Source organism: Viridibacterium curvum (assembly GCF_039544165.1).
GTDB classification, from domain to species: Bacteria; Pseudomonadota; Gammaproteobacteria; order Burkholderiales; family Rhodocyclaceae; genus Viridibacterium; species Viridibacterium curvum.
This window is the reverse complement of record NZ_BAABLD010000007.1, coordinates 230,687-286,236: the sequence shown is the minus strand read 5'-3', so window position 1 is coordinate 286,236 and position 55,550 is coordinate 230,687. Positions and strand designations below refer to the sequence as shown.

58 protein-coding genes (1 of these 58 cut by a window edge) are annotated in these 55,550 nt (G+C 62.4%); 25 read left to right on the top strand and 33 right to left on the bottom strand.

The features are described from left to right. On the top strand, positions 1–1,767 hold the 3' portion of the coding sequence (locus ABEA02_RS07615; protein ID WP_345532289.1) for a valine--tRNA ligase. Its footprint begins 1,056 nt before the window's first position; the window shows 1,767 of its 2,823 coding nt (coding positions 1,057–2,823); its start codon lies beyond the left edge, outside the window; its stop codon occupies positions 1,765–1,767. Positions 1,768–1,856: 89 nt separating this feature from the next. On the opposite strand, the gene ABEA02_RS07610 is transcribed toward ABEA02_RS07615, so the two are convergent. The 7 genes from ABEA02_RS07610 to ABEA02_RS07580 all read right to left on the bottom strand — a co-directional run bounded on the left by ABEA02_RS07610 (position 1,857) and on the right by ABEA02_RS07580 (position 9,227). Continuing rightward, the gene (locus tag ABEA02_RS07610) at positions 1,857–2,333 is read right to left on the bottom strand and encodes a thiol-disulfide oxidoreductase DCC family protein (protein WP_345532288.1); all 477 of its coding nucleotides are present in this window, start codon (positions 2,331–2,333) and stop codon (positions 1,857–1,859) included. 29 nt (positions 2,334–2,362) lie between these two features. Beyond that, positions 2,363–3,931 (bottom strand): phytoene desaturase family protein, encoded by a 1,569-nt coding sequence (locus ABEA02_RS07605; protein ID WP_345532287.1) that lies wholly within the window; start codon positions 3,929–3,931, stop codon positions 2,363–2,365. 45 nt (positions 3,932–3,976) lie between these two features. After that, on the bottom strand, positions 3,977–4,450 hold the full coding sequence (locus ABEA02_RS07600) for a DUF2269 family protein (RefSeq protein WP_345532286.1): 474 nt from the start codon (positions 4,448–4,450) through the stop codon (positions 3,977–3,979). Then, positions 4,447–5,706, bottom strand: coding sequence for an SDR family oxidoreductase (locus ABEA02_RS07595; RefSeq protein ID WP_345532285.1), 1,260 nt, complete (start codon positions 5,704–5,706; stop codon positions 4,447–4,449). The genes ABEA02_RS07600 and ABEA02_RS07595 overlap by 4 nt, the downstream gene beginning before the upstream one ends. An 80-nt stretch (positions 5,707–5,786) precedes the next feature. Next, entirely contained in the window at positions 5,787–6,341 is a 555-nt protein-coding gene (locus ABEA02_RS07590; protein WP_345532284.1) for a GbsR/MarR family transcriptional regulator, read from the bottom strand. 98 nt (positions 6,342–6,439) lie between these two features. Beyond that, the gene (locus tag ABEA02_RS07585; protein ID WP_345532283.1) at positions 6,440–6,943 is read right to left on the bottom strand and encodes a type II toxin-antitoxin system RatA family toxin; all 504 of its coding nucleotides are present in this window, start codon (positions 6,941–6,943) and stop codon (positions 6,440–6,442) included. A 76-nt stretch (positions 6,944–7,019) separates the two neighbouring features. After that, complete coding sequence (locus tag ABEA02_RS07580; protein ID WP_345532282.1) at positions 7,020–9,227, bottom strand: RelA/SpoT family protein; 2,208 nt, start codon at positions 9,225–9,227, stop codon at positions 7,020–7,022. Positions 9,228–9,287: 60 nt separating this feature from the next. Here ABEA02_RS07580 and ABEA02_RS07575 point away from each other — a divergent pair, with 60 nt between their 5' ends. Beyond that, positions 9,288–10,070: a M90 family metallopeptidase gene (locus tag ABEA02_RS07575; protein ID WP_345532280.1), complete on the top strand. Its 783-nt coding sequence runs from the start codon at positions 9,288–9,290 to the stop codon at positions 10,068–10,070. 100 nt (positions 10,071–10,170) lie between these two features. Then, entirely contained in the window at positions 10,171–10,566 is a 396-nt protein-coding gene (locus ABEA02_RS07570) for a host attachment protein (RefSeq protein WP_345532279.1), read from the top strand. Positions 10,567–10,624: 58 nt separating this feature from the next. Here ABEA02_RS07570 and ABEA02_RS07565 read toward each other — a convergent pair whose 3' ends face one another. The 3 genes from ABEA02_RS07565 to ispD all read right to left on the bottom strand — a co-directional run bounded on the left by ABEA02_RS07565 (position 10,625) and on the right by ispD (position 12,559). Then, positions 10,625–11,239 carry an outer membrane beta-barrel protein gene (locus tag ABEA02_RS07565; protein WP_345532278.1) on the bottom strand — a complete coding sequence of 205 codons (615 nt, stop codon included), beginning with the start codon at positions 11,237–11,239 and terminating at the stop codon, positions 10,625–10,627. Positions 11,240–11,321: 82 nt separating this feature from the next. Then, entirely contained in the window at positions 11,322–11,825 is a 504-nt protein-coding gene (ispF, locus tag ABEA02_RS07560; protein WP_345532277.1) for a 2-C-methyl-D-erythritol 2,4-cyclodiphosphate synthase, read from the bottom strand. Further along, positions 11,822–12,559, bottom strand: coding sequence for a 2-C-methyl-D-erythritol 4-phosphate cytidylyltransferase (ispD, locus tag ABEA02_RS07555; protein WP_345532276.1), 738 nt, complete (start codon positions 12,557–12,559; stop codon positions 11,822–11,824). Before ispD ends, ispF begins: the two co-directional genes overlap by 4 nt. Before the next feature lie 94 nt (positions 12,560–12,653). Here ispD and ABEA02_RS07550 point away from each other — a divergent pair, with 94 nt between their 5' ends. The 5 genes from ABEA02_RS07550 (at position 12,654) to ABEA02_RS07530 (ending at position 17,372) form a co-directional block, all read left to right on the top strand. After that, the gene (locus tag ABEA02_RS07550) at positions 12,654–13,361 is read left to right on the top strand and encodes an alpha/beta hydrolase (protein ID WP_345532275.1); all 708 of its coding nucleotides are present in this window, start codon (positions 12,654–12,656) and stop codon (positions 13,359–13,361) included. Positions 13,362–13,466: 105 nt separating this feature from the next. Continuing rightward, on the top strand, positions 13,467–14,582 hold the full coding sequence (locus ABEA02_RS07545) for a pectinesterase family protein (protein WP_345532274.1): 1,116 nt from the start codon (positions 13,467–13,469) through the stop codon (positions 14,580–14,582). A 161-nt stretch (positions 14,583–14,743) separates the two neighbouring features. Continuing rightward, entirely contained in the window at positions 14,744–15,790 is a 1,047-nt protein-coding gene (locus ABEA02_RS07540) for a hypothetical protein (protein ID WP_345532273.1), read from the top strand. Positions 15,791–15,857: 67 nt separating this feature from the next. Then, entirely contained in the window at positions 15,858–16,619 is a 762-nt protein-coding gene (gene aat, locus ABEA02_RS07535; RefSeq protein WP_345532272.1) for a leucyl/phenylalanyl-tRNA--protein transferase, read from the top strand. Between the two features lie 3 nt (positions 16,620–16,622). Further along, on the top strand, positions 16,623–17,372 hold the full coding sequence (locus tag ABEA02_RS07530; protein ID WP_345532271.1) for an arginyltransferase: 750 nt from the start codon (positions 16,623–16,625) through the stop codon (positions 17,370–17,372). 26 nt (positions 17,373–17,398) lie between these two features. On the opposite strand, the gene ABEA02_RS07525 is transcribed toward ABEA02_RS07530, so the two are convergent. After that, positions 17,399–17,650, bottom strand: a complete 252-nt coding sequence (locus ABEA02_RS07525) for a helix-turn-helix domain-containing protein (protein WP_345532270.1) — start codon at positions 17,648–17,650, stop codon at positions 17,399–17,401. Positions 17,651–17,820: 170 nt separating this feature from the next. Here ABEA02_RS07525 and ABEA02_RS07520 point away from each other — a divergent pair, with 170 nt between their 5' ends. The 6 genes from ABEA02_RS07520 to clsB all read left to right on the top strand — a co-directional run bounded on the left by ABEA02_RS07520 (position 17,821) and on the right by clsB (position 23,831). Further along, entirely contained in the window at positions 17,821–18,723 is a 903-nt protein-coding gene (locus ABEA02_RS07520; protein ID WP_345532269.1) for an SMP-30/gluconolactonase/LRE family protein, read from the top strand. 224 nt (positions 18,724–18,947) lie between these two features. After that, positions 18,948–19,919, top strand: coding sequence for a TRAP transporter substrate-binding protein (locus ABEA02_RS07515; protein ID WP_345532268.1), 972 nt, complete (start codon positions 18,948–18,950; stop codon positions 19,917–19,919). 68 nt (positions 19,920–19,987) lie between these two features. Next, positions 19,988–20,476, top strand: a complete 489-nt coding sequence (locus ABEA02_RS07510; protein WP_345532267.1) for a TRAP transporter small permease — start codon at positions 19,988–19,990, stop codon at positions 20,474–20,476. After that, positions 20,467–21,768 (top strand): TRAP transporter large permease, encoded by a 1,302-nt coding sequence (locus ABEA02_RS07505; RefSeq protein WP_345532266.1) that lies wholly within the window; start codon positions 20,467–20,469, stop codon positions 21,766–21,768. The genes ABEA02_RS07510 and ABEA02_RS07505 overlap by 10 nt, the downstream gene beginning before the upstream one ends. Positions 21,769–21,933: 165 nt before the next feature. Next, the gene (locus ABEA02_RS07500) at positions 21,934–22,680 is read left to right on the top strand and encodes an endonuclease/exonuclease/phosphatase family protein (RefSeq protein WP_345532265.1); all 747 of its coding nucleotides are present in this window, start codon (positions 21,934–21,936) and stop codon (positions 22,678–22,680) included. Then, positions 22,677–23,831 (top strand): cardiolipin synthase ClsB, encoded by a 1,155-nt coding sequence (gene clsB, locus ABEA02_RS07495; protein WP_345532263.1) that lies wholly within the window; start codon positions 22,677–22,679, stop codon positions 23,829–23,831. The genes ABEA02_RS07500 and clsB overlap by 4 nt, the downstream gene beginning before the upstream one ends. Here clsB and gluQRS read toward each other — a convergent pair. Next, a complete protein-coding gene (gene gluQRS / locus ABEA02_RS07490; protein WP_345532262.1) occupies positions 23,826–24,749 on the bottom strand; it encodes a tRNA glutamyl-Q(34) synthetase GluQRS in 924 nt (307 codons plus the stop codon). The genes clsB and gluQRS overlap by 6 nt on opposite strands. Positions 24,750–24,886: 137 nt before the next feature. Between gluQRS and ABEA02_RS07485 the strand changes: the two genes are divergently transcribed. Beyond that, positions 24,887–26,905 (top strand): diguanylate cyclase domain-containing protein, encoded by a 2,019-nt coding sequence (locus tag ABEA02_RS07485; protein WP_345532261.1) that lies wholly within the window; start codon positions 24,887–24,889, stop codon positions 26,903–26,905. Here the strand turns inward: ABEA02_RS07485 and ABEA02_RS07480 are convergent. The 11 genes from ABEA02_RS07480 to ABEA02_RS07430 form a co-directional block, all read right to left on the bottom strand. Then, the gene (locus ABEA02_RS07480; protein WP_345532260.1) at positions 26,872–27,363 is read right to left on the bottom strand and encodes an SRPBCC family protein; all 492 of its coding nucleotides are present in this window, start codon (positions 27,361–27,363) and stop codon (positions 26,872–26,874) included. The two genes, ABEA02_RS07485 and ABEA02_RS07480, sit on opposite strands and share 34 nt — an antisense overlap. Positions 27,364–27,431: 68 nt before the next feature. Next, complete coding sequence (locus tag ABEA02_RS07475) at positions 27,432–28,889, bottom strand: MFS transporter (RefSeq protein ID WP_345532259.1); 1,458 nt, start codon at positions 28,887–28,889, stop codon at positions 27,432–27,434. Between the two features lie 44 nt (positions 28,890–28,933). Beyond that, entirely contained in the window at positions 28,934–29,338 is a 405-nt protein-coding gene (locus ABEA02_RS07470) for a VOC family protein (protein WP_345532258.1), read from the bottom strand. Positions 29,339–29,408: 70 nt separating this feature from the next. After that, complete coding sequence (locus tag ABEA02_RS07465; protein ID WP_345532257.1) at positions 29,409–29,858, bottom strand: SRPBCC family protein; 450 nt, start codon at positions 29,856–29,858, stop codon at positions 29,409–29,411. Continuing rightward, positions 29,855–30,292 (bottom strand): VOC family protein, encoded by a 438-nt coding sequence (locus ABEA02_RS07460; protein WP_345532255.1) that lies wholly within the window; start codon positions 30,290–30,292, stop codon positions 29,855–29,857. The genes ABEA02_RS07465 and ABEA02_RS07460 overlap by 4 nt, the downstream gene beginning before the upstream one ends. A gap of 20 nt (positions 30,293–30,312) precedes the next feature. Continuing rightward, positions 30,313–30,726, bottom strand: coding sequence for an SRPBCC family protein (locus ABEA02_RS07455; protein ID WP_345532254.1), 414 nt, complete (start codon positions 30,724–30,726; stop codon positions 30,313–30,315). Between the two features lie 52 nt (positions 30,727–30,778). Beyond that, positions 30,779–31,126 carry a GFA family protein gene (locus ABEA02_RS07450; RefSeq protein ID WP_345532253.1) on the bottom strand — a complete coding sequence of 116 codons (348 nt, stop codon included), beginning with the start codon at positions 31,124–31,126 and terminating at the stop codon, positions 30,779–30,781. A 24-nt stretch (positions 31,127–31,150) separates the two neighbouring features. Continuing rightward, positions 31,151–31,597, bottom strand: a complete 447-nt coding sequence (locus ABEA02_RS07445) for an SRPBCC family protein (protein WP_345532252.1) — start codon at positions 31,595–31,597, stop codon at positions 31,151–31,153. Between the two features lie 24 nt (positions 31,598–31,621). Continuing rightward, positions 31,622–32,158, bottom strand: a complete 537-nt coding sequence (locus ABEA02_RS07440) for an SRPBCC family protein (RefSeq protein WP_345532251.1) — start codon at positions 32,156–32,158, stop codon at positions 31,622–31,624. Positions 32,159–32,190: 32 nt separating this feature from the next. Further along, positions 32,191–32,706 (bottom strand): SRPBCC domain-containing protein, encoded by a 516-nt coding sequence (locus ABEA02_RS07435; protein WP_345532250.1) that lies wholly within the window; start codon positions 32,704–32,706, stop codon positions 32,191–32,193. Further along, a complete protein-coding gene (locus tag ABEA02_RS07430) occupies positions 32,706–33,104 on the bottom strand; it encodes an ArsR/SmtB family transcription factor (protein ID WP_345532249.1) in 399 nt (132 codons plus the stop codon). Before ABEA02_RS07430 ends, ABEA02_RS07435 begins: the two co-directional genes overlap by 1 nt. 134 nt (positions 33,105–33,238) lie before the next feature. On the opposite strand from ABEA02_RS07430, the gene ABEA02_RS07425 reads away from it, so the two are divergent. Both ABEA02_RS07425 and ABEA02_RS07420 read left to right on the top strand, forming a co-directional pair. Further along, positions 33,239–34,603: an esterase-like activity of phytase family protein gene (locus ABEA02_RS07425; RefSeq protein WP_345532248.1), complete on the top strand. Its 1,365-nt coding sequence runs from the start codon at positions 33,239–33,241 to the stop codon at positions 34,601–34,603. Between the two features lie 355 nt (positions 34,604–34,958). After that, on the top strand, positions 34,959–36,809 hold the full coding sequence (locus ABEA02_RS07420) for an ABC transporter ATP-binding protein (protein ID WP_345532247.1): 1,851 nt from the start codon (positions 34,959–34,961) through the stop codon (positions 36,807–36,809). A gap of 32 nt (positions 36,810–36,841) precedes the next feature. On the opposite strand, the gene ABEA02_RS07415 is transcribed toward ABEA02_RS07420, so the two are convergent. The 3 genes from ABEA02_RS07415 to ABEA02_RS07405 form a co-directional block, all read right to left on the bottom strand. Then, positions 36,842–37,039 (bottom strand): hypothetical protein, encoded by a 198-nt coding sequence (locus tag ABEA02_RS07415; RefSeq protein ID WP_345532246.1) that lies wholly within the window; start codon positions 37,037–37,039, stop codon positions 36,842–36,844. A gap of 144 nt (positions 37,040–37,183) precedes the next feature. Beyond that, positions 37,184–37,975: an alpha/beta hydrolase gene (locus ABEA02_RS07410; protein ID WP_345532245.1), complete on the bottom strand. Its 792-nt coding sequence runs from the start codon at positions 37,973–37,975 to the stop codon at positions 37,184–37,186. A gap of 132 nt (positions 37,976–38,107) precedes the next feature. Then, positions 38,108–39,166: a hypothetical protein gene (locus ABEA02_RS07405; protein ID WP_345532244.1), complete on the bottom strand. Its 1,059-nt coding sequence runs from the start codon at positions 39,164–39,166 to the stop codon at positions 38,108–38,110. On the opposite strand from ABEA02_RS07405, the gene ABEA02_RS07400 reads away from it, so the two are divergent. Then, a complete protein-coding gene (locus ABEA02_RS07400; protein WP_345532243.1) occupies positions 39,165–39,497 on the top strand; it encodes a hypothetical protein in 333 nt (110 codons plus the stop codon). The genes ABEA02_RS07405 and ABEA02_RS07400 overlap by 2 nt on opposite strands. Before the next feature lie 707 nt (positions 39,498–40,204). Next, the gene (locus ABEA02_RS07395) at positions 40,205–40,459 is read left to right on the top strand and encodes a hypothetical protein (RefSeq protein ID WP_425584669.1); all 255 of its coding nucleotides are present in this window, start codon (positions 40,205–40,207) and stop codon (positions 40,457–40,459) included. Positions 40,460–40,508: 49 nt separating this feature from the next. Here ABEA02_RS07395 and ABEA02_RS07390 read toward each other — a convergent pair whose 3' ends face one another. After that, positions 40,509–41,267 carry an SDR family oxidoreductase gene (locus ABEA02_RS07390; protein ID WP_345532242.1) on the bottom strand — a complete coding sequence of 253 codons (759 nt, stop codon included), beginning with the start codon at positions 41,265–41,267 and terminating at the stop codon, positions 40,509–40,511. A 43-nt stretch (positions 41,268–41,310) separates the two neighbouring features. Beyond that, positions 41,311–42,339, bottom strand: a complete 1,029-nt coding sequence (locus tag ABEA02_RS07385; protein WP_345532241.1) for an alpha/beta fold hydrolase — start codon at positions 42,337–42,339, stop codon at positions 41,311–41,313. A gap of 166 nt (positions 42,340–42,505) precedes the next feature. Here ABEA02_RS07385 and ABEA02_RS07380 point away from each other — a divergent pair, with 166 nt between their 5' ends. The 3 genes from ABEA02_RS07380 to groL all read left to right on the top strand — a co-directional run bounded on the left by ABEA02_RS07380 (position 42,506) and on the right by groL (position 45,292). Further along, on the top strand, positions 42,506–42,895 hold the full coding sequence (locus tag ABEA02_RS07380) for a winged helix-turn-helix transcriptional regulator (protein WP_345532240.1): 390 nt from the start codon (positions 42,506–42,508) through the stop codon (positions 42,893–42,895). A gap of 415 nt (positions 42,896–43,310) precedes the next feature. Next, positions 43,311–43,601 (top strand): co-chaperone GroES, encoded by a 291-nt coding sequence (gene groES / locus ABEA02_RS07375; protein ID WP_345532239.1) that lies wholly within the window; start codon positions 43,311–43,313, stop codon positions 43,599–43,601. A gap of 53 nt (positions 43,602–43,654) precedes the next feature. Continuing rightward, complete coding sequence (groL, locus tag ABEA02_RS07370; RefSeq protein ID WP_345532238.1) at positions 43,655–45,292, top strand: chaperonin GroEL; 1,638 nt, start codon at positions 43,655–43,657, stop codon at positions 45,290–45,292. A 141-nt stretch (positions 45,293–45,433) separates the two neighbouring features. On the opposite strand, the gene ABEA02_RS07365 is transcribed toward groL, so the two are convergent. The 5 genes from ABEA02_RS07365 to ABEA02_RS07345 all read right to left on the bottom strand — a co-directional run bounded on the left by ABEA02_RS07365 (position 45,434) and on the right by ABEA02_RS07345 (position 53,222). Further along, on the bottom strand, positions 45,434–46,480 hold the full coding sequence (locus tag ABEA02_RS07365; RefSeq protein ID WP_345532236.1) for a porin: 1,047 nt from the start codon (positions 46,478–46,480) through the stop codon (positions 45,434–45,436). A gap of 114 nt (positions 46,481–46,594) precedes the next feature. Continuing rightward, positions 46,595–47,005 carry a JDVT-CTERM system glutamic-type intramembrane protease MrtJ gene (mrtJ, locus tag ABEA02_RS07360; RefSeq protein WP_345532235.1) on the bottom strand — a complete coding sequence of 137 codons (411 nt, stop codon included), beginning with the start codon at positions 47,003–47,005 and terminating at the stop codon, positions 46,595–46,597. Further along, on the bottom strand, positions 47,002–49,530 hold the full coding sequence (locus ABEA02_RS07355) for a choice-of-anchor D domain-containing protein (RefSeq protein ID WP_345532234.1): 2,529 nt from the start codon (positions 49,528–49,530) through the stop codon (positions 47,002–47,004). The genes mrtJ and ABEA02_RS07355 overlap by 4 nt, the downstream gene beginning before the upstream one ends. Before the next feature lie 55 nt (positions 49,531–49,585). Then, the gene (locus tag ABEA02_RS07350; protein WP_345532233.1) at positions 49,586–50,923 is read right to left on the bottom strand and encodes an OmpA family protein; all 1,338 of its coding nucleotides are present in this window, start codon (positions 50,921–50,923) and stop codon (positions 49,586–49,588) included. Positions 50,924–50,957: 34 nt separating this feature from the next. Then, a complete protein-coding gene (locus tag ABEA02_RS07345; protein ID WP_345532232.1) occupies positions 50,958–53,222 on the bottom strand; it encodes a hypothetical protein in 2,265 nt (754 codons plus the stop codon). Between the two features lie 655 nt (positions 53,223–53,877). Here ABEA02_RS07345 and ABEA02_RS07340 point away from each other — a divergent pair. From ABEA02_RS07340 to mtgA, 3 genes are all read left to right on the top strand, one after another. Next, complete coding sequence (locus ABEA02_RS07340) at positions 53,878–54,129, top strand: hypothetical protein (RefSeq protein ID WP_345532231.1); 252 nt, start codon at positions 53,878–53,880, stop codon at positions 54,127–54,129. Positions 54,130–54,216: 87 nt separating this feature from the next. Continuing rightward, positions 54,217–54,708, top strand: coding sequence for a hypothetical protein (locus tag ABEA02_RS07335; RefSeq protein WP_345532230.1), 492 nt, complete (start codon positions 54,217–54,219; stop codon positions 54,706–54,708). Between the two features lie 89 nt (positions 54,709–54,797). Next, positions 54,798–55,487 (top strand): monofunctional biosynthetic peptidoglycan transglycosylase, encoded by a 690-nt coding sequence (gene mtgA / locus ABEA02_RS07330; protein ID WP_345532229.1) that lies wholly within the window; start codon positions 54,798–54,800, stop codon positions 55,485–55,487. Positions 55,488–55,550: the final 63 nt, after the last annotated feature.

Below are 55,550 nucleotides of genomic sequence, written 5' to 3'. Positions count from 1 at the left end.
GTGGTCATCGAGCCCATGCTCACCGACCAGTGGTTCGTCGCCGTCAACAAGCCCGGCGCCGACGGCAAGAGCATCGGCCAGAAAGCGCTCGATGTCGTCGAGTCCGGCGAAGTGAAGTTCGTGCCCGAGAACTGGGTCAATACCTATTACTCGTGGATGCGCAACCTGCAGGACTGGTGCATCTCGCGCCAGCTGTGGTGGGGTCACCAGATTCCGGCGTGGTACGGCACCGACGGCCAGTGCTGGGTCGCGCACAGCGAGGACGAAGCCAAGCAGCTCGCCGCGAAGGATGGCTACACCGGCGCCCTGACACGCGACAACGACGTGCTGGACACCTGGTACTCGTCCGCGCTGTGGCCGTTCAGCACGCTGGACTGGACGCCAGAGTGGCCCGAAAAGTCCAACACCGCAATGGACCTCTACCTGCCCTCGTCCGTGCTGGTCACCGGCTTCGACATCATCTTCTTCTGGGTCGCCCGGATGATCATGATGACCAAACACATCACCGGCAAGATTCCGTTCAAGCATGTGTACGTGCACGGCCTGATCCGCGATGCGGAAGGCCAGAAGATGAGCAAGTCCAAGGGCAACGTGCTCGACCCGATCGACCTCATCGACGGCATCGGCCTCGACGACCTGATCGCCAAACGCACCACCGGCCTCATGAATCCGAAGCAGGCCGAGAGCATCGCCAAGAAGACCAAGAAGGAATACCCGGAAGGCATTCCCGGCTTTGGCACCGACGCGCTGCGCTTCACCTTCGCTTCGCTCGCCTCGCCCGGCCGCGACATCAAGTTCGACATGCACCGCTGCGAGGGCTATCGCAACTTCTGCAACAAGCTGTGGAACGCCACCCGCTTCGTGCTGATGAACTGCGAGGGCAAGGACTGCGGCCTCGACAATCATCAGGTCAATGCCTGTGACGGCCAGTACCTGGAGTTCTCCTTCGTCGACCGCTGGATGACCAGCCACCTGCAGCGCGTCGAAGCCGAGATTGCGCAGCACTTTGCCGAGTACCGCCTCGACTTGGCTGCACGCGCGATCTACGAGCTGGTGTGGAACGAGTACTGCGACTGGTACCTGGAACTCACCAAGGTTCAGCTGCAGAACGGCAACGAAGCCCAGCAGCGCGGCACGCGTCGCACGCTGGTACGCGCACTCGAAACCATCCTGCGTCTGGCCCACCCGCTCATCCCCTTCATCACCGAAGAGCTGTGGCAAACGGTCTCCGTCGTGGCAGGCCGCAAGAACACCGACTTCATCGGCACCGCGCCCTACCCCACCAGCGAACCGAGCCGCATCGACGAGACCTCCGAGGCTAAAGTCGCACAGCTCAAGGATCTGATCAATGCCACCCGCAGCCTGCGCAGCGAGATGAAGATCTCCGACGCCAAGCGCGTCCCGGCGCTGATCGCCGGCGATCTGGCGACCGTTACGCAATACGGCCCCTACATCGCCAGCGTCGGCAAGCTCAGCGAGGTCAGCGCAGTCGGCGCCGAACTGCCGCAATCGCCCGCCCCCGTACAGGTAGTCGGTGAGTTCCGCGCCATGCTCAAGATCGAGATCGACGTTGCGGCCGAGAAAGCGCGCGTTGGCAAGGAGATCGAACGCATCGAAGGCGAAGTGACCAAGCTCGACACCAAGCTCGCCAACGAAGGTTTCGTCGCACGCGCCCCGGCCGCCGTGGTCGAGACCGAACGCAAGCGCCTGACTGAGTTCAGGGCCACGCTGGAGAAGCTGCGCGAGCAGCTGAGTCGTTTGGGCTGATCCCGCACGTACAGCAGGAAATGAAACGGGCCGCATTGCGGCCCGTTTTTTATGGCGCTCTGTTGAACAAAACTTCGTCGACTCTGGCCTCAGTGGCGCCCTTTCTTGCTCGCCGTGTCGTGCAGATCACAGCTGTCAGCCGTACATGCCCGGCCACTCTCCGCACGCGGCATGGCGAGATCAATCAGCGGCGCGACCAGAGGGGCCACAAACGGCGACAAGGTATTGCGGTGTGCCGCAAAGACCCGGTACGCGCGGTCCATGAGCGGCCTCACCAGCGGCGCACGCGTCCAGCGATAGAGCATGCCCAGGCCCACTGCCTCGTAAGAAGCCTGTATCGCATCGAGGCCACGCAGCACCGTACCGTCTGCACCACGGGCATGCAGCGTTGCATCCAGCGAGGCCGCGTCGAACCCGCTGGTACCTGCATCAAAATCGGCAGCGCTGATATCCACGAGATGGAGCCGATCAAGCCGGTCACGCGCTTTCAGGGCATGCATCTCGCGGCGGCACAGCGGACAGGCACGGTCGTAATAGACAGTGAGTGGGTAGAGGGTAGTACTCATGACAATCTCCTCGTAAAAAACGCAAAGCTTCAAAGACCCGGGTAAGGCAGACGCGCAGATCTGCACGAGCCCGCCAGCAAACGCTCCACTGGATTGATCCGGCGGGCGCTGGCATGCAAGGCCCTGGCGCCTCGCGCGACGTGGCGACTGGCCAGCACACAGGCCACCGTGCCGAGGCCCGGCCAGGTCGTATCACCGACCATCCACAAGCCCTTTGGCCCCAAGTCATAGGGAATGGCACTCTGGTTACTGTTGGCGAGCGTGAGACGTGCGCCGCCAACCGCGCCGCGCGGCCGCTGTGTGAATGCGGCATAGGTCTTTGGTGTGCCGAACTCCTTCACGCACGCAGCTCGCCCGAGCTGCGGATAGACACGCCGTGCGTAGGTCAGCAGAAGCTCAGCGGCTTCCTGCTTGCGGCATGCATGCGTGGCGGCATCCAGCCCCTCCCAGTCCGCCAGCTCGCAATGCGTGGAGACCATGACGCTGCGGTGCCCTGCCGGCGCACTCAGCAGATCGCCCGGCGCTGACACCGAGATGAACATGTTGTTGCCCATGCCAAGTGGCCGCGCGTAGTCCTGCAACAGCTGGTGGTGGGTGTAGTCCTGCCCGGCCACTTCAGCCTCGGGCACACCAAGAAACATCACCAGCCCACCGCCCTGCGCCTGCGCATCGCGTTCGAGATAGGGGCGCAACGGCCTCGATAACAGTGACGGCGCCAGGCGGGCTGCGAGCTGCGCGGGCACAGCCAGCACTACCTGCGCGGTGTGGAAGCTACGGCCGTTGGCAGTCACACAATACGCCGCACCTTCACGCCGGACCTCCGACACGCCATGCCGGAACCGCAGGCGCCCACCCAGCGCCACATAGCGCGCCGCCAGGCTGCGCATGAAACCATGCATGCCGCCACGCGCCCGGGCCAGCCCTGCGCCACGAATGTTGATGCCCAAGGCAGCGTTGATGAGTGGTGCCGTATCGAGCTGCGCGTGCACGGTGTCTTCCACCATCATCGACAGCATTCCGCGCAGCGCCTGACTGCGCTCGATACCGAAATGCCGCAACGCATCGCCCATGCTCCAGCGCATGTAGCGCGCCAGCGGTGCATGGCGCAGGGGCAAGGCTCGTGCATTGTTCAGCAAGTCTGCGATGCTGCGCATGGGCAGCTTTACGCCAGCGCGACTGGCCGGCCAGAAAGCTTCGGACAGACTGTCGACGAGCGCCCAGAAGCGGCGATGCGCAGCGTCGTCACCCAGTTGCAGCAGGCGCTCGTTCGCCCAGTCGGCCGCACCGCGATACACAGTCACGCAACGATCAGGCAACCAGGCGCGATAGCCGGGCAGAAAATCTCCTTCCAGTGGCGGCAAACCTATCTCATCGAGAAAATCACCCCCTACGCCACCAGACTCAAAATCCACCAGGGTGGTGGCGCCCACATCAAAACTGAAACCCGCCCGCATGTAGTAGCCCGCACAACCACCAGGCCTGCTGTGCGCTTCCAGCACCTCGGTACGCAAACCAGCAGCCTGCAAGCGCAGGGCCGTAGCGAGACCGGCCAAGCCGGCACCGACAATCAGGACATCACACTGCGCTGCATGGTTCATGGTTATCTCCCCGAGCAAAGGGTCACGAAAGTACTGCGGCCACATTCAGAAACCGGTGGGCTTGGTCACCATCACCCAGAAAATCAGCATCGCGCCGCCGAAGCCGCAGTAGCCGAGGCCCTCCCACCACAGCGCCATGCGCCGGTACGCTGGCGGCAGCGGTTCAGCGGAGGCATGGGCCTTGCGGGCAAGCTGGTGCATGCGGATCTGCAGTACCACCACGGGCAACCAGCACAGGCCCACGAACATGTAGAGCGCGAGTCCCGCCGCAATCCATGGTGTGCTCAGTTCCCAGCCCACTGCGCGCATGAGCCACAGGCCGCTGAGGGGCTGCACGATCACGGCTGGCGTAGTGAATATCCAGTCGGCCAGCACCACGAAGCGTCCGACGAAAAGCTTGGCGGCCGTATCGCCGAAGCGGTTGGCGCAGAACAGGTAGAAGGCGCTGCCGAAGCCGGTGCCGATGAGCACCACGGACGAAATGACGTGCAGGTACTTGATACAGAGATAGCTGTTCATGCGGGCTCTCCTTCAGCGCGCGACCACAGGGCCAGCGCGGCGATCCAGGCCAGCATGGGCAGGTTCTTGAGCAAGGGGCCGAAGGGGTCGAACCACAGCGCGGGAGACAGCAGGCCCAGTCCCAAGGTGTAGCCTGCGACGATCAACCCCAGCACGGACCAGGCGAAGCGACTGCGTGCGAACAGCGCCAGACCTGCGGCCACCACGTCAACGAGCAGCATCGCGTAGTAGGCCCACTGCGCGGGCTCGCCAACGAGGCCCACGGCCTGCAGATGCGCAAAAGGTGCAACCTGCTGCGGCCACAGCAGCGGCAAGGCAGCTGAAGCGAGACACACGCTCGCCAGCGCGACGCGCCCAAGCCCCAGGCTGAGCTGGCGCAGGAAATCCTGCCGGCAACGCCGGGCTTCCTGTGCCGTCAGGAACTGTAGCGGTGGCCGCGGCGGCCGACCGAACGCGGCACTGAACGCATCACGATCCGTCGTGCTGCCCGCCTGCATCACGCGCTGGGTTTGCGTGCCGCCGAGCGAGGAGCCCCACCACTGCAACAGCACAGCCGTCACGCCGGCGAGCGCAGCAGGCAAGCCAGCGAGACGCGGTGCGCGGCCCGTGATGCGCTGCCCCAGCACGCGCACGTAGTCCGCCATGCTCAGTGCCTGTGGGCCGCCCAGCTCGTAGATGCCAGACGGGACTTGCGGTGCCCGCACAAGGAAGACCAGCAACTGCACAAGGTCATCGAGATGCACGGGCTGCACCAGACCACGCCCGCCACCGGGCAACAATGCAAACGGTAGCTGTGCGAGCGCAATCAGCAAGCGGCTGCTCTCACCGCGCTGCGAGAAGAGCAGCGAAGGCCTCACGACGCGCGCCTCCAGCGGCAGGCGCAGCAGGTAGTCGTCGGCTGCATGCTTGCTGGCGATGAAACTGCCCGTCGTCGCATCGCCCAGCGCAGAGACTTGCAGCACACGCCGCACACCCGCCGTGACACAGGCGTCGAACAGGCGGCACGCGCCAAGATAGTGAACGGCTTCATGATCGGCCTCGGTATGCACGGGCCCCAGGCCGCAAGCATTCACGACCAGATCCCAGCCGCGCAGCTTTGCAACCAGCTCCGCGTGCGGCGGCAACGCCTTCAGATCAAGACGCAGGTCTGCCAGGCCGCGCCGGGCCGCCCGCCCGACTTCAATGCCACACCACTCCAGCGCCTCGGCCAGGGCCGAGCCCACCATCCCGCCACTTCCCACGATCAGTACCCGCATGGTCTGCCTCCCGGCTGCGCCGCATTACCAATTAATTTCTTTTGTTTCTGTCAAAACAGAAATTAATGCCCAAAAAAATATCAGCTCGAATCACCGCTCTTGTCATCGCCCTTGCCGCCACGCACGAACTTCTGCACGCCCGCGCCCAGACGCAGGATCTTGACGAGGGTTTCTGGCGAAAGACGCATCATTTCGTCGCTCCAGATGGTCAGCACCTCCAGGAACTCAAGTGTGTCGCCCAGGCGATGCTTGAAGACCTCGGGCTCCTTCCCGAAGTCGGGCGCGGCGCGCAGTTCCCGCAGCACCGCAATCGTCGGGTCGATTTCGCGCTGCTTGCGGCCCTTGACGATGATGCGGAACAGCTCCCAGACGTCGCCCGAAGTCTCGAAATGATCTCGCCGGTCACCCAGCACATGGGTCAGTTTTACGAGCTGCCAGCTCTGCAGCTCCTTGATGCTGTTGCTCACATTGGAGCGCGCGACGTTGAGGGTTTCGGCAATTTCCTCGGCATGCATCGGACGTGCAACGGCGAACAGCAAGGCGTGGATCTGCGCGACCGTGCGATTGACGCCCCAGCGGCTGCCCATCTCGCCCCAGTGCAGGATAAAGGTTTGTGCGTTGTTCGAGAGTTCCATGGCTTGAAGCCTAGGCGCGTCACTAATTTCTGTCAAGACAGAAAATTGTGACGCGTGCGGGAATTGCGTTATGCAGGGCTGCCGCCGCGACGTGGTGCTCAGTTCGAAATCAGACGCATGAAGGCGCTGCGGCCCGTACCGTCCAGACTCGGCCAGGGCTGGCGGGCAAGATGCTCCTGCAGCCCCTGAAAAATGTGGCGCATCAGACGCACGTGGTGGGCCTTGAGATCCACGAGGCTGGCCAGCATTGCCAGCGCACGGCCACGCACGTGGATATCAACGTCGTAGGCCAGCCGGGTCGCCCCGTCTTCCAACGGCTCAAGTGTCCAGATACCGCGCCCGGCGAACAGACCACACACGTAGTTCATGCGCAATGTGCTGTGTGGTTCGGCTTCCGCAATCTCGCAGACGAAGCGCAGGCCGCCACGCGGACGAAACTCAACCTGGCTGCCAAGCAGTTCGGGTAACAGGTTCAACACGCGGATTTGCACGTGCATGGGCCACCACACCGGGTAGGCGGGCAACTCGGTCAACGCACGCCACACCATGGCTGGCGGAAACGGCAGGCTGACTTCATCACGGGATCGGCAGGTGCCTGCCATGCGCGGTGGTCCGGGAAGGATGGCGGAACGGAAAGGTCGCTCCCTGCACCGACGATTCCGCCAGACAGACTGCGCATCAGCAACGCCGTGCCGACACGACCCCTTCCACTTCAGAGACCTGCTGCAGGATGCGCTGCACCAGCTCAACACTGGCGACTTCTACCGTAAACCGCATATAGGCGCGAGGCCCGCGGGAGACGGTATTCACACCAATCACGTTGAATTTGTCGCGCGAGAACACATCGGAAATATCACGCAGCAGACCGGAGCGGTCATTGGCCTCAATGGCGATGTCGACGGGATAGACCTCGCTGCGCGTGCCCGGCGCGGGCAACTTGATGCCGCCCCAGTCGGCCGGCACGATGCGTTCAGGATGACGGTGCGCGATGTTGAGATAGCTGCGGCAATCGGCACGGTGGATCGACACGCCCCGACCACGCGTCACGAAGCCTTTGATGGGATCGGGCGGTACCGGCTTGCAGCACCGGGCAAGCTGCGTCAGCAACTGCCCCACGCCGACGATGAGGATGCCGTCTGCCGACTCGGCCGCGCGACGCTCACCGATCACCAGGTCTGGCTGCTCGGCGGGCGTGGTTTCTACCTGCAAGGCGTTATGGATCTGGCGCGCACTGACGTCTCCACGCCCCACGGCAATGAAGAAGTTCTGCGTCTCCTTGAAGTTGAGCTTGCCCGCCAGCTCGTCGAGATTGGCCTGCGTCTGCCCTGCACGCTGCAGCTCGCGCATGACAATGGCACGCCCTTGCGAAGCAGTCTCCTCTTCTTCCTGCTGCACAAACCAGCGCCGCACCTTGGCACGTGCATTAGAGGTGACGAGATAGCCGAGCTGCGGGTTGAGCCAGTCGCGTGACGGGCCGCCGATCTTGGTCGTGATGATCTCGACGACTTGTCCGTTGGAGAGCGGGGTATCGAGCGGCACCATTACGCCATCGACCTTGGCACCACGGCAGCGGTGGCCCAGATCGGTGTGCAGGCGGTAGGCGAAGTCGATGGGTGTGGCGCCAGCGGCGAGGTCCAGCACACGCCCCTGAGGCGTCACCACGTAGATGGTGTCGTCCAGCGCAGCACGCCGGGTGTGCTCTTCCCACTCCGCGACGTCCGTGACTTCATCACGCCACGACAGCAGCTGTCTCAGCAGCGCGATCTTCTCGTCGTAATCGCCGTCGGCCTTGGTCGCACCTTCCTTGTAGCGCCAGTGTGCCGCCACGCCCAGCTCGGCATGCTTGTGCATGTCATGGGTGCGGATCTGCACTTCCAGCGCACGACCATCCGCCGCGCGCACGGCGGTGTGCAGGGACTGGTAGTTGTTGCCCTTGGGCTTGCGGATGTAATCGTCGAACTCGTTGGCAATCGGTGTCCACAGCGAATGCACATGGCTCAGCACGCCGTAGCAGTCGCTGATGTCGTCAACCAGCACACGCAGCGCCCGCACGTCATAGACCTGCTCGAAGTCCAGGTGCTTGGCGCGCATCTTGTTGTAGATGCTGAAGATGTGTTTTGGCCGACCATAGATTTCGGCCTTGATGCCTTCCGCTTCCAGCGCGCTGCGCAGGCGTTCGATGGCATCCGCAATGAAGGCTTCGCGCTCGACGCGACGCTCGTCGAGCATCTTGGCGACGCGCTTGTAGGTGTCGGGCTCAAGGAAGCGGAACGACAGGTCTTCCAGCTCCCACTTGAGTTGCCAGACACCAAGCCGGTTAGCCAGCGGCGCGAACAGATCGATGCTTTCGCGCGCGATGTCCTCGCGCACCTGCTCGCGGTTCTCGGTGAAGAAGCGCAGGGTCTGCACACGCGACGCAAGGCGCAGCAGGATGACGCGCAGGTCTTCCGCCATCGCCAGCACCATCTTGCGCAGGGTCTCGGTCTGCACTTGCAGATCGGCCGCTGTCGCATTGGGCGCCGGGCGCGACAGCATGCGCAGGCGGTTGAGCTTGGACAGCCCCTCGACCAGCCGCGCAACAGGGGCACCGAAACGCGCTTCGATCTGTTCGATATCATGCTGTCCACCCTCACCCACGGCGAACAGCAATGCGGCCAGACGCGCGTCGACGTCCAGCCGCAGGGACACGGCGATGAGGGCCATGCCCAGGGCGTGCTGCCAGACCCCTTCGCCACTGCCGAGCACGTGCCCGGTGTAGACCGACTGGGCCCAATCGACAGCTTGCGCAATCTGCGCGCGCTCGGTGGGGCCCAGGCCCTCGGCGAGAAGGTCGGGAAGTGATGCGTCGCCACTGGTGTTGGCGACCGAATGCTGGACGGAAACCATGGCGAAATTATCCCACAGGCTCACCGCGGCACCGCCCCGGGAGAGAGAAGAGACGCATACATGAAAGCGCTTACCCGCTGGCTAGCCGCCGCAGTCGGCATGCTGCAGCCCAGCAAACCAGCCATACCCGAGGAGCTTTGGCAGGCTGCCTGGCAACGCCTGCCCTTTCTGGCGGGCATGCCGACTGACGACGCCTCCGCCCTGCGCGCCATGACCGAGGACTTCCTTGCCCGTAAGGTCTTCTCCGGCGCGCACGGCTACGAACCGGACAATCTGGCCCGACTCACCATCGCCATTCAGGCCTGCCTGCCCGTGCTCAAGCTGGGCTTGCAGGCGTATGAGGGCTGGCGGGGAATCATCGTCTATCCGGGTGAGTTCGTGATCCCGCGACAGGTCGTCGACGATGACGGCGTCCAGCACGAATACGAAGAGGATGCGCTGGGCGAGGCCTGGGACGGTGGCCCCGTCGTGCTCAGCTGGTTCGATGACCCGGCCGACTACGACGGCGCACATGTCGTGATCCACGAATTCGCCCACAAGCTCGATCAGCTCTCGGGCGGGGCCGACGGCATGCCCCCACTGCATGCCGGTATGTCACAGGAAGAATGGTTGCGCGATTTCGATGCGGCCTACGCCGATTTCTGCCAGCGCGTCGATGCGGAAGAAGCGACCTTGATCGACCCCTATGCGGCCGAAAACCCGGCCGAGTTCTTCGCCGTCTGCGGCGAAGTTTTCTTCACATCGGCACAAGATCTCAAAAATGCCTACCCAGAAATTTACCGGCATCTTTGCGACTTTTACAAGCAAAATCCAGCCAGTTGGAGCCACGTTACAAGCTCATGACAAATCCTCTGGCGCCTCCCGAAAGCAGCTCCTAAGCTGAAAGTCGCCGCGTCGCAAAAGGCGCAGCGATCCCGCTACAGCCCATCACCCGGAGGCCCTCATGACCACCACCTGGATTCTTGTCGCCAACTCCCGTCACGCCCGCCTGTTCGCCAACCACGGCCCCAACAAAGGCCTTGAACTGGTTCAGGAATGCATGGCCCCCGAGACGCTGACGAATCGTCCCCAGGGTGGTCGCCTGGCCAAGCGTGGCGAACCGCGGCCCCATGGCGCCAGGGACTTTGCGCACCGATTGGCAGACGACCTGCATCGAGGTCGAAGTCGAGGACGCTTCGGTCGCGCCATCATCGTGGCGCCACCGGCTTTCATGGGCCTCATCAACGCCGAACTGGACGGGCCGACGGCGCAAATGGTGAGCGAACGTCTGGACAAGGACTACACGCGCTCGGGCGGTGACGTCCTGTGCCAGCACCTTGAGCACTGCTTGTGCGTATAGCGCATCGCTAAAACGCTGCCAGAGCGGGACAGCGCCGACAGCGCTGCCCCGCCACACATCAGATACGGACTTCTGCCCCCAGCGACAACATGTCGTAGTTGGCCTTCAGGCTCGCAGGGCCATACTGGTAACGCGCGCCACGGATGGTCTCGAAGTCCAGCTTGACGGCAAAGTGCTTGACCGGCTGCCAGCTCACGCCAATGCCAAGGGCTGGCTTGATCGAGCTTTCGCTGTTATCGGGAAAGTTCGTACACAAATTGCTGCAGGTATAGCGCGTCGTGACGCGCGCTGCACCAAGCTTGCCATGCAAGCCGAAGCTCTCGGAAAGCGCATGGTTTCCCGTCAGAAAGAGGCCGACGGCTTTGCTCGCAAATTTGTCCGACGAATATGAGCCGGAAAAATAACCCGAGTAGCGATACGTCCCGAGATCGTAGTACCCGCCTTCGACACCAACGTATCCAAAACTGTAGCCACCATAGACCTTGTAGCCCGTCTTCCGCTTGTCTTTGCGCTCGAGCGAGTCAGCCGTATAGCTACTGTAAGCCTTGCTGACAACGTTCGACGTCACCCGCCCGACAGCACCTCCGACATACCCCCCTTTGAAGGGATCCGCCTGCGCTGATGCGCTGGCAAACAGAATGGCTGCTGCGGAAACGGCATAGGCAAAACGCATTGTGGCTCCTTGTCATAACCCGACCGGAAATTGGTCGCGGCCGGAGACTACCAAAATTGCGTTGCCAATTCTTTCGCCAGCCTCAATGGGCAGGCAGATCGCACCTTGCGATCAAGACCACGGCCTGGGTAGCTATACCTTCACCGCGCCCCAGATGCCCCAGCCTCTCGTTGGTCTTGCCCTTGATGTTGACGCAACCGGCCTCGACGTCCAGGTCGGCCGCTATGTTGGCAACCATCTGATCCGCATGCGGCGAAATCTTCGGCGCCTGCGCGATGATGGTGGCATCCACGTTTACCACCTGCCAGCCAGCCGCCCGCACACGCGCATGAGCCTCGCGAAGCAAGACCCGGCTATCTGCGCCCTTGAATGCCGGATCGGTATCGGGAAAATGACGACCGATATCGCCCAGGCCCGCCGCCCCCAGCATGGCGTCGGTGATGGCGTGCAGTAGTGCATCGGCGTCGGAATGGCCAAGCAAACCCTTGCTGTGCGGAATCTCGACGCCGCCAAGGATGAGCTTGCGCCCTTCAACCAGCGCATGCACATCAAAGCCCTGCCCGATGCGGAACGGAAACGGTTTCATGCCGGAAAAGCCTCCCTCGCGCGCAGGATCTGCGCAGCCAGCGCGAGGTCTTGCGGATAAGTGATCTTGAAGTTGGTGGCATCTGCCGCCACCAGTCTGGGTAACAGCCCCAGCGCCTCGACCGCGCCCGCCTCGTCGGTTACGGCAGAGTGCGCAGCCAGTGCCCGCTGCAACAATTCGAGGCGGAACATCTGCGGCGTCTGCGCCTGCCACAATCCATCGCGCGGCACGGTTTCACAGACCCGACCGTCAGCCTGCGCCCGCTTCATGGTGTCTGCAACGGGTGCCGCCAGCAAACCACCGACCTCATCGTCTCGCAACGCGTCAATCAGCGTGTCGACCTGTTCGCCGCGCAAACAGGCACGCGCCGCATCATGCACAAGGATCCAGTCGGTCCCGGCAGCGCCAAGATGCGGAAGCGCATTGGCAACGCTCTCGGCACGCGTCGCTCCGCCGCAACGATGCACGACAAGACGTCCGTCGAAAAGCGACCAGTCATAAGACGCCCACCACTCGTCCTCGGCAGACAGCACGACATGGATCGCTTGCAGTCGCGAGACAGCGGCCAGCGCCCGCAAGGTGTGCCAGATGACGGGTTTGCCGAGGAGATCGAGGTACTGCTTGGGCGTCGTGCCGCCCATGCGGCTGCCACTGCCGGCAGCAGGCACCAGCGCCACGAAGGCGGACAGAGCAGCGAGCGAAGAATTGCCGTGGAACGAAGCGGATGAAGACATAAGCGGGATTTTACGCTGTCAAAACCCCCGCCTGTGATCGGTGCCAGTGCGCTATGCTTCGCCCGAATCGCTCCCGTGGGGAATCCCTGCACGCATGGCTTTCGCGCTCCGTCACACCAGTCTCCGCATCCAGGCCGAACGGGTCTGGCTGGATGCCTTGCTGTCGCACGCGCCAGACGTGCGCGGCCTCATCATCCATGCCTCGCCCTTCCTGCATCACCTGGCCGACTCGCGCGAAAATTTTGCTGCGGCGCAACTGCGCGATGCCGGCTTCGGCACTTTGCTGGTGAGCCTGCTGACGCCTTATGAGGAAACGCGCGACCCTGATGTGCGCTACGACGCGTCCCTGCTCACCAACCGCCTGGTCTCGCTGCTCGGCTGGATCCGCCAACAACCGCAGCTGACCGGTCTGCCGCTGGGCCTCATCGCAGCGGGCACTGCAGCCGGCGCAGCCGTGCGTTTGCTGTCACGAGACCCTGACTGCGTCGCCGTACTGTGCCTGCGCGCCGGCCGCCCCGACCTCGCTGGCGCCGACCCCTTGCGCCGCCTGCGCTTGCCCGTGCTGCTGCAGCTGCCGGGCAACGAACCGGATCTGCGTACGCCCAACGAACAGGCCTGGGCCCTGATTCCCGAACCGCGCCGCTGGATCGAAATCCCCGAAGCCAGCGCCAGCTTCATCGAACCCGGCACACTTGATCATGCCGCGCGCAGCACCTGCGATTGGTTGCTGCAACACATGCCGGAAAGAGCCGAACCTTCGCCCCCTGCATCACCCGAGCCTCAAGACGCACCGAGACAATGATCGAATTTGCAGTCGCCGAGTTTTCCGCCTTCGTTCCGCACCTCATTGCCATTCATACTCAACCAGCCAGCTGCCTTGCCTTACGGACAGCAAAAAGGAGACACCATGAATCCACAACGTCGCACCTACCTGGCCATCGCTGGAGCCTTGCCTCTGGCCGGCATGCTTGAGGGCTGCGCGATGCTCTCCCTGTTCTCCAGCGCTGACGCTTTCGTCGATGGCTCCGGCAAAACTGAGGGTGCATTTCCCACCATCCAGGCTGCGCTCAACGCCGCGCCGGAAAAATCCCCCAAACCCTGGATCATCAGCATCAAGCCCGGTCGCTACTACGAAAAAATCACGATCACCAAACCCAATATCCACCTCATCGGCAGCGATCAGCTCAAGACCGTGCTGACGTTTGATGCCTACTCAGGCCTCAAGAAACCGGATGGCAGCACCTGGGGCACCTTCGCCTGCGGCACCCTGATCGTGCAGGCAGAGGGCTTCAAGGCAGAAAACCTCACCATCGAGAACGCCTACGATTACCCCTCGAACGACACGCGTGACTCGAAGGACCCCTTGTTCACCAACGCTCCCCAAGCCGTGGCGGTGATGACGGACACCGGTGCGGACAGGGCTTTCTTCCATAAGGTGCGCATTACCGGCTACCAGGACACGTTGTTCACCAACGTCGGACGCAGCTACTTCAAGGACTGCTACGTCAGCGGCCACGTCGACTTCATCTTCGGCGCCGGCCAGACCCTGTTCGAGAATTGCCAGATCGTCAGCCGCCCGCGCACCAAACCCGGCGTCAATCCGGTGGGTTATGTGACGGCACCCAGCACGCAGATCAGCAACAAGTACGGCCTCGTGTTCCTGCGCTGCAAGCTGGTCAAGGAAAACGACAAGCTGCCAGCCGGCTCGACCCCGCTCGGCCGCCCCTGGCACCCGACCAAGACCTTCCCGGACGGTCGCTACGCCGACCCGGACGCCATCGGCAGCTCGGTATTCATCGAATGCTTCATGGACGACCACATCACCAGCGACGGCTGGGCCGCCATGGCCGGCACGCAAAAGAGCGGTCCCGACCGCGTCTGGTTCCAGCCAGAGGACTCGCGCTTCTTCGAATACAAGAGCAGCGGACCGGGTGCGCACACCTCGGGCAAGCGTCGCCAGTTGAGCGACGCGGAGGCCGCAGAATACACACCAGCCAAAGTGCTGGCCGGCTGGAAGCCCTGAGGCTTCGTTTGCATCCCGGCATCACGACGGGCGACACTTCGGTGCCGCCCTTTTTCATCGCCCCTTCCCTTTCGGGCAGATCCCCAAAGCTTCTAGGCACCCCGCATAATTCGGCGCCAGCACGCCAAGTGTTGCCCAAAACACATACATCAGGGGGTTAGATGAAAGCATCACAACTTATCAGCAGCGCACTGCTTGCAAGCTGCCTGATTTGCGCTCAGTCCGCCGTGGCCGCACTCAGCTTCTGGAAAAAGGACGGCGTGCTCACGACCTACGGAGAAGCGGCGAAAGGAGATGGAGAGAAGCTGACGACCTACCTTACGCCGGAAGTCAAAGTCCTGGTGCTTCAGTACCCGTCTGGCAGCAGTTGGTCGGTCGCGCAAGAACTGATCAAGCCAATCGAGAAAGCCAAGATCAAAACGGTGGCGTTTGGTCGTTGCGACACTCTGATATGCGCAGCGATGTTCATCGCGGGTGAAGAGCGCCAATTTGCTGCGGACAACCGTCCGGAAACGAATTGGGTGCGCCTCCCAATAAGTGACCTGTACTTCCCCGATACCGGTCCAGATCGCGGCACGTCATGGTCGGACGTTGTCTGGTATTGGCGCGATCGGACCAAACTTACGCGCTGGAATACTCAAATCCGGCACGGGATGAGCAGTGCGGACAAAGCCAATCAGTACTGGCTGGAAAATCGCTACTTTTTCCATCCAATGACAAAAACCAAACCAAGCAGCCACTTTCACTGCTGGGGCCCCGATCAGCCCAAACCCGAAAACTGCGAGGCCATGGACGGTGACGCCGTAACCTGGGGGATCGTCACCACAGCCGAGCGCTATGTCCTTCCCGAAGTACTGCAAGGGCCTAAACGCAACGCGGTTGACATTCCGACGCCGCCAGCAAGCGGCGTTGCCACTTTGACTGAACCTGTAAAGGCGCGTGTCAGCGACAAATGCCAGGAGATCTATCGCGACAAATTCTTGAAGTATGAAATGCCGCGAGCCTTTGCAGTCTCATCTGGTGGAGCGTGCTACGCACGTGACAATCGCTCTCTCGCTCCCGCCAAAGATGCGTTGAGCGCGTGCGAAAAAGGTAGCCCAAAGCATGACTGCCAGTTGTACGCGGTCAACGAGGTTGTTGTGTTCCCCGGCTTCAAGGAAAAGCCCGAAGCAAAATCCAGCACTGATGACAGTGCCCCGCCCCCCTGATTGACATCATTTGCGGTCTGCCTTCAGTCGGGCGACACTTCGGTGTCGCCCTTGTTGTCTGTACCGCATGATTCCCTGGCTCGATCCCGATGCGCCTCCCGCCTTCCCCCCTGTCAGCACGGCGCTGAGGGAGCCCGGTGGTCTGCTGGCCGCGGGCGGGGCGCTGACACCTGAGTGGCTCCTGACGGCGTACCGCAGCGGGATTTTCCCCTGGTACTCGGTCGGGGACCCCATCCTGTGGTGGAGCCTGGATCCGCGCATGGTGCTCGTGCCGGGGCAGATGCGGCTCACCCGGTCGCTACTGAAAACCCTGCGCAACGGCCGCTTCGAGGTGCGTTGCGACACCGCCTTCGCCCGCGTGATGAAGGAGTGCGCGGCACCGCGAGAACCGGGCGGCGGCACCTGGATTACCCGGGAGATGCAGCGGGCTTATTGCCGCTTGCACGAACTGGGCTGGGCGCACAGCATCGAGTGCTGGCAGGGTGATGAGCTGGTGGGTGGCCTGTACGGCCTTGCCATTGGCCGGGTGTTCTACGGCGAGTCGATGTTCCACCGTGTCACCGACGCGTCAAAAGTCGCATTCGCCCATCTGGTCAGGCTGCTTGAGCAGTGGAATTTTGCCGTGATAGATTGCCAGATGAGTACATCGCATCTTCACTCGCTGGGCGCGCGCGAAATCTCACGAGCCGATTTTGTCAGCGGTTTGACGGAATGGACTGCCGGAGATCTCACTCCCGCAAACTGGGCCGACGTGGATATGGCGATGGACTGGTCAGACCAGCGCCCCGTGTCGGCGCCCGAGCACAACGCACCTGCAGAGACCACCTGAGTCATGTCGCTTCTCAAGGACCTGCCGTATTCCTTCCTGCAGTTCTATGCGACGGCGCCGTACGCCTGTTCGTACCTGCCGGAACGCACCGCGCGTTCGCAGGTAGCGACGCCGAGCCACATGATCGACACAGCGCTCTACAGCGAACTTGTGAGCGGCGGCTTCCGTCGCAGCGGCGTGTTCACTTACCGCCCCTACTGCGATGCCTGCCAGGCCTGCGTGCCGGTGCGCCTCCCGGTCAGTGCATTTCGCCCCAACCGAAGCCAGCGGCGCATCTGGCTGAAGCACGGCACCCTTGTGCCGCACGAACAACCACTGAGCTTCCGCGACGAACATTACGCGCTGTATCAGCGCTACCAGCAGGTACGCCATGCCGGCGGCGGCATGGATCAGGACAGCCGCGAGCAATACACGCACTTCCTGCTGCAAAGCCAGGTCGATACGCGTCTGGTGGAATTCCGCGACGAACAAGGCGTACTGCGCATGGTGTGCGTCATCGACTGTCTCGTCGACGGACTCTCCAGCGTCTACACCTTCTACGATCCGGACGTTGTCGGCGCGAGCTACGGCAGTTTCGGCATTCTCTGGCAGATCGAAGCCTGCCGACTGATGAACCGCAGCTACCTGTATCTCGGCTACTGGATACGCGACTCCGACAAGATGCGCTACAAACAGCACTTCAGGCCGCTCGAAGGGCGCGTGGGCGGCGTCTGGCGCCCGCTGACCGACACCGACCTTGCGCAACTGGGCTGACAGCTCACGCCATCAGCCCTGTCACCTCAAGCCGCTGCGGGATGCTGCAGGCGACCGAGCTTGGCTGCTGCTGCGCCGACGGCGTAATTGCCATCAGGCAGGCGGACTACGTAGCCCGCGCGGATCAAGGACTGCATGAGACGCAGGATGGTGCTCTTGTAGAGCCCCGTACGTCGTGCAAGGATCGCCAGAGTCAAGGACACATCGCCCTCCTGAAAAGCGGAGAGGATGAGGAAAGCGCGGTCGACTGCCGCAACGCCGGTTTGTGCTTCGTTCATGATGCTACTCGATAGGTTGTTGATGCCATTCCAATCTAATGATCATGAACCCTCGCAGCAAACCCGCAATACATTCTGGTGTGTCGAATTGTGCATTTGACGATTTGTGACAAACCTACGTACCAGAACGTGATTTTTTCGATGGACGTTCCAGCAGAAAGACCCACGCCATGCAGCCCTTCAGCACCCTGAGCATCGAAAAACACACAATCATTTCACGTGACGACACGGATACCTGTGGAGAAAGTCCGTTCTGGTCGCAAAAGGACCAGGCCTGGTACTGGAGCGACATTCCTGCGGGCCGAATCCAGCGCTGGCATCCCGCCAGCGGCCAGTTTGACCGCTGGCAACTGCCGGAACAAACCGGTTGTGTCGTGCAACGAGAGGATGGCCGCCTGCTGATTGCCTGCGAAAGCGGCCTGTTCACGCTGGACACGGCGAGCGGAAACTTCACGCGGATCGCAGACATCGCGTTCCCCGCGAGCGGGATGCGCTTCAACGATGGCAAATGCGACCGCGCCGGCCGTCTGTGGGTGACGAGCTTCATGATGGCGAGCGACAAACGCCCCATCGGCAGCCTCTTCTGTTATTCGAACGGCATCCTGCGTGAGGTCATCGCGGGCGGCTTCATGACCCCCAATGGCATGGCCTTCAGCCCGGACAACCGTACGCTGTATATCTCCGACTCACACGCCGACGTGCGCAAGGTATGGGCTATCGACTACGACATTGCCAGTGGCACACTCGGCGAACGCCGCCTCTTCGTTGACATGCGCGACTTCGCGGGACGACCCGACGGCGCCACCGTTGATACCGAAGGTGGCTACTGGGTCGCCGGCATGGATGCCGGATGCATATACCGCTTCACACCCGCCGGACAGCTCGATCGCGTCGTCAATCTGCCGGTGCGTCACCCCACCATGCCGGCCTTCGGCGGCCCCGCGATGGACGAGGTTTTTGTCACCTCCTTGAAGCGCGGAAACATACCGGTCGAACAGGATCCCGATGCGGGTAAAACCTTGTGCTTCAGCATTGGCAATAAGGGTATTGCCGAGGTTCCGTACAGGGGTTGACCGGTCACGCAGCGGGCGCTGCGCCGCAACAAAAAACTCTACCCACCTGCGTCAAAGAAAGCCCGGGAATGCGTGGTATCTTCCGCCCTGCGCTGCGCGGGCAAAGTCGCGCCTACGCAGGGAATTGGCCTCCCGCACACAGGGAGCTGAGTCGATACCAGACCGGGATTTCCCGGCTGCATCCCAAGTGCCGTTGATGATTGTCACCTGATAGGAGATACACAATGATCCGCTTCACCAAACTGGCGGCCTCGCTGGCCATCGCCGGTCTTGCATTCGGCGCTCAAGCCGAAGAGTTCAAATCCGCCGACGTTCACAACAGCGATGATTTCCCCACTGTTACAGCCGTCAAGTTCATGGGCGAGCAGCTCTCCAAGGCCACCGGTGGCAAGCACACCATCAAGGTGTTCAACAAGGGCGCACTGGGCTCCGAGAAGGAAACCATCGACCAGGTGAAGATCGGTGGTCTGGCCATGACCCGCGTGAATATCAGCGCAGTCACGTCGATGTGCCCGAAGACCAACATTCCCGTCCTACCTTTCCTGTTCCGCTCGGTTGAGCACCTGCACAAGGTTCTTGATGGCCCCATTGGCGAAGAGATCGCCAAGGACTGTGAATCGCAAGGCCTGATGATCCTCGCCTACTACGATTCGGGCGCCCGCTCGATCTACTCGAAGAAACCGATCAAGACCGTCGCCGACACCAAGGGTCTGAAGATCCGCGTGCAACAGTCCGACCTGTGGGTTGCCGTGACCGGCGCCATGGGCGCAAATCCGACACCGATGCCCATCGGCGAAGTGATCACCGCGCTGAAGACGGGCCTCGTCGACGCCGCTGAGAACAACTTCCCATCGTACGGCTCCAGCTTCCGCCATTTCGAAGCCGCCAAGTACTACAACAAGACCGAGCACTCGATGGCGCCGGAAGTACTGCTGTTCTCGAAGGCTATTTTCGACAAGCTGCCGCCTGCTGAACAGAAAGCAGTGCGCGACGCCGCCAAAGCCTCCATTCCGTTCAACCGCAAGGAATGGGCTGCCGCGGAGAAGAAAGAGGAAGACATGGTCAAAGCCGCAGGCTCGATCATCGCCGAGGTAGACAAGAAGTCCTTCCAGGACGTCATGGGCCCGGTGTATGAAAAGTTCGCCAGCAGCCCTGATGCAAAGCGCCTCGTCAAGGCCATTCAGGACACCAAGTAAGTTCTTCTGCAGCACGAACTTCCCGGCCTCCAGGCCGGGAAGTTTTTTGTATCTCCCGGAGTCACTGAATGTATACCCGTCTCTGTGCCTTTCTCTCCAAAGCCAGCCTGATGCTGGCCGTGGTCGGGCTCATCGCGATCATCCTGTGCGTGCAATACCAGGTGTTCGGTCGCTACGTCCTTAACGACACCCCGACCTGGGCTGAAGCGCTGGCGCTGATGCTCGTCATCTACGTCACCTCGCTGGGCCTCGCCGTCGGCGTGCGCGATGCCGGCCATATCGGCCTGGAGTCCATCATCGTGCTGCTGCCGGAAAGCATCCGCCTCAAGCTCGAAATCCTCATCCACCTTCTGGTCGGCGGCTTCGGCGGCCTGATGGCCTGGAACGGCTACCTATGGACCACCCTCAAGTGGAGCGACACCAAGCCCATGCTGGGCGTGCCCTCGGGCATGGACTATGTCCCGCTGGTGATTGCCGGCACCCTGATCGTCCTGTTTTCGATTGAACACATCATCGCCCTGTTCCAGGGCAAAGAGGTAGAACCGGCATGGAACTGACCGTCCTTTGTATCAGCTTCACGATCCTGCTGTTGATCGGGGTTCCCGTTGCATTCGCCATCGGCATTTCGTCTGTCTGCACCATCGTCGCAGCAGGCCTGCCCATCGCCATCGTCTTCCAGAAGATGGTCGGCGGCATGCAGATCTTCTCCTTCCTCGCCATCCCGTTCTTCATCTTCGCTGGTGAGCTGATGCTCTACGGCGGCATCGCTGACCGCATCGTCAAGTTTGCCAACAGCCTCGTTGGCCACGTGCGCGGTGGTCTGGGCATGTCCAACGTGCTGGGTTGCACCCTGTTCGGTGGCGTGGCCGGCTCGCCCCTTGCCGACGTGTCGGCCATGGGCTCAGTGATGATTCCGCTGATGAAGAAGGAAGGCTACGACGCCGACTACGCCGTCAACGTCACGACGCACGCGGCCCTTGTCGGCGCGCTGATGCCGACAAGCCACAACATCATTCTGTTCACGCTGGCCACCGCGGGCATCGCTGCGGTGAGCGTGTTTGACATGGTGCTCGCCTGCGTCATCCCGGCTGTGCTGCTGACCGTCGCCAACGTCATCGCTGCTTATGGTGTCGCGGTCAAACGCGGCTACCCCACACATGGAAAGTTCCCGGGCTGGGGCGTTGTGCTGGGCACATTCCTCGCGGCACTGCCGGGATTGCTCGTCATCGTGATCATCCTCGCCGGCATCCTGTCGGGCGTATTCACCGCCACCGAGTCTGCCGCGACGGCCGTGTTCTGGGCGCTGATCGTCACCGCCATCGTCTATCGCACGCTGAGCTGGGAGAACTTCCTCAAGGCTTGCGCCAAAGCCTGCAAGACCACGGGCGTGATCCTGCTGCTGATTGGCCTGTCTGCGGCCTTCGGCTACTTCATGGCGCTCTACTCGGTCCCGGAGAAGACTGGCGAGCTGATGAAGTCCGTGACCAGCAACCCGTGGATGATTTTCCTGATGATCAACATCCTGTTGTTCGTGCTGGGCACCTTCCTCGACATGGCGCCGACCATCCTGATCTGCACACCGATCTTCCTGCCGATTGCACAGCAGTACGGCATGGATCCGGCCCAGTTCGGCGTGATGATGCTGCTCAACTGCGCGCTGGGTCTCAACACCCCGCCGGTGGGCACGACGCAGTTCGTCGGTTGTGCCATCGGCGAGATATCGGTCGGACAGGTGATGAGGTCCATCCTGCCCTTCTACGGAGCACTGACCGCGACGATGATGCTGGTGACCTATGTCCCTGCGTTCTCGCTGTGGCTGCCGCAGACGCTGAAGGCCGCGCTGCACTGAAGTCATTGGCAACCCCGCAGGGAAATCGTCGGGCCGTCCCGGGATTTTCCTGCACCCTCTCGGGGGTGTTCGACGGATGTATGTCGAAGGGTGGCACAAACCAAACCCCCGCTCTCACAAGAGGCGGGGGTTTTGTTTTGTGCTGTCGCTGCCGATAATCCCGGCATGCGAACACTGCGCCTGTGCACCTACAACATCCACAAAGGCTTCTCGCAATTCGGTCGCCGCATGGTGATTCACGATCTGCGTGAGCGCCTGCGCATGCTCAACCCCGACATCGCCCTGTTGCAGGAAGTACAGGGGCTGCACCTGGGCCATGCAGATCGCCACCTCGACTGGCCGGAAGAACCCCAGCACGAATTCCTTGCCCAGAGCCGCTGGCATGCAGCCTACGGCGGCAACGCCAGCTACGAGCACGGGCACCATGGCAATGCCATCCTGTCGCAGCTGCGCATCCATCACGCCGAGAACCACGACGTGACCCTGCACAAACTGGAATGCCGCGGCCTGCTGCATTGCGAGCTCGACGACGGCGAGGGCGAAGCCATCCACTCCATCTGCGTGCATCTCTCGCTGACCGACCAGCAACGCCGCCGCCAGCTGGAGCGTCTGGTTGCGCTCGTACAGAAGTCCGTCCCCCCCGACGCGCCGCTGATCATTGCCGGCGACTTCAATGACTGGAATAACCGCACGGACGAACGTCTCACCGGACAACTGGGCGTGTTCGAAGCCTTCAGCCAGCACACCGGCCACCCGGCGCGCAGTTTCCCGAGCAAGCTGCCCGTGTTGCGCCTCGACCGCATCTACCTGCGCGGCTTCCGCGTGCTGGACACTGCGGTTCATTGGGGCCATCCGTGGTCGCGTATCTCTGACCACGCGGCGCTCACCGCCACCGTAACGCGACTGGCATGAAGACGCGCAGGCAAGGGGAAAACGCCATCACCCTGCTACGCAGTGGCGTGGAGTTCTTTCCGGCGCTGCGCGAAGCCATCGACAACGCACACCACAGCATCCACATCGAAACCTACATCTTCGAGCCAGACGAAACCGGCCACTCGCTGGCCACAGCGCTGCGCTTCGCCGCGCAACGCGGGGTCAAGGTGCGCCTCGTCGTTGATGGCTTCGGCTCGCGTGAATTCGTAGACACCATGTTGCCCGGCCTGCGCGCAGCGGGCCTCGAGATTCTCGTCTTCCGCCGGGAACTGCGCACCTTTGCACTGCAGAAGCGCCGCCTGCGCCGCCTGCACCGCAAGACCGCCGTCATCGACGGTACGCTGGGTTTTGTCGGCGGCATCAACATCATCGACGACCAGAACACCCCGCATCACGACCCGCCACGCTTCGACTATGCCGTCAGCCTGCGCGGGCCCATCGTCGGCGATCTGGCCAGTGCGCAGAACGCGCTGTGGCGCATCCTCAGCTGGGCGCGAATCCGGCGACGCCCGGAACCGATGCCTCCTCCGCCCCGTCCGCCGGCTGCCGGCAACATGGCCGCCTCGCTACTGCTGCGCGACAACCTGCGCCGCCGACGCGAGATCGAGAACGCCTACCTCAACGCCATCGGCCATGCACGTCGCGAAGTCCTCATTGCCAGCGCGTACTTCCTGCCGGGGCGACGCTTCCGCAACGCCCTCGTCCAGGCCAGCAGGCGCGGTGTGACCGTCACACTGCTACTGCAGGGGCGCACCGAGTACTGGCTCATGCGCCAGGCCGAGCAAGCGCTCTACCCGCATCTGCTAAGTGCCGGGATACGCATCGTCGAATACCGCAAGAGCTTCCTGCACGCCAAGGTGGCTGTCATCGACGACGACTGGGCCACCGTGGGCTCCAGCAACATCGACCCGTTCAGCCTGCTGCTCGCGCGTGAGGCCAATGTCATTGTGCGCGACGCCACTTTCTGCAGCATCCTGCGTGTCGACATCGAGAACGCCATGAACGATGGCGGCGTTGCCCTCAGAGAAGACCACTGGCAACACCTCTCGTGGCCACGTCGCGTACTCAGCTGGTGTGCTTTCGGCGTCGTGCGCTGGCTGGCTGGTCGCCTCGCCGCACCCGAGCTATAGCGTCGTCAGGTCCGCGACAACGACGCTGCGTACGCGCGGAACACGGGCGAAGTCCCAGTGCGCCAGCGCCCACTCCCACACCTCGCGCACCGTCGCGCGTGCCAAAGCATCCGGCGTGGGCTGCCCCAGAAAACGCAGGGCCGCAGACAAAGCAACAGCGGGTCGTAAATCGCTCACCGACCGCGCCAGCGTCTGCTTGGAAAGCTTCTCGCCCGCCGCATTGCACGCCACCGGCAGGTGCGCATAGGCCGGTTGGACTACGCCCAGCGCACGCTGCAAGGCAATCTGCCGAGCGGTCGAATCAAGCAGGTCGGCCCCGCGTACCACTTCGGTCACACCCTGCTCGGCGTCATCGACCACCACCGCCAGCTGATAGGCGAAGAGCCCATCCGCACGCTTGAGCACGAAGTCGCCAACGTCGTGCGCTACATCCTCCACCTGCTCGCCCTGCAACAGATCAGCCCAGTGCAGATCGCCCGCCGGCGCGGCAAAGCGCCAGGCACGCGCTTCGCGTCCGGCAGGCAGGCCACCGCGACACGTTCCCGGGTAACGCGGTGAGCCATCCCGTGCCAGGCCCGAATCCGCCACCTCGCGCCGTGTGCAGGCACAGCCGAACACATGGCCGCTCCGCTGCAGGCGCTCCAGCGCCGCGGCGTAAGCCTCGCTACGCCTGCTCTGCCACGCCACATCTCCGTCCCATGCGAAACCCAGCGTCTCCAGCTGGCGCAGGATCTCGTCCGCCGCGCCCGGCACGCAGCGCGGCCCATCCACGTCCTCCATGCGCAACAGCCACCGTCCGTCCCGCGTTCTGACCGTCAGGCAGGACCCCAGCGCCGCCACGAGGGAACCGAAATGCAGCGGACCCGTTGGGGACGGGGCGAAGCGACCGATGGGAGGATTGGAAAGGGGTAAATGCACGGGAATTTGCCAACAATCACCGGTTTTCCCCAAGCAAGGGAAACCTAGAATGACTCAACGGTGACACCACCCGGCGCAGATTTATCGCAAAGCCGGGCAGGCGTACCGCGAAAGTTAGCATGAGGGAGTCCTGCCGCATGAGCGTTGCCATCCTTCCCGCTGCCCCTCTGTCCCGCCCGCCCACCGCCACGATGACCCATCCCGACAGCGCCGTCAGGAGCAGACTTCCGGAACAGGAGCGTCAACGCTTGCTGGCCAGCGCCATGCACGTGGGCATGATCGGCATGCTGGCCACCACCACCCTTGGGGCCTACTGGCTCAACCGCGTGAGCGACCCGGTCACAGCGTTGAGCTGGGCCGTGCTCGTCACGCTATCGGTCATGCTCAGCGGCCCTCTCGCAGCCCGGCTACTGCGTGTGCGACACGATGCCGTCGCTGCCGCCAAGGTAGAGACGCTTTACGCGCTCAAGATGTTGCTGACGGGTGGCTTATGGGGCGCGCTCGCCTGGTGGTCCAAGGCCAGCGAGCTGGACCTGCTCGCTCTCGGCATCATGCAGTTCCTCATTCTCGTCGTCAGCACCGTGGTGCTGGGCTTCACACGCTGGGCCTTTCCCTGCCTGTTGCTGGGCATCGCCGGTCCGCTGGCAGCACGCCTCGTGGCGACCCCGCCCGCAGCTCTGCCACCGGCTGCCACAGCCGTCGCCATTGCCGCCCTGGTGCTGGGCGTGGCGCACTACATGCTGTTTCGCAAGCTGCGCTGGCTGCATCTGCGCCGGCAGCAACGCGACGCATTGGCCCAGGAACAGGAGGCTGTCTTCCATGCTGCATCCGAAGGCATCCTGCTGATCCGCGACAACCGCGTCGCCAAGTGCAACGCGCAGGGCGCTGCGATGCTGGGCGTGAGCCCGGACGAAATCATCGGCCTCGACTTCGGTAGCTGGCTGCAGGAACCCGAGTCCTGGCCCCACTACCTCGAAGACATGCACAACGCCTTCCTCTCGGGCGAGCGCTTCAGTGCCGTTGCGCGCCTGCGCCGCACCGACGGCGAGCTGTTCTTCGCCGAGCTCTCGGCGAACCCCATCGACCCGGCCAAGCTCGAAGCCGGCATCGTGCTCGTCACGACCGACATCTCGATTCGCCTCGCCACCGAGGCCGCCCTGCGCACCAGCGAACAGCGCTTCCGCCGCCTGCTGTCGCTATCGTCCGACTGGTACTGGGAGCAGGACAGCCGCTTCCGCTTCACGCAGATCCGCGGTACACGTGTCGACGCCCTGCAGGAGCACTACCGGGATGCGCTCGGCAAACATCGCTGGGATCTGCCCATCGAAGGCGTGGACGAGCGCCGCTGGGACGCACACCGCGCCACGCTGGAAGCCCATCTGCCCTTCTCCGACTTCATCTACCAGATCCGTACCACGCGTGGCGAGCTGCGCTGGTTGTCCATCAACGGCCAGCCCATGTACGACGAAGCCGGCGTGTTCTGCGGCTATCACGGTGTCGGCACCGACATCACCGAGAGCATGCGTACGCAGGAGCGCTACCACCACCTCGCCCACCACGACACGCTGACCGGCCTGCCCAACCGCCGCCTGCTGCTCGACCGCATGGATCAGGCCACGGCACACGCGCGCCGCGACCAGCACGGCATCGCCCTGCTGATGATGGATCTCGACGACTTCAAGACCATCAACGACACCGATGGCCACGAAGCTGGCGACCAGGTACTGATTGCCGTCGCCGAGCGCTTGCGCTCGCAAATCCGCGAAAGCGACACGCTATGCCGCATGGGTGGCGACGAATTCGTGATCCTGCTGCCCGAAGTGCGCGAACCCGGCGATGCCGAGCAAGTCGCACAGAAGATCATCCACAGCCTCAGCGTGCCTTTCGACATCGGCGGCAAGAACTACCGTGTCGGCGTCAGCGTGGGTATCGCGCTCTACCCCGAGCACACGGCCAGCGTCGACAAGCTGCTGACCCTCGCGGATGCTGCGATGTACGAATCCAAACAGAGCGGTGGCAACAACTACTGCTTTGCGCAGCTTGGCGATCAGGGCCTGCTGCAACTGGAGTCCCCCGAGAACACCCAGGCCGCTTCGCTGGCCAGCGGGATTCTCGAAGTCGCTCAGCCGGAAGCCTTCAGCGACGCGGCGATGTAATCAGCCAGTCCCGCCAGGCTGGCATTCCAGCTCGTACCAAAACCCGCAGCATCTGCCTCGGCACAGGCCTCAGGCGACTGAAGCTGGGCACGTATCGTCAGCCGCGTGCCCGCCCCCTGCTCCACGAACGTCACGATCACGCGTCCATACGGTGGCAGGCCACTGCCACAGGCGTGACGATTGTCCTGCATGCCTTGATAGACCAGCCGTTCCGGCGGACTGATCTCTTCGTAGAAGCCCTCACACGGATAACTCTCGCCATCAGGCGACAGCATGTTCATGCGGAACATGCCGCCCACACGCAGATCGATCTCGCAGCCCCCGCTCGTGAAGCCCGGCGGCAACCACCAGCGCTTCACATGCTCCGGCTCGGTCCAGGTGCGGAAGACGAGGCTCGGCGGCGCATCGAAAGTGCGCGTGATGACAATTTCGCAATCGCTGAGGGGAATGGCTGACATGGGGCACTTTCCGGAGGCGCTGTCGGGCAAGAAACCCGTCGAGTCGTCATGGTAACCGCGCCACACGATCAGTGTCCCGCTACGGCGGGCGCTGCAGCAGCGTCCCTACCCTGCGCATCAGGCTTGAGCAGCAGCGTCAGCGCTGCGGCGAAGCCCGCGAACACAGCGCCGATCAGGAAGGCCGCGTTGTAGCCACCGGTCAGCGCATGCGTCTGAGCCTGTCCCACCGCCAGCAAGTCGCTGGTGCGTGAAGCGGCGATGCTCGCCAGCACAGCCAAACCCAATGCGCCACCCATCATGAAGGCCGTATTGACCATGCCCGACGCAAGACCCGACTCGTCCGGCCCCACCTCGCTCATCGCCACCAGCAACACTGGGTTGAGCGCCATGCCTGCGCCGAGACCCAGCAACAGCATCGCTGGCAGCACGTGTGTGAGGAAGTTGCCCGACACGGGCGCAAACGCAAACAGCGCGAGGCCAACCGTCACCATCAGCATGCCCACGGCTATGCAGGCACGCGAACCGAAACGCATCACGAGCTTCGCCGACACGCCCAGCGAGAAGGCCGCCATGATGAGGTTGGCCGGCAGGAAGGCCAGGCCCACCTGCAGCGGGCTGTATTGCAGCACCCGCTGCATGTACAACGCGGAGAGGAAGAACCACGCGAACATCGCCGCCGCCCACAGCACGCCCACCACGTTCGATACCGCCACGCTCCGCAAACGGAACAGCGACAGGCGCATCAGCGGCACGGCCACGCGCGACTCGATGACGAGAAAACCGACCATCAGCAAGGCTGACGCAGCGAGCAGGCCCAGCGTCTGCAGCGATTGCCAGCCCGCTTCGTTGCCGTTGACGATGGCGTACACCGCCAGCAGCAGCGAGCTCGTCACTGTCACCGCACCGGCCACATCCAGCGGCTGCGAGGTGTCGCGCTCGGCATCGCGCGGCAGTAGCTTCTGCGACAGCCAGAAGACCGCCAGGCCGAGCGGGATGTTGACGAGAAAGTTCCAGTGCCAGTGAAAAGCGTTGGTCAGCACACCGCCCGCCACCACACCGATGGAGCCGCCACCCGCACACACGAAGCCATACACGCCCATGGCCCGGGCGCGCTCGGCGGGCTCGGGGAAGAGGTCGATGATCAACGACAAGGCCACGGCCGACACAACGGCACCACCGAGCCCCTGTATCGCGCGTGCCGTGATCAGGAAGCCTTGCGACGTCGCCACGCCACAGGCCAGCGACGACAGCGTGAACAGCGCAATGCCAACGAGAAAGGCGCGCTTGTGCCCGTAGAGATCGCCCATGCGCCCACCGAGCAGCAGAAAGCCGCCATAGGTGAGCATGTAGGCATTCACTACCCAGGCGAGTGCCGATTCAGAGAAACCCAGGTCTTCGCGAATCGATGGCAGGGCCACATTCACGATGGTCGTATCGAGCACGATCATCAGCTCGCCCAGACACAGCAGGATGGTGGCGAGCCAGCGCTTGTCGCGCGGCACAGCGGGGGTGTCAGTCATCGTCATTCATTGCTCTCTGTTGCGGTGCTGGCCTGGCAGCAGATTTCTTCTTATGCCTGCGAGGGCGTGTCGGTCATGTGGAACAGTCCCCAGCCATGGCCGTCCGGGTCCACGAAACTGTGCGAGTACATGAAGCCCAGATCCTCGGGCTTGTCGTAGGTCGATCCACCCGCAGAGAGGGCTGCCGCAACGAGTCGATCTACTTCCTCACGACTCTCGCAAGCGAGATTGAGCAGCACCTCGACAGACTGATTCGTATCGCAGATGGCCTTGGGCGTGAACGCACGAAACCTGTCATGCGGACACAGCATCACGCACACGGCATCGTTGATCACGATACAGCCGCCTTCATCGCCGGAAAACTGCGGATGTGCTGCGAAACCCAAGGCTTCGAAGAACGCTACCGACTGACGGAAATCGGCAACAGGCAGGTTGATGAACATCTGCTTGCTCATGGCATTTCCTTTTCAATGCGGACAATCGTTCTGGCGACGTGGCGGGGAACGCCGATGCCCCGAGCGCGACTCACGCCACAGTCCCTTCGGCAAAAGCCGCAAAGCGCGCCAGCGTCTGCTGTCCGCCCTCCACCGCACCGTGCGCCTTCACCGCCGCGCAGGCCTCGGCACTCGGGAAGAGAGTGCGCAGCATCACCAGGGTCTTGCCATCCGCTGCTTCTGCAAAACTCACCACGGCCTTGAAGTGTTCGCGCTCGAAATCGCCATGCGAATACGCCAGCCGCTCGGGGCGCACAACTTCGCTATAGACAATGCGATTCGGCCAGTCCCTGCCATCCGGCCCGTGCATGGTGAAGCGCCAGACGCCGCCGACCGCCACCTGCATCTCGTACGTGGTGGTCGTGAAACCATTGGGCCCCCACCACAGACTCACATGCCTTGCATCGGTCCAGACATCGAACACCCGCTCGCGCGGCGCATTGACGAGTCGGGTGATGATGATTTCGCACTCGTCCATCATGCCGCCTGCGACTGCTCGTAATTCACCATCCACTGAATGCCGAACTTGTCTGTACACATGCCGTACACCGCGCCCCAGAACATGGGCTGGTACGGGCACTGGATCTCTCCACCCGCCGACAACGCGTCGAAGAGTCGCTTGCCCTCAGCCTCACTGTCCGGGTGCAGCGAGATCGACACATTGGTGCCCATCGTCACCGGCGGACACATGGGCGGCACCGCGTCGCTGGCCATCAGCATATTGTCGCCGATGGGCAGGGACACGTGAAGGATCTTCTCGCCCAGCTCGGGCGACAAGGGGCCGGCGCCTTCCATGGGCGGGCCGTCCTTGTAGCGCGACAGCATTCCGAACTCGCCACCGAAGATGGACTTGTAGAAGTTGAAGGCTTCCTCGGCCGTGCCGGGGAAGTTGAGGTAGGTGTTCATCTTGACCATGCTTTTCTCCGGGGCTGAATTCAGGACTGGGAACTGTTTTCGACGTGACGCGCAAAGTTGTCCAGGATGGCCTGCCAGCCCTGCTGCTGTTGCGCGATGGAATGCGTCTCTTCGGCATCGAAGTTGACACTCACCGCAACGCCTTCCGCACCTGGCGTGAAGACCACCTGCGCCGTGCGATCACCGAAGTCGTATTCGATGCGCTGATGCACATCCACCCGCGTGTAGGTGCCGGCGAAATCGAAGCCGAAGCTGCCATCCCTCGCCTCCATGCGCGAGCTGAAGGCTCCGCCGACGCGCAGATCCACCTCTGCGCGCGTGGTGTGCCAGTCGTCCGACGCGGCATTCCACTTCACGATATCCGCCGGTGTGGTGTAAGCCGACCAGACCTTCTCGATGGGGGCGCGGACTGTGGTCTGAACCTGAATTTTCATGTGTGTCCTTCAATGGATTGAACGATTACCACGTGCACGGCACGCGCAAGCGCTACAGCGACCTGCCGTCGTAGTGCTGCACGGGAATGCCGTCGAGATCGATGTCTTCGATGCTGCGGATGTTGATCGCTGCCATCGGCGTGCCGTCGGGCATCTTCCCCTCGGCAAAGGGGAGGATCCCGCACACCTTGCAAAAACGATGCTGGATGGCATGTTTGTTGAAGGTGTAAGTCGTCAGACTCTCCTCGCCCTTCAGCAGACGAAAGCGCGTGCGCGGCACGAACCACAGCAAGGAACCGCGACGCTGGCAGATCGAACAGTTGCACGCCATCGCGCCGGACAGTTCGCCCTCTGCTTCAAATGCCACGGCACCGCAGTGGCAGCTTCCTTTGTATTGCATGACAACTCTCCGTAAGTGTCGGGTTCAACCCGGAATGTTCGGCTCGACCAGGGTGAGCAACTGCGCAATCGACTCCTGCCAGCCGAGGTAACACATCTCGACGGGAATCACTTCGGGGATGCCTTCCTGCACCACGGTCAGCTCGGTGCCACACAGCACTTCCTTCAGGGTCACGGTGACCGTCATCTGCCCGGGCAGGTTGGGGTCGTCGAACTTGTCGGTGTAGACGATTCGCTCGAAAGGCACGAGCTCAAGGTACTCGCCGCCAAAGAAATGCGATGAACCGGTGCCGAAGTTCTCGAATGCCATGCGGAAGCTGCCGCCCACGCGCGCATCCATGTGCGCGACCTTGCAGACAAAGCCATACGGCGGCAGCCATTTCGCCAGCGCTTCGGGGTGGAGGAAGGCGCGATAGACCTTCTCGGGGCTTGCGCGCAGAACGCGGTGAATGCGGACGGTGCCGGTGCTCATGATGCGATGCTCCTGTTGGGAGGTTCAGTTCTTCTCGGCCGCCAGCTTCATGCCGGCCAGCCCTTTGTCAAAGTCCTTGCCGACGAAATCGCCGATGTCGCAGAAGACCTGAATCACCTTGCCAAGGTAGGTATTCGGGCCCTGCATGCTCCAGCTCACCGTGGTCGCACCGCCCTGCGGCTGCAGCAGGAATTCAGCCGTGTTGTGGCCCTCCATGGGCGCGAAGAACTGCAGGTCGATGAGGATGCGTGTGGGCTGCGTCGTATCGAGGATCTCCATGCGCCCCGCGCCGACCTGTCCGTTGCCTTCCCACGCATACACCGAGCCCTTGCCACTGGCGGGGCCGCTGAAGGTGCGCTTCATCGCCGGGTCGAGTTTTTCCCAGGGCGACCAGGCTTCCCACTGATGGAAGTCGTTGATGAGCGCGAAGATCTTCTCGGGTGCTGCGTTGATGCTGATCGAGCGCTGCACACGGAAGGTGTCCGGCTTGGTCAGCGCGAACAGCAGGATGCCGGCAATCAGGACTCCCAGCGCGAGGGCAATGCGTTTCAGAATTTTCACTCGATCTCTCCGTTTCGGTTGTTGTCTATTGATCAGGCGGACAGCGATGCCAGGTAGGCCGCCATGTGTTCGCCGTTGTCTTTCCAGCCGTCCAGCCACATCGCTTCCATGAAGTCGGTGGTGAAGTGGGCGGGTCGGTCTGCTACCCACTCGAAGCAGCTCAGCACCCGGACGCGCGTCTGCGCACCCAGCGCATCGAAGTGCACGGTCTGCAGCGTCTTGTGGAAGAGGCGGTCGTTCTCGTAGCAGGTCTCGAAGTAGACCAGGCGCGAAGTCGGCAGGACCTCGCGATAGATGCTGCTACTCACGTACTGCGCCCCCTCGGGGTGGAACATGCGAAAGCGCAGCTCGCCGCCCGGTCGCACGTCCATCACTTCGAGATCAATGCGGTGAAAGTGGCGCGGCCGCCACCACTTCAAGATGTGCTCGGGCCGCGTCCACACTTCGAACACGCGCGCCTGCGGCGCATCGAGCACGCGCTCGAAGCGCACAGTCGGCTTTTCGTCTTCCGGCACATTCCTTCTGCCAGCCCCCAGCAATGTCGACATCACTTCTTGCTCTCCCTGTGCTTCGGTTTCCGGACGGGTGATGCCTTGGCTTGTACCTCGGCGGCCTGCACCTCCTGCGCCTGCAGTTCGCGCAAATAATCTTCCAGACGATCCAGCCGCTGCTCCCACAGCTGACGATACTGCTCCAGCCAACCCGTCACCTCGCGCAGCGGCGCGGGCTCGATGCGGCAGGGCCGCCACTGTGCCTGCCGGCTCTGCGTGATGAGGCCGGCACGCTGCAACACCTTGAGGTGCTTGGTCACCGCCGGCAGGCTCATCTCGAAGGGCTCAGCCAGCTCGCTGACCGTCGTCTCGCCCGTTGCGAGACGCGCCAGAATGGCGCGTCGCGTGGGGTCGGCCAGCGCGGCAAAGGTGGTACTCAAAGGATCAGGTGCCATGACAGTCCGTTTTATTTAACCTTTTGGTAAATTATAGGCCGGTACATCGCTTGTCAAGCAGGCCCGGCGGGGCAGACCTGTCACGGTTCTGTAACAGACGCACGCGACATTGGCGGGTTTCAGGGAGACCCGTCATGCACCACGCCAAGCCCCATCTCACCGCCAGCCTGCTGGCGGCACTGCTGCTCGCCGCCTGCAGCAGCACCCCCGAAGCACCTGCCATCAACCACCCGGCCGTCGCCAGCATCGACAAGTACGTGGTCAGCATCCCAGCCAGCGCACAGCTGCCCTACGACGGCGCCTATGTCGCCGCCTTCGGCAAGACCATGACTTTCGCGCCGGGCTCGGGCCTCACCTATCGCGGCAAGGACGCGGAGGGACGCCTGCTGTTCTATGGCATTGGCGACCGCGGCCCCAACGGCGATTCGCCCAAGGCTTTCGTCGGCGAAAAGTCCTTCGCCAGCAAGGTCTTCCCCGTACCCGGTTTCATCCCGCGCTTTGCCGAAATTGTCGTCACCCCCGGCAAGGGCGCAGCCCTGACGCGCACCGTGCCGATCGGTTTCGATAGCGGCCCCGCCAGCGGCTTGCCGATTGCCAGTGGCAAGACCGGCAGCACGGGCGAAGTGGCGCTCACCGACAAACTCGCCACCCTGGGCTTCGATGCAAACGGCATCGACCCCGAGTCCATCGCCATCGACAAGGACGGCAACCTGTGGATCTCGGACGAATACGGCCCCTTCCTCATGAAGCTGGACCGCAACGGCAACGTGCTCGCCAAGTACGAACCGGGCAAGGGACTGCCCGCCATCATCGGCTCACGTCAGCCCAATCGCGGCTTCGAAGGTGCGACCGTGACACCGTCCGGCAAGATCGTCGCCGTCGTGCAATCGACACTCGACGTCGACGGCAAGACCAAGGACAGCGCCACCTTCACCCGCATCGTCGAGCTCGACCCCAAAACCGGCACGACGCGCCAGTTCGCCTACAGCATCGACATGACCCACTACCTGAAGTCGGGTGACGCCAAGCTCGGTGACATCGTCGCCATCGACGACACGCACTTCGCCCTCATCGACCAGGGCGCAGGCAAAAAGGGCATGCGCAACCTCATCGTGATCATCGACATTGCGGGCGCCACCGACATCAGCAATATCCAGGCAGCCGGCGGCAAGGCCCTGGAATACGCCACGCCGGCCGAGCTGGCTGCCGTGAAGTTCGTGCGCGCACAGACCCTGCTCGACATGCGCGATCTGGGCTGGACGCCCGAGAAGACCGAAGGCCTCGCCATCGTTGACGGCAAGCTCGCGGTGATCAACGACAATGACTTCGGCATCAGCAGCAGCGTGGCCGGTGACAAGGGCGACAAGATGAGCGCCTACGCGATCCGCGACGGCAAAGTCAGCGACAACGGCCGCTACAGCCTGGCGCCGAATGGTGAGAACACGCAGTTGTGGATCCTCACGCTGCGCGCGCCGCTGGCGAGCTATTTCCCGAAGTGACAGTTGAGCGGTGCGCAGTGCGCACCCTACACCCCGCAGGTGCGACTTCAGTCGCACAGCCGGAGGCCTTATCCACGACCAGCGTCCGGCTGAAGCCGGACCTACCGCGCCCGTCGCTGCGACTTCAGCCGCTAAAACTCCCGAAGCAGGCTACCGGCCAGAAGAACGGCCGTCGTAGAAAGCAGGGGCAGCGCAAGCCGCCCATGCATTTTTGTAGGTGCGACTTCAGTCGCACAACCTGCGGCCCCTGTCCACGACCAGCGTCCGGCTGAAGCCGGACCTGCAAAACCTCGCTCATTGATCCTTGCCCCTCTCCGGCATAATCGCTGTCCGCCCCACCCGCCGGAAATCTGCCGTGCCCTCCCTGTTCGCCCCCCTGCTTGATCGCTTCGAGCGCTTCATCAACATCTTCCCCGAGGCGACGCCCACCACGCCGCCCAAGGGCCTGTGGCCGTTCGTGTGGGCCGGCACGCAGGGTATGCGTGGCTGGATCGTGGCGATGGCGGTGCTCACGGCGCTGATCGGCATCTTCGAAGCGCTGCTGTTTGCCATGCTCGGCAATGTGGTCGACTGGCTGGGCACCTACAAGCCCGACACGCTGTGGCAGGAACAGGGGACGACCCTGATCGTGCTGACCGTGATCCTGCTCGCCAGCCCGCTGGTGCTGACGCTGCAGGCGCTGCTCAAGCAGCAGACGCTGGCGGCCAACTTCCCGATGCTGCTGCGCTGGAACTTCCACCGGCTGATGCTGGGGCAGAGCCTGTCGTTCTACCAGGACGAGTTCGCCGGCCGCGTCGCCACCAAGGTCATGCAGACGGCGCTGGCGGTGCGCGACACGGTGCTGTGCATCACCGACATCCTGGTCTTCGTGATCATCTACTTCATCAGCATGGTGGCCGTGGCGGCGCACTTCGATGCCTGGCTGCTGGCACCCTTCGCCGTGTGGCTGCTGCTCTACGGTGCGGCGCTGTATTTCTTCGTGCCCAGGCTCGGCAAGGTGTCGCAGGCGCAGGCGGATGCGCGCTCGCTGATGACGGGCCGCGTTACCGACGCCTACACCAACATCTCGACGGTGAAGCTGTTCTCGCACGGCCGCCGCGAGGCGGGCTATGTGCGCGCCGCGATGCAGGAGTTCATGGGTACGGCGCACGCCCAGATGCGCCTCGTCACCGGCATCGAAATCACCAATTTTTCGCTCAACATGCTGCTGATCATCGGTACTGCCGGCGTGGGGCTCTATCAGTGGTCGCGCGGCGAAGTCGGTATCGGTGGCATCGCGGCAGCCACCTCGATGGCGCTGCGCCTCAACGGCATCTCGCACTGGGTGATGTGGGAAACCGCGCGCCTCTTCGAGAACATCGGCACGGTGCAGGACGGCATGAACACGCTGTCGCGCCCTGCCACCATCAACGATGCGCCGGATGCGCAAGCCCTGCAGGTGCAGGCTGGCGAGGTGAAGTTCGAGCAGCTGCATTTCGCCTATGGCGGCAACAAGACGGTGATCAGCGACTTCTCGCTACACATCCGCCCCGGCGAGAAGATCGGCCTGGTCGGCCGCTCGGGCGCGGGCAAGTCCACGCTGGTGAACCTGCTGCTTCGCTTCTATGACCTGGAATCAGGCCGCATCCTCATCGACGGACAGGACATCTCGCAGGTCACGCAGGAGAGCCTGCGCGCGCAGATCGCCATGGTCACGCAGGACACCTCGCTGCTGCACCGCTCGGTGCGCGACAACATCGTCTATGGCCGCCCGGATGCGAGCGAAGAAGAGATGATCTCGGCCGCGACGCGCGCCGAAGCGCACGACTTCATCCAGCACCTGAGTGACGCCAAGGGCCGCAAAGGCTACGACGCCCACGTCGGCGAGCGCGGCGTGAAGCTCTCGGGCGGCCAGCGCCAGCGCATCGCGATTGCCCGCGTGATGCTCAAGAACGCGCCCATCCTGCTGCTCGACGAAGCGACCAGTGCGCTCGACTCCGAGGTCGAAGCGGCCATCCAGCACAGCCTCTACAGCCTCATGGAAGGCAAGACGGTGATCGCCATCGCACACCGCTTGTCCACCATCGCCGCAATGGATCGGCTGGTGGTGATGGACGAAGGCCGCATAGTCGAGGAAGGCGACCACGCCAGCCTGCTGGCACAAGGGGGCCTCTATGCGCGCTTGTGGGCGCACCAGAGCGGAGGTTTCCTCGGCGAGGAAACCTGACAATGACCGGTACGCCTGCGGTCAGTGGGCGCTCAGGTGAAGGTTCCCTTAATCAGCACCATGTTCTCCTCTTCACTGATGAGACCGTGCTGACCTAGAAAGGGGTCTTCCAGCGACAGGGGCGGCGCCCCCGGATGCAGCAGCTCATCATGCAACCCCGCCAGCTCGCGCTGTTCGTCGGTCTCAAAGAGCTCGTGCGACATCGAGAACCTGAATGGCGTCGGTACCATGGCCCACCTCCTTCCACGCTGGCTATGCATGTGCTTCCGGTATAGGCGCTCAGATGACAACAGGCATCAGGGTTTCCTGCAGTTCGGCGCGGGGAACTTCAGTGACGCATAAGTTTTATCGTCTGCGACACAGGCACCGCGAGCTCACTCGCCCAGTATCCACGCCGCAGCCTGCGCAACCACGTCGCGCTCGATGCCATTGAAGCCGTGATAGGCAAAGGCCTCGCAGGGGTCGCCACGACTCACACCCCTGGTGAACGAAAGCAGCTTCTTGCGCGGCACTGCGACGAGCTTGTCCATCAGGGCCGGGACTTCGCTGAAGGCGCAGTGCATGCATTCGTCGCGCTCGTGATGCACGACCAGCACAGGCATGCGCAGCGCCGCCAGCGGCATTGCCGGTACGGGGTGGCCGCCCTTGTCGGTCAGGATGGTGGCACTCAGCAACAGGCCGTCCGGGGCGTCACTGCCTGACAGCTCGCTCGCCACCCAGGCGACGGATTGCGTGCCGCGACTGGTGCCAACGAGCCACACCGGCAGGCGTGCCTGCGCGCGCACCCAGGCGATGACCGTCTTGACGTCGGCTACGTGATCGGGGCGCTGGCGATACCCCGACAGGAAGGGCGGACTTTGCCGGTCGGAGGGCGCATCAACCACCACTACAACGAAGCCCTGCTCGACAAACAGCTTGCGGCTGCGAATGAGAAAGTTGCCCTCTCCCCACCGGAAAGCACCCTCGGCCGTCAGTTGCAATCCGCCATGACCACCCGCAAAGAGGATTGCGACAGCGCGGGGCGCGGTGGGTGTGAGGACAAGCAAGCGTTGCGACACACCCGGACGCGTCGGGATGTCGACCACGCGTTGGTCAAGCTGCGCGCCCGCAAGCGTCGCCCATAGGGCCGTCACCATGACCAGCCAGAATTTGAGCAACCTGCCCATGCCTGCCTCCCGTGAGCGCAACGCCCCCTCTCGGGGCACAGCGCAGCATAGCGACAGGCCTGTCGGAAGTCTTCACCGGCAGCGGTGCCGCAGAGGGGGCATCGCCCCCTCATGCGTGCTGCGCAGGTGTGCTCAGGGCGCCACGCAGAGCGGCGTGCCACCCGCCTGCCAGTTCGCCTTGGTGCGGGCAATCAGGTTGCCGCCGTCGGTCTCGGGCGTGGTCTGCTGTCCCTCCCCCGCGCCGAACAGCAAGGCCACGATGTGCGCGCTGGCCACCTGCGGCAAGTTGGCGAAGAGATAGTCGACGCGGTTGTCCTTCCAGTGGTTCGTGGTGTTGTTCTGCGACATGTTGCCCAGCGGGATCTGCCACATGATCGAGGGTTTGCCGACCGTCTCGGACAAGGTCTTGCTCCACGCAAGATATTGCGCCGCCGTGGTGTCGGTCCACCAGCGATTCTGGCCAAGGCTGTCGTAGTAGCCCGCGTCGCGGTCAGACGGATCGGTGACGATGAAGTCACCCTGATCAGCGCCCAGCGCCTTCATGAAGTTGCCCAGGCTGGTGGCGTCGCCGCTGGAGGTATAGGTCCACGGCGAGGCGTGCAGCCCCACCTTGACGTTTGGTGCGTATTTGCGCGCCATCGCAATCATGCAGCGGGCAAAGCCGGCCGCGCTGTCTTCCTGCGTGCTGCAGTCCGTTGCATTGGCGCTCTTGACCTTGGTGGGCACCAGCGAGGGGTTGCTGTTCTGCTGGCGCACATAGCCCCACAGATCGGGCTCGACGTGCAGGATCGCCGTCTTGCTGCCTATGGTCTGCAGCAGGAAGCGCCAGTCATCGAGATAGCGCCCGAGCTGCGCCGCATCGTTGAGCGCGCCCAGTTGCGCGGCGCCTTCGCCCAGCCCCGAGCTGTGCAACTGCTCGTAATAGGTGATGACCGGGATCTGCGGGCGCGAGGCACCCTGCCAGGTTGCGGAAGCGGTGTTGTTGAGGTGCCACAGCACATATTGCCCCGGCGCCTGAGCCGGGTCCTGCCAGCAGCCCCACCAGTTGCCGCACGCCGACGAGCAACTGCTGGTGCAGGTGCCTGCCGGACGCACGCCCCCGGCGAGATAGAGGTAACGCGCATCGAACGGTGCGGCTGCCGCTGTGGTGTCGGTCATCGAGGCGCCCACCAGCAACTGGCTGCGCCCCATGAAGTTCGTGACTGAACAGGCCTGTGTCGCGGTCGACGATGACGCACTGCTGACCGAAGACGATTGCACCGAGGCCGACGAGGCGCTGGACGCCACACTGCTCGCCACACTGCTCGCCACACTGCTCGCCGCGCTGCTCGTCACACTGCTCGCCGCGCTGCTGCTGGCGCTGCTGGTGCTGCTGGTGCTGGTCACGCTGCTGGCGGCCGCACTGGAGGTACCACCGCCGCCGCCCCCGCATGCAAAGAGAAGCCCCGTCAGTACTACAGGCAAGAGGCTGGCGAGAACACGGCAAGGCTTCATGGCAGGCATGGCATCCCACGAAAAATAGAGTAAACCTCGATGGTGCAAGTCCACGCAGGCTGGCTCAAGTCATTCAGGTGCCAATGCTTTTGCAGAGCAGATGTGCGGTCAGCGGCACCAACATGCCGCCGGCTGTCCCGCACAAACGGCCGCCTCCCGCACCGCCAAAGCGCTTGACAAGCCCACGCACCCACGTGTGTTGCCTCTCGCAGTCCATACGAGCCCCTGCAAATGTTGTTCGCCACCCATTGCGAGCGTAGAAAATCGAATCAATCAACAACTCGAAAAGACTCTCACCACAAAAACCATCCTGACGAGTCGCGTTACGTGAGAGTTCTCTTTGTCTGCTCCACTCAGACCGAGAGTATTAACCCTGCGCGGAGGGAGCTTCAGAGAAATACATGCGGGAAACAGCTTCCTGCTTCGTAGCGCAATTAAGTCGGCGAGTGATCCGACGGTTGCTAATGGCCAGTGTCGATCTTTGTCAGTATCTTCTGCGCAAAAAGGCTGCTGATCGTGCGCCCCACAAGGGCAGCAGTGGCGTCGTCCAATTCGCTGGCTACCAACGCCTCCCGCAGCCGTTGCACTATCTGGAATTTGGTGACAACTATCGCCTCTCGACGCATCAAAAATTCAACAATCGTGGTGGCGAGGTCCAGGATAGGTATGCCGGTTGTTCTGCGCATAGCGTCATTGAAGCGCGGAAACTGAAAATCGCTGACAAATGCTGCTACGTTGGTTAACGATTGCCAGCGTAATGCAGAAATCGAGCTCATCCTGCGGTTCGACGAAGCGACCAGCGCACTCGACTCGGAAGTCGAAGCCGCTACCCGGCACAGCTTCTACAGCCTCATGCAAAGCAAGGCCGTGATCACTATTGCCCACCGCCTGTCGACCATCGCCGCGATGGACCTCCTGCTCGCCCAGGGCGGTCTGTATGCCAGGCAGTGGGATCACCCGAGCGGCGGCTTCCTGGGCGAAGAAGCCTGACCGCAAAAGAACCAAAGGAAGTCAGCGGCATGCATTGCCCATTGCAGCCTTACATCGGAGGCGGATTCGCGACCAGCTCTGCGTTGAATGCGTTGATCAATGCGTGCTCGCCGGGACCGGGATTGGCTCGCAGCGGACGGACCGCCTCGACGACAACCTCGGGGATTTCAGTGGCAAGCCCCTCCATTGTCTGCGCGATAAATGCATCAACCGGCATGGCGCGCGGATCTCCGCTCTTTTTGATGAGATCGGTATCCACCCAAGGAGGTGCGATTTCCTGCACGGTGACGTTTGTTTCGCGCAGCATGAAGCGTTGTGACAGTGCGTAGGAATGCAGCGCCGCTTTGGTGGCTGAATACACTGCGCTCGGGGCCAGTGGTACGTAGGCCAGGATCGATGTGTTGTAGATGATCGTTGCTCGCGGTTGGCGCTTCAGATGCTCGATCAGCGCAGAGCTCAACAGAATGGGCCCAAGCACGTTGGTATCGATGAGTCGACGTGCGCTCGCCTCGTCGATCTGCCCGGCCGCGTTGTCGAAAGGCATGATACCGGCATTATTCACCAGCACATTCAGAGTCGGGTAGCGGGCAATGAGGGTTTGAGCGACAGACTGGATGCTGGCCGGGTTTGCAATATCCAGTTCAATGGCTTCCATGCCAGGGTTGGCTGCTACAACTTCGTCGAGCAAAGCCTTTCGGCGCCCGGCGATGATGACTTTGTTGCCACGCTGATGGAAAGCCTCGGCCAGGCCGCGGCCGATGCCTGAGCCGCCGCCTGTAACAAGAATGGTGTTGCCGTCGAGTTTCATGATGTGTCCTTTGTAAGTTGTTGAGGTCTGGCGAGTCCTGCGATCAGGCCTTGCGCGTACTTGCGATGAATGCGGCTATCTGCGCAGCAGCCGACTCCGGATGTTGGTGATGCGGCCCATGACCTGCTCTCGGATAGGTGATCAGGCTCAAGGTCGGCAACTGGCCGTTGAGGGCGTACCAGTTCTCGATCGGGAAAATGATGTCGTGATCAGCCCCCAGATGCAGGATGGGTGTCTTGGTGGTCCTCAAGACGTTCAGGATCTCGTCAGCCGGAAAGACAGGATTGCGCGGCGTCGTGCCTATCTGGCTGATCGCCCAATCGGCGGGTACATCAGGGCTGCGCGCAATCTTCTGCGCCATGATTCGATCGAATGAACGCTTCGAAGCCGCGCGACTGCCCTCATCTGCAGGCTCAAAGAAAATTGTGGTGAAGTTGTCCAGACTGATGCCGGGTACTGCCGCAGCATCGTAGAACAGCTGTTCGGCCTGCTTGACCAGCTTGCCGGGTGGCGTCGTTGCCAGCAGGACAACGTGGCTGACGTCTTGCCCGAACATCGCCATATAGATTTGCGCGACGATGCCGCCGATGGACCAGCCCGCAATGACCACGTCCTTCAGACCCAGTGCATCCACAAGATCCTTGGCGTCTTTCACCATGGCAGCCGGGTTGTAGCTCCTCTCGCCGGTCGACAGCCCGAGTCCCGAATAGTCGAAGGTAACGACTTGAAAGCCCTGTGCGGCGAGTGCGTCGATGAAGGCGGGGTCCCACAGGCCCAGCACTCCCCGGAAACGATTGCACAAGACGATGGGCTTGCCAGAGCCCACTGAACGGTAAGCGAGCTTACGCCCCCCGACTTCTACAAACCGTGTCGTTGCGGTTGCGGAACGGACGTCCGAGTTGCGGCCAGCCTGCGCATTTACAGCGTGGGGCCAGGCAACGGAAAACACCGCCGCAACTGCAGCACCTGCACTGAGGGCCTGACGACGTGATGGCGACTCCAGCTGGCCTTGCTCAACGGGTTGGGTGGATTGGGCAAGCGTTGCCCGCGCTTTGGAAACTGCATCTTTCATGGGTTAGCTCCTTGGTTTTGCGCCAATGGCTTCGGCTGCGGCCCGAATACCGGACCGACAACTTGCATTTTGCAAGTCACCTGACGCACGAGTAACTTGCTTTTTACAAGTCACATCGTACAGACGTCACTTGCAAAAAACAAGCTACGTGCTTAGGATCGGCGACATGATGAAATCGCCCCACAAAAACTCCTGCGTCGAGGGCTATCGCTCTACCTGCCCGATCGCTAACGTCCTGGACATCGTGGGCGACAAATGGACCTTGCTCGTGGTGCGGGACCTGCTGATGGCAGGCAAGCGGCGCTATGGGGAGTTTCAGGAGTCGCCGGAAGCAATACCGACCAATATTCTGGCCGAGCGTCTGAAACGCCTCGAAGCGGCCGGCTTGGTAAAGAAGGAGCTCTACCAGGAGAATCCGCCGCGCGCCGAATACTTCATCACCCGCAAAGGTGCTGATCTGGGGCCGGTGCTGGAAGAGATGGGACGGTGGGGGCTCAAGCACTTACCGGGCACCATGCTGCCTGAGCAGTTCATCGCACCGCAGATTCGCGATTAGCCTCGCGAGCGGGCATCACCCGAACTCTCTGCGGCTTCACTGTCACACCTCACAAAAGGCTCGACATGCCGCTAGCGGGGTATGCCCCCTGCTGCAGGGCACTGAGCAGGCACGATCGAACGGTGGAACTGTTTGGTCGTGCCTGGAGCGGCCGCATGTCCGTACTCGTGGCCACGAGAGGCCCGCTATCTGTTGGGCTGCGCTATCGATCTGAGCGACAGAACGCTCAATCTGGGCGTCGAACGACAGCAAATTTCCGTTTGTGTGCCCCTTGAATTACCGCAGTGCCGCACCTACCATTAGCACTCGCCGGAGTTGAGTGCTAACAATTCATCTGTACGCCTCCTCCCGTTTTCTGGAAAACGCCTCGCGTTCTCTTTTTAATCAAGTGCTTACCCTTATTTCAGGAGTAGAAATGAGCATTCGTCCCCTGCACGACCGCGTGATCATCAAGCGCATCGAAGCTGAGCGCACCACCGCCAGCGGCATCGTTATCCCCGACAGCGCTGGTGAAAAGCCCGATCAAGGCGAAGTCATCGCCGTGGGCAAGGGCAAGATCCTCGAAAACGGCAGCGTCCGCCCGCTCGACGTGAAGGTCGGCGACCGCGTGCTGTTCGGTAAGTACGCCGGCCAGTCCGTCAAGGTCAATGGCGAAGAAGTGCTGGTCGCCCGCGAGGAAGACATCCTCGCCGTGATTGAAAAGTAATCCGCGCCTCGTACGCACCCAAGAATTCCTCAATCTTTCTGGAGTCATGAAACATGGCAGCTAAACAAGTTCTGTTCGGCGACGACGCACGTACCAAGATCGTCACCGGCGTCAACATCCTCGCCAATGCCGTCAAGGTCACCCTGGGTCCCAAGGGCCGCAACGTGGTGCTCGAGCGCAGCTTCGGCGCCCCCACCGTGACCAAGGACGGTGTCTCCGTCGCCAAGGAAATCGAGCTGAAGGACAAGTTCGAGAACATGGGCGCGCAGATGGTCAAGGAAGTGGCTTCCAAGACCTCCGACAACGCCGGTGACGGCACCACCACCGCGACCGTGCTGGCACAGGCCATCGTGCGCGAAGGCATGAAGCTGGTCGTGTCGGGTCACAACCCGATGGACCTGAAGCGCGGCATCGACAAGGCTGTTGCAGCCCTCGTCGCCGAAGTGAAGAAGGCCGCCAAGCCCACCACCACCAACAAGGAAATCGCACAAGTCGGTTCGATCTCCGCCAACAGCGACAGCTCCATCGGCGACATCATCGCCAACGCGATGGACAAGGTCGGCAAGTCGGGCGTCATCACCGTTGAAGACGGCAAGTCGCTGGACAACGAGCTGGACGTCGTCGAAGGCATGCAATTCGACCGCGGCTACCTGTCGCCCTACTTCATCAACAACCCGGAAAAGCAAATCGCCGCTCTGGACAACCCGTTCGTGCTGCTCTTCGACAAGAAGATCTCGAACATCCGTGACCTGCTGCCGGTGCTGGAACAAGTCGCCAAGTCGGGCCGTCCGCTGCTGATCATCGCTGAAGACGTCGATGGCGAAGCCCTCGCCACCCTCGTGGTGAACAACATCCGCGGCATCCTGAAGACCGTTGCCGTGAAGGCACCGGGCTTCGGCGATCGTCGCAAGGCCATGCTGGAAGACATCGCCATCCTGACCGGTGGCCAGGTGATCTCCGAAGAAGTCGGCCTGTCGCTCGAAAAGGCTACGCTGGCCGACCTCGGCCAAGCCAAGCGCATCGAAGTCGAGAAGGAAAACACCACCATCATCGACGGCAACGGCAAGGCTGATGCGATCCAGGCACGTGTGGCCCAGATCGACGCACTGGTCGAAGCATCGACCTCCGACTACGACCGCGAAAAGCTGCAAGAGCGCAAGGCCAAGCTGGCCGGCGGTGTGGCCGTGATCAAGGTTGGCGCTGCCACCGAAGTTGAGATGAAGGAAAAGAAGGCCCGCGTTGAAGACGCCCTGCACGCAACCCGCGCAGCCGTCGAAGAAGGCGTCGTGGCCGGTGGCGGTGTGGCACTGCTGCGTGCCCGCGCTGCTGCTGGCAACATCAAGGGCGACAACGCCGATCAGGACGCTGGCGTCAAGATCGTGCTGCGTGCCATTGAAGAGCCGCTGCGCCAGATCGTCGCCAACGCCGGTGACGAGCCCTCCGTCGTCATCGCCAAGGTGCTCGAAGGCTCGGGCAACTTCGGCTACAACGCTTCGAACGGCACCTACGGTGACCTCGTCGAAATGGGCGTGCTGGACCCCGCCAAGGTGACCCGCACGGCACTGCAGAACGCCGCTTCGGTGGCTGCCCTGGTGCTGACCACCGACTGCATGGTCGGCGAGCTGCCGGAAGACAAGCCGGCCGCTGGCGGCATGCCTGACATGGGCGGCATGGGTGGCATGGGCATGTAATGCCCTTTCGCCCCGGGTCGCACAGGCATTTACTGCGCGGCCTGAGCCCGGTAGATCTGTATCAAAAACAAAACCCCGCCTCGGCGGGGTTTTGTTTTATTGGTGATTATTGATTGATGGCCAATACATCAAGAAAGCATCTCAGAACTTGACGCGCACCCCTGCTGCCGCACTCTGCCCGACAGTCAGATCCTGTACGCGGTCATCCATGCCGATGACGTAGATGTCGATATTGCTGTCGTACGAATACACGTAAGCGGCACTCGTGATGGTGTGGCGGCGTTCGATGGCTTCGCCTTCCGCCTTGGAATAGCCGTACTGGAAAAGGATATTGCCCGGCCCTGCCGGGACCGACGCGCCTACTGAGCGGTTGTCACTTCTGACATGGTTGCCGCAATTCCGGTCTGGAGACGCAAGGCAACGATCACTGGTGCGCGAATACAGCGCAAACAGTTTCATGAAACCGAAGTTGTAGTTGGCCCCCAGCTGCCATGCATTCTCCTTGGTCGGGTCGTTGACACCGTCGTCGACACGCACATCCTGAGCCGCGAATTCGACGCCCAGCAAACCGATGGCCCACACCAGGCTACCCGATGAATATTTGCCGCGCTTGAGGCCCTTCTGCGTGGCGTACATCAGGTTGAGCGTCCCGCCCTCGAAATTCGGTGAGGTGTAGGCAAAAGCACGATCCCAGTAGAAATCCCCCTGCACACCTTCGAGGTTGCCGCTGAAGAACAGCGCACGAATGGGCGGAGAGAAAATGGAATTGCCCAGTGCGTTGAAGCGGTTGGTGGTATCAAACAGGAGAGATTGCAAACGTCCATAGCGAAGGTTGCCGTAGGGGCTGCGCAACGAGACAAAAGCATTGCGTGACAGCATGGGGTCTGAGTCACGACGGCCGGTCTTGCGATCCTGGAAACGCAGGAATGTCTCTGCAGCCCCCGCCACAGTCCAGCCCCCATCAAACCCATAGCTGCCGGTGACGCCCACAAAGCTCGGGCTCAGCGAATTGCTGTTCAACCGCGTCTCGCCGCGGATACCGGCTTGCGCGATGTGGCCATAGGACACGTCGGCAATGCCGTAGTAGTCATAGTCAAACTGTGCGTAAGCGGTACTGCACAGAAGGAGACTCAAGCCCGCCAGCGCGCCGCGCATAGCCCTCAACAACCCCGCTCTCATGTTCTTCATCACTCTCTCTTCACAACATTTGTAACGGCCGCGCCGGCGAGCCGCTGGATTCGATTCTGGAACTACCTGGCGTGCAACTGCCCATCCGCGCGCACGCCGATAATCATCCCGATGTCAGGCCAGGAACAGCCAGACCAGATTCATCAAGGCATGCAGGCACACGCAGGGCGCCACACGGCGCTCGCGCTGGTACACCGCTCCGATGAACAATGCCGGTAGCATTACCAGCAAGGCCGCGACATGACCACGCACCGTCCAGTGCGCAACGGCAAAGGCGACGGCAACCAACAGGTTCGCGCACCATGGTGCAAGCTGCCGCTCGAGCAACGATGCTTGCAGGCCCATACGGAAAATCACCTCTTCCGCCACTGGCGCCAGCAGCAACAGGACGACGGCCTGCCAGGTCAGCAGGGTCTGCCCTGCCATACCCCCTGCCGGGATGAGCAGCGCGCCGGCAAGCAGCAGGGTCCGCCATGGGAAGGCGGACGCCCGACCGCTGGCCTGTGCCTGCCAGGTAGCACTCACGGCTGCTCCCTGTCTTCCGTCGCGCGACGCACTTGCCTGCTGCGATACACCAGCACACCTGCAGCAACCAACACGATCAACCAGAGCGTCGGATCAAAAGGAGATTCGCCATTGGCGATCGAGCAGCCACCGCCCCCACCACCAAGCGTACCGGTGGAGGTCTGAGTCGTACCCTCGGCCTGGCCATTGAGCGTAACGATGGCGTTCGGTGTGTCTGCTGCATTCGACTCGATTCGCAGGCTACCGCCCCCCGCACCCGGCGAGGACGGCAGGAAGGTCAGCGTCACGGCACATTCGAAGCCAGGCGAGAGATCGAACGGCGGCAGCGGACAGGTCTTGTACTGGATGGCGTACTGCCCACTCAGCGTAATCTTGTCGATATGCAAGGCATCGCTTCCCGAGTTGCGCATGCGCAGCTCGACCGGAGCCGACCCTTCACCGACCTTGAGGTAGCCGAAACTCAGTGAAGTTGCCGACAAACTGATGTTCGCCGCAGCACCACCCGAGCCCGTGCCCTGCAGATCAAACGCGCCGGGCGAAGTACCGGTCGACACGACCTGCACCGCAGCCTGCTTGGTGCCCAGCGAAGCCGGCGCGAAGCGCACCTTCACGAGGCAAGTCTGGCCTTCATAGAACGCGGCGCCGACCGAACAACCGCTCAGGTCGACAGTGAAGCTGCTCGAATTCGCACCCACGATGTTGACGAGATTCAAGGTCGCCCCGCCAGGGCCCATGTTCTTAAGGGTCGCCTGTTGCTCGGCAGAGATCGAGCCTGCTGCAACCGTGCCGAAATTGAAGGGGGACGTCGTCTGCCAAGCCAGCACCGGCGCTGCCGTTGCGCTGCCGGAGCCATCCAGCGGTACGGAATGCGGCGAACCTGCAGCGTTGGAGCTGAGATTCAGCGTGCCGGTAATCGACGCCGCCACCGATGCGGGACTGAAGCGGATATCGATGCTGCACGATGCCCCCGCCGCCAACGATGAACCGCAAGGCGATGCTGTCACGAGCGAGAACGAAGCGCCCGAGACACTCAGCGACGAGATGTTCAGCGTCGCCGTACCGGAGTTGGTTAGCGTGACAGTCTTGGCCGGATACAGGCCGCCAACTGTCTGCGTGCCAAAGCTCAGAGTCGTTGGGCTCAGCGAAACCTGCGGTGCAGGAACGGGAATGCCGGTACCAGAGAGCGTAATCAGCTGCGAGCCGTTATTCGCATTGGAAGCCAGTGTCAGCGATGCCGTACGGCTGCCCAGCGCGCTGGGCGAAAAGGTCATGATAATGGTGCAGGTGCCGCCATTGGCAGTCACTGGCGTACCCAGCGCACAAGTGCCGCTGCGCGAGTAGTCGCCCGGGACGCTACCACCCAGAGTCAGGCCACTCCAGCTCAGATCGGCATCCCCGGTGTTGGTTATCGTCACCGCGCTCGCAGCAAGACTGCTGCCCAGCTGCACGCTGCCAAACGTCAATGTGGACTGCGTGAGCGTGATGTGCGCCGCAGGCGCTGCCGTTGAGGTGCCATTGAGCGTGACCGCTTGCGGGCTGCCTGATGCGTTATGCGTCACGCTCAGTGAAGCGTTACGCGTCCCCACCGTACCGCTCCCCGGCGCGAATCGCACAACCAGTGTGCACGAACCCGCTGCAGCAATGACGCCACCAGCCACACAGGTGTTGCCTGCTCCCAGCGAGTAGTCGCCCGACGCCGCGCCAGAGAAGCTGAGTGTGCCCAGCGTCATGCTTGCGTTGCCATTGTTCGAGATGGTCGTGGACTGCGTTGTGTTCGTCCCTTCCATCGTCGAGAAGGTCAGCGTGGACGAAGCGATCGAGAACGACGGGCCCAAGCCGGTGCCGGTGAGCGTGATCGAACGCGACGGTGGCGTAGGGTCCTGACCGTTATTGACGAAAGAGAAATCCAGCGAACCGTTACGCGAACCGAAAGTGGAGGGCGCAAACCGTACGGTGATGGTGCAGGTACCGCCATCTACCGGAACGACACGCGTCGGGCAGGACTCAGCAGTAATGCTGTAGTCGCTGCTACCACTGGTGATGCTGGGGGCGCCGTAGGTGATTTCCGCGCCACGCATATTGGTGATCGTGATGTTGGCCGTGCTGTTGCTACCCACCGAGGTGTTCGAGAAACTCGGGGTGCTGACTACGGCGTTGCGCGCCGACAGCAGGAAATTACGGTACGCCGTGATCTGCGCATTCGAAAGGGTGTAGCCATAACCGGAGTTCGGCGCGGGACCATTACTATCCCCCATTGGGGCGACACTCGCCTTGAGCTTGTTGCGGAAGCTCGTGTCATCGCTCATCCAAGACGCGGACACGGCAAGGATCTTGCCGTAGCTTGAAGAAATCGACGGCGCAACAACGTAATTGCCCGCACTGCCATGACAGCTTACGCAATCGCTGGCCTGCCAGTCTGTCAGATCGCTTGCCTGTGCCTGCAGTCCAAAGCCTGCAAACACGAGGCCGGCGAGCCACAAAGCCGCTCGCCGAGCCCGATACGTGGTGAAACGGATGGATGACATTGCTGACAGACTCCCTGACCTTTATTCGTTTTGGTGTATCGCCACTGACGGGCGATTACATGCAGTCCACTACCCTGAATTCCACGCGACGATCCAGCGCATCGCGAAAATCGTCAGTACCCAGTCCGACCAGCGCCTCACGCGAACCCGCACCTGCCGAGCTCAAGCGCGACCGCAGGGCACGATTGCGCCCTTCGAGCTGCTTGGTCACCGCTTCGGCACGACGCAGCGACAGGCGCTCGTTGGTGCGCGCACTGCCTGAGCGGCTGGTGTGCCCGACAACCTTCATGCAGACCGGCGACTTGCCTGTCTGTGATGCGATGGCGTTGAGCCACATCTGGTACTGCGCACTCTGGTCTTCGGCGCTCTCGAAATCGGTCGTGCCTGTACGGAACAGCATTTTCACGGGCAGCTTCTTGGCGTCGATGCCCGAGTCAACGATCTTCGTGAACGCGTCTCGGGCCGCATCACGCTTGCCGAGCTCCCAGTTCGTCAGGTAAAGACCGTTCAGAACACGCAGATCACCGGGCTCAGCGAGCTTCGAGGCTTCGGTATACAGACGCAGCGCCTCCTGCGTCTTGTCCGCGTTGTAGGCCATCATGGCCTCATTGATGACGGCCGCAGCCGGCAAGCGGGCAAGATACTCCGGGTCAGCCGGATCACCGATTTCGGTATTCACCTGACATGAATTGATGTAGGCGCTGACCGTCTTGTCCTTGTGCCAGGTCGGGCTGTTTCGGAAGAACGGCAGCGGCTCCGGGTTCACCGAGTTAACCGTTGCGCGATCAAGATTCTTGGAGACCACACGGCCCGTGTTCAGGTCGATCAAGGTCAGCCAGATACGGAAGGCATCGGGTGGCGTATCGATGGCGCGCTCGACATTCACCGGCGTCAGCGTGCCGATCAACAGCAAGGGCTTCTCGGCCAGCGACTCGCGTGACAGGCGCTTGATGGTCCAATCGGGATACTTGCGCTTGAGAAGCGCCTCCAGGATGAGGCCCATCTTCACCGTGCTGACGGTCTGCGAACCGGTGTTGGCGTCAATCAGCGGATCGATAACCAGACTGCGACGGCCCGACGCCAGCTCACGCTTGGCGTCCTCCAGCAGCTTGTCCCCGGCGCGGTCCACCGCATCGTCGAACTTGATGGGGTCCGGCGCCACGATGGATTTGGCCGACAGCGGTCTGGTGCTTGCCACCGGCACAACTGCAGGCGCAGGCGAGGCCGTCGCCGCCGCTGTCGTGCCCGCAGCGGGCTTGGTCACGGCGGGCGGATTTGTTGTCGGTGAAGTGACTGCGGCCGTGTTCTGCGAACTACCCCTGGTGCTGCAAGCCGTCACCGCGGCAATCAAAAGCAGTGGCAGGAGGAATTGGCGATTGGCAATGGTAGGCATGGTTATGTCTCCGAAGATTTGTGACCTGGCGGGCTTAGTGTCGCGGGTAGACCGGATCCGGCGCAGCCTGGGTACAACCGAGGAACTTGGTCATCAGATCAGCCAGCGTAGCGTCCGACTCGATCTTGAGACGCAGACGATCCAGTGACATCAGGGCGTTGGGCATGATGCCGTTGTTGTAAAGGTTGGAGGAATTGCCGCAGATGTGCGACGTCCCCTTGTAGGGGATCAGCTTGGGCTGAGTGCCCGTACCGGCATCCCAGTCAAACGCGTCCGGCATGGCAACGTGGCAGGTACGGCACGACGTGCCGACAACCTCGTGATAGAACTTGGCTGCGTCAGCCGACGTTGCGCTGATGCCCACACTGGCAGGGTTGAACGTCGACCACGCAGTCGGCACGTAAGATTTGTCGAGCACGTATGGGGGGCCCGCTGCGTACCACCCATCGATCAGCGCCGTGGTCGCCGCCGACGGACCGGTCTGCTTGACGAGCTGATTGAGCTGGTAGATCGCATTCGACTGCACAGCTTCGGTCAACCCGGAGTATCCGGAGAACAGGTAGTTGCCCGTGTCGAAGGGCAGGAACTTGGCGCCAAGGTCCGGCGTCGGATGGCCCGACTCGCCGAAACGTCCGACATAGGACGCACCACCGTGGCACGCCACGCAGGCACCGGGCACGAACTTCTCTCCGCGACCGTCCAGATTGACCGAAGTCATCAGCTTGCCGCCAGGGCCGAAGATCAGGAATTTGGTGAAGGGGTTGCCACCGCTGCGACCCGTCGTCGGCGAGTACTCCATCGCCACGCAAGCCACCATCTTTTCATCGGCCAGCCCGCGCGCGACGACGAAGTCGATTTCCGACTGCGAATCAGTCTCGGGGCCCGGGTGATTACAAACGTAGAAAGCCACCTTGGTCGCAGACACCTGGGTCGCCGTCATGCGGCGTACCAGATTCAGGTCGCGCTGGTTGATGTAGATCGCCGAGACCTCGGTATTGGAACCGCGCCAGGGGCCGAACTTGTTCTCGCGCAGCCAGTCATTCAACGAGATCGGGCCGATCATGTTGCCCTGCGAATCGCAGTCCTGCACGGCACCGAAGGAACGGTAGTAGAGGCAGCCGCTGAGACGCGTATCCAGCCCCTTGAAAGCCAGGAACCGGTTGAAGCCCGGCACGTTGACCGAATAGGACCCGGGGATCGGCACGACCATCTCGCCGCGCAGGTTGCCATCCGGGCCATAGCCCGCCATCTTGGTCACCACAGGACGACTATTGGGAATGACGTAGGACAGCTCCAGCGGCGTCGAAGAGCTGTACCCGCCCGACACGGCAGGCACATCCAGCGTCGTCGTGAAGCCTTCACACGTCACCTTCAGCTTGAGGCTGGCATCGACCACCACCGAAGCGTCCAGCGCGTAGTCGCCGAAGCTATTGACCTTGACCTGCGGCGTCAGCGCCGTACCGTTGGCGGCAAGCAGCTGCACATTGGCCGTGGAATAGACGTTGAACAGCTCGTTGCGCATCCCGCAGACGCCACCATCCTGGAAGCCGATGTGGCCGAACAGCAGCAGGTTGCGGCCCGCGGCCGCGGCTGGGCTGAGAGACCAGGTCAGCAGCTTGGCCGCCGTCTTGCTCACCGTGCTCGTGGAGCAGCCGTCGAGCTGCGTCCCCTGCAGGGTCGTACATGTCACCGAATAGTTGCCTTCCGGCAGGCGCGGCACGACGAGTTCGCCGCCGATATCGGTTTCGCCCGCGAACACCTGCACGTTTGATGAATTCTTCACAACAACCTGCACGCCAGGCAGATAGACCTCGCGCGCCTTTGTCCCGCTGGTCGACGCGAACATGGTCGAAAAACCAGCCTTCAGCCGCATGCGCGTTGCGTTGCCATCGAACTCATCGCCCGAAGCGACGGTGGGGGCCACATAGGCAACAGGAGACGGCACCGGCGCTGCTGTCTTGAAGCCGTCGGTCGACACGACGTATTGCTGCTCTACGTAGCCGCCCTTGCCATCCGAAATCAGCACGTAGGCGAAATGTGCACCCGGTCCGAGTGGCAGGGTCCACACGGTCTGCTTGCTGTTCTTGTTGCTGATCGAGCCAGCAGTGACGCGCCACTGATAGCTCAGGCCATCGCCATTGGCGTCACTGGCATCGACACGCAGGGTAGTGTTGGCCGCGCCGGATTCCACCGGGTCCTTGACTTCGTCGTTACCCGCGCCGCCGCAAGCGACGACGAACAGGATGATTACAACGGATGTCCATATGGCTGTTAGCCAGCGGATGGGCAAAGTACGCATCTGACCGCTCTCTCTGTTATTGACTTCTTGACTGGCTCTGACGCGGCCAGCTGATCCAACAAGCAAATCCTGAGCCATTGCTGTCGGTCATTCCCGACCCGTCTGGCCGGCTGTCGCATCTTTGTAACGCGACTGATTTTTAAGCGAATTCTACCAAGACGTCGACCTGAAACGCCCTTCCGTACAGCGGGCGGGCAGCACACAGGCTGACCGAATGCACAGTTTTCCTGTCGTTGGGGTAGTGCATACGGGGCACGATCAGGTGGCATCTGGACATTGTGAGGGCGCCGTATGACAGCCTCTCGGGCAATCGATCACGCCAGCCCGTTCGTCTTGTGCGACGCAGCGCGTCTTGCCGCCTCCGTACGGGCACGCAAAGTCGCTGCAATCGGGACGGAGGCTTCGATGCCATCACGACCAGGGCAGGCCGGCGCCGTTCATGCGCACCTGCGACGAAGACGCGGAGATGATCCGAAGACAACCGCTCCCGCAACGCAGCCTGAAGGCGTGGCTCGCTTCCGACCGCAGGAATGGCCCTCCCCGGACACTACGAGGTAAGCTGACGAGCCCGAGCCGGTATGCAACCGTGCTTGGCACTCCCGAAGTGGAAACCCGACGCTCCACCCCCTCTTCACCGTTTCTGAAAGGCAAGCAGATGGCACTCAAACTCGGACAAACCGTCGCAGACCAAGTTACCGGCTTCCAGGGCGTACTCACCGCACTCGCAGACCACCTCACCGGCGAACGCCGTGGCCTCGTTGCCTCTGCCGCCATACGCGACGGCTTCATGCCCGCTGCGCGCTGGTTCGACGTACGTCGCCTGCAGATCGTCAAGAGCGAGGTGCTGACGCTGAAGCCTCACGTCGAACCGAAGACCCCCAAGTCGCCCACCAAGAAAGCCAAGTAAGCCGCCTCCAGCCCGGCCGCACTCACGGCCGGGCGCCCCGTTTTGTTTATCATGCACGCCTCACCACCCAATCGCGGAGACGCCTGCATGCGCCCCTTGTCGCACACGATCCTGCCCCTGCTTTGCGCACTGGGCATCGCAGCCTGCAGCCAACAAGACGAGGCAACACCTCGCACCGAGGTCACAGTCGAAGCACCCGCGGCAACACCTGCGCCGGCCGTCAGCGCCCCTGCCGCAGCCGACCCCGAGCTTGCCAACACGGCGGAACAGGTCGTCCCGCAGTTCCACCTGGCCTACATGGATCAGGTCTACGCCAGCATCTACAACAGCGCAGCACCCGACATGCGCCTGTTCATGCCCCAGCACGAGTTCGTCGCCTACATGGAGGGCATCCGTCGCAAGATGGGCCAGGTCCAGGCTGCCAAGCGCAGTGACGCTACAGCCGTCGGTAATGTCGTCACGCTGCGCTACAACACCACCTACGAGAAAGGCCCGGCAGTCGAAGAGTTCACCGTCCGCGTCAGCGGCAAGGACGCCGCCCTGCTCGGCTACCGCATGGTGTCGCCCTCAACCTTCTGAACCCGCGCTGCGTGGCAGCGTGATGCAAGCGCTTGCCGCCCCCGCGTTGCTCTGCAATCCTGTCGCGCTTCGCTGGCCTCCTTCTGCCCATGCCCGTCTCCCGCTACATCAAGCGCGCCCTGCTTCTCCTCCTTCTGCTCGCCTTCGTCTGGCTGCTGTGGCTGTTCGGTCACATCCTGTTCTGGAAGTGGTTCAACCCCAGCGAAACGAGCTTCATGTCGATCCGCCTCGAAGAGTTGCGTGAGAAGAACCCCAAGGCGGAGCTCAAGCACCAGTGGGTGCCCTACGAACGCATCTCGGTACATCTCAAGCGTGCCGTCATCGCCGCCGAGGATGACAAGTTCGTCGATCACGAGGGCTTCGACTGGGAGGGCATCCAGAAAGCCATCGAGAAGAACCAGAAAAAGGGCAAGGCCGTCGCCGGCGGCTCCACGATCAGTCAGCAGCTCGCCAAGAACCTGCTGCTGTCGCCCTCGCGTAGCTACTGGCGCAAAGCCAACGAGGCGGTCATCACGATCATGATCGAGCTCAGCTGGGACAAGCGACGCATTCTCGAGGTCTATCTCAACTCGGTGGAATGGGGTAACGGCGTCTTCGGCGCCGAGGCCGCCGCCCGGCACTATTTCAACGTACCCGCCGCACAGCTCAGCGCAGCCCAGGCCGCGCGCATCGCCGTCATGCTGCCCAACCCGCGCAAGTTCGAGAAGAGCTACTCGGCACGGCTGACCGCACACGCCGCGCGCGTGCAGTCGCGCATGCAGTACTCGGAAGTGCCCTGAGCGCCGCTGACAGCGCCTCCCGTCGGCCTGCCCTCCGGGGTAAGCCCGGCATCGCGACTTTCC

Coding starts and splice junctions, on each gene's coding strand:
- ABEA02_RS07610 (WP_345532288.1), bottom strand. CDS start 2,333: ATGAGTACTACCCTCTACCCACTCACTGTCTATTACGACCGTGCCTGT.
- ABEA02_RS07605 (WP_345532287.1), bottom strand. CDS start 3,931: ATGAACCATGCAGCGCAGTGTGATGTCCTGATTGTCGGTGCCGGCTTG.
- ABEA02_RS07600 (WP_345532286.1), bottom strand. CDS start 4,450: ATGAACAGCTATCTCTGTATCAAGTACCTGCACGTCATTTCGTCCGTG.
- ABEA02_RS07595 (WP_345532285.1), bottom strand. CDS start 5,706: ATGCGGGTACTGATCGTGGGAAGTGGCGGGATGGTGGGCTCGGCCCTG.
- ABEA02_RS07590 (WP_345532284.1), bottom strand. CDS start 6,341: ATGGAACTCTCGAACAACGCACAAACCTTTATCCTGCACTGGGGCGAG.
- ABEA02_RS07585 (WP_345532283.1), bottom strand. CDS start 6,943: ATGGCAGGCACCTGCCGATCCCGTGATGAAGTCAGCCTGCCGTTTCCG.
- ABEA02_RS07580 (WP_345532282.1), bottom strand. CDS start 9,227: ATGGTTTCCGTCCAGCATTCGGTCGCCAACACCAGTGGCGACGCATCA.
- ABEA02_RS07575 (WP_345532280.1), top strand. CDS start 9,288: ATGAAAGCGCTTACCCGCTGGCTAGCCGCCGCAGTCGGCATGCTGCAG.
- ABEA02_RS07570 (WP_345532279.1), top strand. CDS start 10,171: ATGACCACCACCTGGATTCTTGTCGCCAACTCCCGTCACGCCCGCCTG.
- ABEA02_RS07565 (WP_345532278.1), bottom strand. CDS start 11,239: ATGCGTTTTGCCTATGCCGTTTCCGCAGCAGCCATTCTGTTTGCCAGC.
- ispF (WP_345532277.1), bottom strand. CDS start 11,825: ATGAAACCGTTTCCGTTCCGCATCGGGCAGGGCTTTGATGTGCATGCG.
- ispD (WP_345532276.1), bottom strand. CDS start 12,559: ATGTCTTCATCCGCTTCGTTCCACGGCAATTCTTCGCTCGCTGCTCTG.
- ABEA02_RS07550 (WP_345532275.1), top strand. CDS start 12,654: ATGGCTTTCGCGCTCCGTCACACCAGTCTCCGCATCCAGGCCGAACGG.
- ABEA02_RS07545 (WP_345532274.1), top strand. CDS start 13,467: ATGAATCCACAACGTCGCACCTACCTGGCCATCGCTGGAGCCTTGCCT.
- ABEA02_RS07540 (WP_345532273.1), top strand. CDS start 14,744: ATGAAAGCATCACAACTTATCAGCAGCGCACTGCTTGCAAGCTGCCTG.
- aat (WP_345532272.1), top strand. CDS start 15,858: ATGATTCCCTGGCTCGATCCCGATGCGCCTCCCGCCTTCCCCCCTGTC.
- ABEA02_RS07530 (WP_345532271.1), top strand. CDS start 16,623: ATGTCGCTTCTCAAGGACCTGCCGTATTCCTTCCTGCAGTTCTATGCG.
- ABEA02_RS07525 (WP_345532270.1), bottom strand. CDS start 17,650: ATGAACGAAGCACAAACCGGCGTTGCGGCAGTCGACCGCGCTTTCCTC.
- ABEA02_RS07520 (WP_345532269.1), top strand. CDS start 17,821: ATGCAGCCCTTCAGCACCCTGAGCATCGAAAAACACACAATCATTTCA.
- ABEA02_RS07515 (WP_345532268.1), top strand. CDS start 18,948: ATGATCCGCTTCACCAAACTGGCGGCCTCGCTGGCCATCGCCGGTCTT.
- ABEA02_RS07510 (WP_345532267.1), top strand. CDS start 19,988: ATGTATACCCGTCTCTGTGCCTTTCTCTCCAAAGCCAGCCTGATGCTG.
- ABEA02_RS07505 (WP_345532266.1), top strand. CDS start 20,467: ATGGAACTGACCGTCCTTTGTATCAGCTTCACGATCCTGCTGTTGATC.
- ABEA02_RS07500 (WP_345532265.1), top strand. CDS start 21,934: ATGCGAACACTGCGCCTGTGCACCTACAACATCCACAAAGGCTTCTCG.
- clsB (WP_345532263.1), top strand. CDS start 22,677: ATGAAGACGCGCAGGCAAGGGGAAAACGCCATCACCCTGCTACGCAGT.
- ABEA02_RS07485 (WP_345532261.1), top strand. CDS start 24,887: ATGAGCGTTGCCATCCTTCCCGCTGCCCCTCTGTCCCGCCCGCCCACC.
- ABEA02_RS07480 (WP_345532260.1), bottom strand. CDS start 27,363: ATGTCAGCCATTCCCCTCAGCGATTGCGAAATTGTCATCACGCGCACT.
- ABEA02_RS07475 (WP_345532259.1), bottom strand. CDS start 28,889: ATGACGATGACTGACACCCCCGCTGTGCCGCGCGACAAGCGCTGGCTC.
- ABEA02_RS07470 (WP_345532258.1), bottom strand. CDS start 29,338: ATGAGCAAGCAGATGTTCATCAACCTGCCTGTTGCCGATTTCCGTCAG.
- ABEA02_RS07465 (WP_345532257.1), bottom strand. CDS start 29,858: ATGATGGACGAGTGCGAAATCATCATCACCCGACTCGTCAATGCGCCG.
- ABEA02_RS07460 (WP_345532255.1), bottom strand. CDS start 30,292: ATGGTCAAGATGAACACCTACCTCAACTTCCCCGGCACGGCCGAGGAA.
- ABEA02_RS07455 (WP_345532254.1), bottom strand. CDS start 30,726: ATGAAAATTCAGGTTCAGACCACAGTCCGCGCCCCCATCGAGAAGGTC.
- ABEA02_RS07450 (WP_345532253.1), bottom strand. CDS start 31,126: ATGCAATACAAAGGAAGCTGCCACTGCGGTGCCGTGGCATTTGAAGCA.
- ABEA02_RS07445 (WP_345532252.1), bottom strand. CDS start 31,597: ATGAGCACCGGCACCGTCCGCATTCACCGCGTTCTGCGCGCAAGCCCC.
- ABEA02_RS07435 (WP_345532250.1), bottom strand. CDS start 32,706: ATGTCGACATTGCTGGGGGCTGGCAGAAGGAATGTGCCGGAAGACGAA.
- ABEA02_RS07430 (WP_345532249.1), bottom strand. CDS start 33,104: ATGGCACCTGATCCTTTGAGTACCACCTTTGCCGCGCTGGCCGACCCC.
- ABEA02_RS07425 (WP_345532248.1), top strand. CDS start 33,239: ATGCACCACGCCAAGCCCCATCTCACCGCCAGCCTGCTGGCGGCACTG.
- ABEA02_RS07415 (WP_345532246.1), bottom strand. CDS start 37,039: ATGGTACCGACGCCATTCAGGTTCTCGATGTCGCACGAGCTCTTTGAG.
- ABEA02_RS07410 (WP_345532245.1), bottom strand. CDS start 37,975: ATGGGCAGGTTGCTCAAATTCTGGCTGGTCATGGTGACGGCCCTATGG.
- ABEA02_RS07400 (WP_345532243.1), top strand. CDS start 39,165: ATGAAGTTCGTGACTGAACAGGCCTGTGTCGCGGTCGACGATGACGCA.
- ABEA02_RS07405 (WP_345532244.1), bottom strand. CDS start 39,166: ATGGGGCGCAGCCAGTTGCTGGTGGGCGCCTCGATGACCGACACCACA.
- ABEA02_RS07390 (WP_345532242.1), bottom strand. CDS start 41,267: ATGAAACTCGACGGCAACACCATTCTTGTTACAGGCGGCGGCTCAGGC.
- ABEA02_RS07385 (WP_345532241.1), bottom strand. CDS start 42,339: ATGAAAGATGCAGTTTCCAAAGCGCGGGCAACGCTTGCCCAATCCACC.
- ABEA02_RS07380 (WP_345532240.1), top strand. CDS start 42,506: ATGATGAAATCGCCCCACAAAAACTCCTGCGTCGAGGGCTATCGCTCT.
- groES (WP_345532239.1), top strand. CDS start 43,311: ATGAGCATTCGTCCCCTGCACGACCGCGTGATCATCAAGCGCATCGAA.
- groL (WP_345532238.1), top strand. CDS start 43,655: ATGGCAGCTAAACAAGTTCTGTTCGGCGACGACGCACGTACCAAGATC.
- ABEA02_RS07365 (WP_345532236.1), bottom strand. CDS start 46,480: ATGAAGAACATGAGAGCGGGGTTGTTGAGGGCTATGCGCGGCGCGCTG.
- ABEA02_RS07355 (WP_345532234.1), bottom strand. CDS start 49,530: ATGTCATCCATCCGTTTCACCACGTATCGGGCTCGGCGAGCGGCTTTG.
- ABEA02_RS07350 (WP_345532233.1), bottom strand. CDS start 50,923: ATGCCTACCATTGCCAATCGCCAATTCCTCCTGCCACTGCTTTTGATT.
- ABEA02_RS07345 (WP_345532232.1), bottom strand. CDS start 53,222: ATGCGTACTTTGCCCATCCGCTGGCTAACAGCCATATGGACATCCGTT.
- ABEA02_RS07340 (WP_345532231.1), top strand. CDS start 53,878: ATGGCACTCAAACTCGGACAAACCGTCGCAGACCAAGTTACCGGCTTC.
- ABEA02_RS07335 (WP_345532230.1), top strand. CDS start 54,217: ATGCGCCCCTTGTCGCACACGATCCTGCCCCTGCTTTGCGCACTGGGC.
- mtgA (WP_345532229.1), top strand. CDS start 54,798: ATGCCCGTCTCCCGCTACATCAAGCGCGCCCTGCTTCTCCTCCTTCTG.